Here is a 57,671-nt window from a genome sequence, read left to right on the forward strand (position 1 = left end):
CCTTAGTTGAATATCGAAAATTATCAATCATATCATCTTGATAATTTTTGTATTTGAAACAGATATAGATATCCTCAGTTAATCTATCTTTCTCGTCATCTATATCAAAGCACTTGCGCCCTATCATTTGTTGTGTTTGTACATGGTCAAATTGATTTAGGAGGATGATACGTTTCAAGTCCTTGCCCTTTATATCAATACCTTTATCAATCGCTTAATTTGCAAGTGTTCTTTGAATTGTAAATCGTTTTTCTTGTGCCAACCATTCGATTTTATCCTGCATTTCTTTATCTTTCTGATTAGTAAATTTACCATCACTTGTTTGAATCCACATAGAATCGTAGTATTCCACGTCATAGCCTTCTGTGTTTAATTGCCCGCACAATCCCCTTATCATTCCCCTTGATTTTCCACCTTTCCACAAACACTAGCCATTTTTCAACTTTAGGAATGTCTTTCACGATTTCCTTTAATGGTTTGTTGGAGAAAATGAAGTTCATTCTGTTTTCCTAGCCAAGTTCCTTGCAGTAATCCAAGAATGTATCCAAATTGATTCCTCTGAACTTTAAGATATTGGAGGATTAATTGTAGTGTTGCGGTAAAAAGGATAATTGGTTTTGTTTTTGCTACTTCAATAAGCTTTAACATGATACGAACAGTTGTTAAATTCCAAGCATCTGCAATGAAGTAATGCGATCCATCGCATATAATAACGTCTGCTTTGATCTTAATCCGTACGTTTTATTTTGAAACATCGGTTTGATTAAATCCTCAATGATGAATGTTGATTTGCCTGTCCCAATAGGTGATGCGATTAGGCTGACTCCTGGTTTCAAAATGTCTTCCACATTTTCTTTGGTGATAACATCTGTTATATAATTTTTTCATTATATATACCCTCCGTCTTTGGAGCAGTAAACGGACAAAGTTTAAATTTCTATTAATAGACTCTCAAATTCATGGACGTTAAATGTCCGTATTGTTTAAAATTTTTTCGTCTTATTGTTACATAGCATCGTTATCATATTGATGTTTTTGAATTTATAAACTTAGACACGAATCAATATAAATTTATTACAATATTAAAAATAGAAAGACAAAACGTATCATCGACAATTGGGGCGTTAACGACATTATTTTATGGGCTTCAAGATACAGAAATGGGGATTAGAACGCTAGAGTTCTTCGTTGAATTGAGGCTATTAGAAAAATGCGAGTTTGGTAGCGGAAATACTAGAGGAAACAAGAAGTTATAATTACTTATTGTAAAAAATATGAAAAATCTATTTGGCTTCCTTACATAACGAAGTCAATCAATATAATAGCGATGTGATAGACGAAATTTCTACAGTCAAGGTTTTTAGCTCCATAAATACTCCTCCCACATTTACTATTTTTCAATTAAAACCATTTATATTTACTAATTATACTATTTATGAAACCAAAAGGGTTAATCCACCTTCTCGTTTATAATTAATTACTTCTCAACTTAATATGTTCAATAAAAAAGAATCTACTCCAATAAAAGTAGATTCTTTTTTATTGAACATTCATGCAAAAAGATATTATTAAACGAGATTAAGTATAGACTTACGCATTAATTTTCATTTAACGTCTCCATTAAGTAGCTCCGTAATACTTAATTGTTCTATCTCTTTAGACTGTTGTAGTTCTTGTAGACTATTCTCTTCTACACATCGCATTTCTTGGTTAAATTGCTGTCTTAATGCCTTTACAAACATTTTTTCAATCATTTCTCTATTCATTCCTTCGGTTACAGCTTGTTGAATAAAATCAGCTAGTTTAGCTTGCAAAGGGGCCTCATTACTCTTTTTTATAGCCATAGTTGACTGATAAATTTCCTCAAATGAAGTGAATGCCTTTGCATACCCTTCGACAATTAGCTGTACTACACCTTCACTATCCCCAATACCGTAAAGAGGTGACCATTGTTGTTTCAAATTCTCTAATACCCCTTCCCAAGTACCACTGGATTTCGTTCCTGAAATTTTTGACGAAGCAACGAGCACTGCATCCGATGGTGCATGTATAAATTTATTTCGTTGCATCGCATATGATCCTGAAAAAGGTGCATTGAGCCTCTGATTAGACATTAAAAGTAACTGTCCACTTATAATGTATTGACGAATTGTACTTTTCTTAACCCATTTTTCTAACCCATCAGCTGGAAATACCACAGCTTTACCTCCATGTTGAAGTGCAGTCTCCACAGCCGTAGTATCTACACCTTTCGCTCCACCAGAAATAATTACAACCCCGTGCTCCGCTGCTTCCCTAGTAATGTTCGCTGTTAGTGTTAGTTCATCGGTATTTGCAGCTCTGGCTCCAACAACCCCTAATGCATTATATGATAAAATTGAAGGGTCGCCTGCATAGTAAAAGAAAGCCGGTACAAACTTTTGTGTTAGCTTCTTAATGCGCTTCGGCATATGTGAACGGAACATAATCCCATATCCTTGATGAACAATCTCTTCAAGTTCAAGCATTGAAATCCCAAGTTTTTGACGTGCTTCAACTTTCTTTAAAATTTTTGATTTTTGTGCATTAGTCGCTTGCGTTAAAGTATTTAGCAACTCGCTCGCTGTCATTGTAAGTAATACTTCTGGCTGTAATTTATGCTCACCTAATGACTTAACAACTGCATTCCACTCTAGTATCGTGAGTGGGGTTGTTTTTGTTTGTGCAAGCTGTGCACAAAATAAGTATGTTGAAATTTCATTATTCGTAAACTTCATATAACTACACCTCTCATTAATCACTACCACTCGTATCAGCTAAAGCAAACGGTGTTACTTTAATATTGATATATTTCTCCCCAAGCAGCTCAGTCGCTATAGTGAAGGTCCATTTTGAATCAACAAAGTCATCTACTAATAAGATGTGATGATTATGTAAGTTTTCTTCTTTTTGAATATACAAATAATCACGAATTCCCTGCTCTTGATAACAACTATTAAGCAATGTTTTTTGCTCTGGTTCATTTGATTTCTTAGCAAAGATATGAGTGTACTTATATTGTAATGCATATGCTAATCTTTGTGCAAAATTAGGTATAAGTTGCGGGCGACGATTTGATGGTATTGGAATAACTATTAATTCATTCGTACTAATTCCTTTCACTCGTAAAAAATACTTTAACTTATCAACTGATGCTTTCACAAGTATATCTGAAAAATGATTATAAACATATTTTCCACGACTTGCCTCTTGCCCCAATAACTCATGATAATAACTAAGGGCGATTCCCTCTTCATTTACTGTACTCAACCTCTTATTTGTTAACACAGATTTTTTTCTCGGCTCAATTCTTATAAAATTTTTCTTAAAAAAGATAGACACTTTCTCAATATCATCTATACTTAATTGATTGTCTGTCCAATTCCGAGTATTCCCCAAACAAGTACTACATTTACCACACGGGTGAGATACAGCATTATCTAATGCCCTTGTTAGGTATGCCATTTGACAATCCTTTGTTTGTTGAAACTTAAGCAGTTCTTGGTATTCTTGTACCTTCATATTAATTACAGAATCATAATGCTCCTGCTGACCAGTATAATTTTTTAATGTACGGAAATAACGCCCCTTGGAATCTTTTGTGATAAATCCCTCAATCATGAGTAATTTTAATATCTGATTAAGTATAGAGGACTTTATATTCATTTTCTGCTCTAAGGTAGATTTCTTTACTTCATCATGGCTATCTAAAAAATGAATTACTTGATTAATATGTTCCTGTTTTGGGAACGAATTATAAATAAAATGTCCATTAATTTGATTTTCCTCTGCTCCCCCGTAAAGAAGTACACAAATTGCTTGATCAATCCCACGGCCCGCACGGCCAATCTGCTGATAATGTTCAACAACAGATTTCGGAGTATAGTAGTGAATAACGAAACTAATATCTTCCTTATCGTAGCCCATTCCTAAAGCTATAGTAGACACAAGCACCTTCAAATCATTATTAATTAGTTTATTCTCAAGTTCAATTTTAACTTCCTCAGCAAGGCCACTGTGATACGCATTCGCATTAACTGCATTTTGACGAAGCCAAGTAGCAAGACGTTCACATTCTCTAATCGTCGTTGCATAAAGAATTCCTGAACCTTGTAGCTTACTTAAATTCTTTACAATCCATGCATATTTTTGTTCTGCAATCGGCAAATAAATTTTGTGTAAATACAACGATTCCCTTTGAAGATCACCGCTAATGATTTCACAATCCCCTAACTGTTTAGCCACATCCTTAATTACTCGATTATTAGCTGTTGCAGTGGTTGCCAACACAGCAATGTTTTCCGGTAAGATTTGAAGTAATTGATGAATGCGTCGATAGTCTGGCCGAAAATCATGCCCCCAGTCTGAAATACAATGCGCCTCATCAACAACAAATAAACTTACCTTTAGTTGTGATAAAAGATGAATGAAATCTTCTTTTTGTAGCTGCTCAGGCGTAATAAAGAGCACATCACGGACGACGTGGTTCATTTATTTATATTTCATCGCAGGTTATTCATCACTTTTTTATATGACCATTCAATTCGCTGGATAATACAATTGCAAGTAACTAAATATAGTTTCACTAGCAGGTCTCTCATATCTATCATTTGAAGATACTAATAATGAGAATGATGAAAAAAACAGGACTATACTTTTAATTTATTAAACCTTTATTTTCGGATATAAAGAAATTCAAATATTTTATTCTTGTAACTGGTGTTATAATATTAAAACATTGAAAAAATAATTGGAGGAGATTTAGAATGTCTATTAAATTACCTATTAAAAAGATTATTGATTTTACATGCCCTAAATGTAATGTAAGTTTTTCAACATCAACTTTAATTCAGGATTTGGAACATGTGAGTTCGGACGAACGAAGCATGGGGGCGGAGAACCAATATGATTTTATAACGCAAGTACAATGTACAAACTGTAAACATGAATGGGATGCGGAAGGTGAACTTTGGGAGTATCCTTCTGATGTAATTAACTTAATTGAAATTAAATAAGGAAAATTGGCTTCACTATTGACTAGTGAAGCCTTCTTCATGGTATCCGTTCCCTCTTATAATTTAACACCATTAATTGGAGCTAAACAGTAACACAATGACAGTGGATCTCCTTCAATTATACGGTAGTTAATCCCCCATAGATACATTAATTTCAGCAATTTCACACGAGTTCAATAAGTAGTTATTAAAAAAGTTTTAATTGTTGGAGCCTCCTTCTTTCTTGACAAAGTTAACTGACGAAAAATCTCACTAAAAATTAGATTAACTGTATTAGTACAACTGGACAACACCTTGATTAGAAGACTAGTAGTTCAACACCTAAAAAATATGTAAGATATAAAACTTTTCTATATAGAAGTAAAATAGCTTTTTCAATTATAGGCAATTTCTTATCAATTTACTTCTCACAAAATCTTTTAATATTTTACTTTCAAATGCATCTAGTGACAGTGAATTAATATCTAATTTCTTAATTTGACTAATTACCTCATCCAAGTCTTCCTCAAGTAGCTAAGTCACTGCAGTAAAAGCTTATTCTTTAATCCACAAAATCATCTACCAAGAGGATATGTTGGTTCTGCCTATTTTTCTTTTTTTGAATGTATAAATAATTATAAATCCTCTATTCATACTATAGAATTTCAACTGCATATCTCCACCGGAAACAAAAGCTAAAGTTTTCTCTCTATCCAAATGTAACTAATCTATATTATCTAAAAGGTTAAAAATCCATTCCTACATTTTCAAGCGGGATTACCATAACCTCTCTTTTTAATATATAAGCATCCTGCCCTAAGAATAATTATAGCTAATCCATCTCCTCATACTACCTACTAATTTCTGGTTTTTGTCATGGTCAAAACATAGATATTTTGAACATTAGGCTCCTTGCGTAAAATATTCGTAGCCATTGTTAAGGTTGCTCCAGATTGATATAAATCATCAACTAATAAAATAGAAACAGGTCTAATAATTTGTGTATTATAAACTATTGAATCTTCTATTGCATGCTGTTTTTCTGCTAAACCCAAACCCTTTACTTGTTGATTTTTAACTTTCTTTAAAACATCATGACAAACATATACATTTAAATTTTCACCTATTGCATCACATATTGCAAACACTGGCTGTTTAATTCTATTCTTTGATGGGGGCACAGGAACAATTAACTCAATTTCATTGTGTATTCCCCATTTTTTCAAAAGAGGAATAACCAGTTCCATTATGTCATTTATTGTATCCTCTCCTTTATATTTTAACCGATAAACCAATTCTCCAATATCGCTCCTTTTAGTATCGTACATTGGGCGTCCAAACTGATCATCCCCTATATATATACTTGATAATGTATGAAGGCCTAAAGCATATCCTTCGTTCCATACGCCTTGTAATACAATCAGATTTCTCGTTTCCATCTTCTTCCCACTCTTTCTAAACTTAATTAATCCCCTCTTACAATATATTTCCTTTTATTCGAATTATAAAATATTATATCCTCTTTCTTCCTTCCTTAATTGTGAATTTAAGGATATCTATTCTGTATAAATACTCTGTTGTACTTTTCATGTTCTAGCCCTTAGGAATATTTTAACATATATCTTTAATAATCGTTAAATATTATCTATTGTCCTATTAGTACTTTTTCTATTAATTCCCCTCTTCAGCTCCTGGAGGGGACATTCGGCATAGATTTTTTTCTCATCTACCGTTCTCTTTAAAATCTTTCTATATTCTACTTGCATTATATTAATTATTTATTTAGCATTTTTTAACATCATACTTTTCATTTTGAAAAGTATGTCTATTAATTTCTCAAATAATCAATCAAATTTGTTTGGTTTATAAATTCAACGAAACAATTCAATTGGAACATTCCATTTAAAATACTCCACATTTTGATTAAACAACCAGTTTACTTTTATATAGTATAAAATTTTTAAAACTATTAATTAATTTTCGTATGTTTTAAAACCATTATCATTACTTATCCATCACAACTATGGCTCAAAAATATAAAATTTCCTTTGACTAATGGAAAGGGTTAAACTTAATATATAAATATAATTATATAGGAGGGGTCATTTTGAGAAATAAATTACATCGCAAACGTCTAAAATTATTTTCTAAAACAAGAAAATTTAATCGTTTATCCCCAAAAGCAGAAGAAAGTAAGGATTCATCAGTATTTTTAACCCAAGCTGCTATTATAGTATTATTGTTAACTTTTTTATCCTATTCATTTGCAGCTCTTTTTAAAGGTGGGTATCACCAGTATTTTCATTTAAATTCACTAGCCTTTCTTAAGTGTGACACAAATGACTTAATACATTTCTTTTTAGGTATTTTCTCATACATAGCTGGAGCTTTATTTTGGTATTTTGTTATTCTTTTCAGCTGGGTTTTACCATTCAAATTTACACTACCTTCAAAGGCCTTGTACAACCAAATACATTCTACAATCATCATATTGATAGCAATATATATATCGCTTTCATTAATATTTGACTTACAAAATCATTGGGGTACACAATTTTTATTTTTTGGTTCTTTAATGATTTTTGCTTTCTATGGTCTTTTACCTAAAAAGATTCAAAATGTATTAAGGCATATCGCTACGCCTTTACATTCTTATAAATATTTAACACTTATTACCCTATTTATATTTTTTGGACTCTCAGCCCACCAATTAGGAATAAAAACTGCAAAAGAGCAAAAAGTTTATTTAACTTTTACCAGAGATAATATGAATTATGTAGTGATTAGTAATAACGATAATAATTTAATATCAGCTCCTCTTAACCCAGATTCTACTATTCGCCCTTATTTTAAAGTATATTCTCAAACCGAGAATATACTTTTTAAAAGCGTCATATTTTCTAATGGAATAAAAGTTGAAAAACCCGAGAAAATAAAGTGACTCAAAAAGTTCCAAATTCTATTTCATGAAAGAATTTGGAACTTTTTTCAATCTACTTCTTAAGTCATTTAGAAATCTTTACTTTACAAAATAGCTTAAAATTCCTTAATATTCTTCTAATCTATCTATAAATAAAAACTATTCTAGAAATCCGAATCCATCCCTTAGCTAACCTTAAACTATTATCGTAAGAAACAGTTGTAAATGTTTTTTTAATTAAAAGTTTTGATGTTCATAACAATAAATATGGCCTTGAAATTTGTCTATATATGAAAGGCAGTATGTTTTAACCTTTTCTGAAACATCTTTCTTACAAAATCACATTTCGCATCCACTTTAATTATTGGAGTGTTTGGATATACCTTTCGCACTTGCTGGGCCAGTAAGTATGAGATTAAATGCATGTGGGCTTGAACGTAACCTCTTTCACGATACATTGTCAAGAATATATTAACGTATTGATTGAAACTATTTGCTTTTCGATCTTTTTTCATATAGGAACCTATAATAGAGCCTAATCCTGGTGGATTATTAGGACATTTTAGCCTTTTTATAGGAATATATATATCTGGAATGGCTAATGGTAATTCTTTTGATCCAACTGGATCTCCATACACCCATTGTTCTCTCTTTAATTTTTCTTGATAAACTAATGAATTAATTCCTGTTATTGTTATATCATTGTCCCCTCCAATTAAAATATTATAGCCAAAGGCTGCTTCATTTGTCTTTAATTGGCTAATATAGAAAACCTCTAAATAATTTATAGTTTGGTTTAAAGCATCATACATAGTTGAACCCTCATCAACAATTGCAAATTTATCTATTATAAAAAATTCAAAATTTTCCTCACCATAAGTATTAAAATCATTTTGTAACTGCTTATTATGCATACTCCCCTCTCTTAATGCATATAACCGTACGGTACGAAGATAATGAAATATTTTTTTAGTAGTTTTTCCAATATACACTTTACCATTTATTTTATTGAAAATAGCATATAATCCACATACCCTATGTGAATTATGAAATATACAAGAACATTTCTCATCCAACATCTGCAAATATTGTCTTTTTAGTTTAATGTCTTTAACGATTTCCACTCTTTTTCCTCCATATTATTTTGTCGAATTAAAATGCACTTTATTTTTCAATCAAAACATTGCAACATATATTCCTTATATTATTATTAATAAATTCATATGATTCGTAGTGTATTTATATTTTAAGCTTATTGTAAAAACACATAAAGAACTTCCTCTTATTAAAAAGCTGCTAACATCACAAAAGAAGGAAACTCTTTCTTTAAATCATGAACGAAATAGAATTATTCGTAACAATATTGTCATCACAATGCATCTAAAAATAAAAAGGATAGACATTTCTATCCTTTTTATAAAATCTTTTAACTGAATTAAAGTTCTATAAGGTGAAACTCTTAAAGAACTCTGAATCTAATTCCTTAACCAACCTTAACGTGTCACCATAAGTAAATAGTTGTAAATGCCTACAAGCACGCGTAATAGAAACATACAGCAATCGTCTTTCAATTTCCCAATAATTCTCTTCTTTATCCTCATCTGGTATTCTAGTAGGTTCAATTAAATCAATAATATATACAAAGTCAAACTCTAGACCTTTTGCTGAGTGGAAGGTACAGAGTTTCACACCAGGAGTATATGGATTTCCCTTCTCTCGAATATCTTCTGATGGAATACCCGCATCGTTTAATGCACGTTGAATTCTAAATTTTGCTGAGTTTCTTGAAGATCCCTCACGATATAAAATACCAATTGTACAATTTGGTGCTTGTTCAATAATTTGTTTTACTGATTTAATAATTTCTCTATCTTGAGATTCAGCATTTTTACAATTCATTAAATACGGGATAGGACCTTCCCTCTCCGGTAAATTGGGAATTACGTATTCCTCATCATGGATAATCATATCATTTTGTTGGAGACTTGCTGCTAGTTGAATAATTTGTTTTGTCGAACGGTAGGATTCTTTTAATATTTTCGTACGATTACCCGTGACATTCAAACCAATTTCTTTCCATGTAAAAGATGTTTTATAGATTTTTTGCCCTTTATCAGCAGCAACAATAAATGATTTTTTAGCAATATGCTTTAATGCTTGCAGTTGAACCTGTTGTAAATCTTGAGCCTCGTCAACAAAAATGTGATCATATTTAATGGAATCTGGAAATATAGCTGGATTCTTCATGAGAATAACAGCTAAATCATCAAAATCAAGTAAATAGTTTTTCTTCTTATTATATTGATCAAAGACTTGATAAATAATCTCACGATCATTCATGGTAACACGTGTATTGGTACCGCGCCCTCTTCGATCTACTTTCAAATAATCATGTAAAGTAGAAATGTTCTTTCCTTTAATCCATTGTATTTCATCCTTTAGGAAATCGAAATAATCATCATTGTTTACAAAACGATGATCAAGGCTTGATAAGCTTTTTATAGCCTCTTTTAAAAACCCATCCTGTTTATTCCCTTGTATAATCATAGGCTTCTTTTTCATGATTTTATAATATGCACCATATGCCCAGGAATGGAAAGTTTTTACTTCTAGGTTAGGAAGGTTGTACTTCTCAATTAAAAATTTAGTTGCATTAGAAAGAGATGCTGCGTAAGTGAATATTACAACTTTTTCATCTGGGTATTTCATCGCCGTTTTTTTCGCTTTTCTTAATAATACAAGCGTTTTTCCACTACCAGCAATTCCTCTAATCAATATTTCATTTCCTGTGTAATCAACTATATCCTGTTGTTGCTTAGTTAATGTTACTTCCGTACTCTCTACTTTATTTTCCATACACATACAAAGGGGATTTTCTCCCCTTCTCCTACACCTCTCTTATCATATTACGGCAAATCATCGTCATCATTCTCTTCTTCATCTAAGTATTCCAATGCACTTTTAAAGGAGTCTTCTTCTAGGACCATATTCAATGCATTATTTGTTAGTTCTTCTATCAAATGCTCTGAATCACTATCATTTTCAAATGTTCTCCAGTTAGTAGCTATTCGTCTCCAAATATTATTCATCCTGTTCCCTCCTAATCAATCGGATGTTCTCCTTCACCACAAATATCTATATGAGGGCAGTAACGACAAATTTCTCCTGGTTCAGCATGGAATATATTCTCATTCATTACATCTTCCTTCATATCAATTAACAAGGAAGGCTTATTCATAACTGCTTCTTCCACCAATTTATTTCTAACCTTTTTTGTAAGACCAGGAAGCTGAAAATTCTTCCTCGCCTGACTGATACTGATGTTTCCACTAACCGCATCTTTTTTTACACTGATGCCCGCACTTTTAATAAACGTTTCGGCCATTACCTCTTTTTTATAGTTCGTCCATTGGGGGAATAATTCGCTTACCGTTTTAATAACCTGCTCATCCGCTAAAGCGGTACTGCGCTTGACCAATCGAATTAATTCTGTAAACATAAATTGATGAATAAATTCATCAGTAAAAACAGGCGAACGACCTAAGATATAACTAAAGTAAAATCGCCTTTTACATTGGTTATATTCTATTAGAAAATCTGTAAATGTTAGTTCTGTTAAATCCTCATCATCTATATCTACCACTATGTCTTTAAAATCAACTAGATTAGGGCGCGTTTTCACTACAAGGTGATTTGCCTTCTCCTTATAATCTATTACTTTTAATCCTAATTGATGGACATACACAGCAGGTTGAAGATCTTCCCTGTCTAAGAAATTTTGCATCCAAGACAGTTCAGTACTTTCATTTACTAAAAATTCCAAAGCAATAAATAGTAAATACCTTGAAATCTGCTTGATGGATTGGTTTCTCAATGTATGTAATTCAAGTACTTCATGACGAATGGAGAGTTTTTCAAACGTAACATCCTGTAATGGCCATGGTGTACTGAATTCATCAAGAGGTAGACCTTTTTCATCTAACCCTGTTAGATAAAAAGTATTAATATTTGTTTTAAAAGATTCCCCATCAACCTCAATAAACGGTTTTATAAAGGATTCATCTGTTTTTGATAATTTCCCACTCAAATAAACATTGATGGCTTCTCCAACATCATCATATAGGAAGAAATTATCATCCTGAATTTTCTTTAGTTTTTCATTCAATGAATGAATAATTTTCGTTTCATCTTGAAGTAATTTAGAATGCTGCATTGGATTATGTTTATCTAATATCGCTAACAATTTATCAAAATGTTCACTTATAGTGGCTTCCTTTGCTTCTATATCAAACAATTCTTCCGCAATGAAAACGAGTTGCTTCACAAAATAGTAAACTTCTTCAACTTGCTTCTTGCTTAGTGAAAAGTGAGCAAATTTAGAAAAGGGACTACGCACACTCGTTACAATCCTATCATCCCTTGGCCCTTCAAAGGCTGGTAATATTTCTTTATAATGCTGCATTAAATCAGAAAACCTTGGTACCCAATCCGCATGAATTGTACGACAGTTACCAAAGAACGGTAACAGTTGCTTTAGCAAGTATGTGTAATCCCTAGCATTTTTCTTCGTTATGGGGTTATAAAGCCAACCTGATGAAAACGCTGAAATTAAAATATCTTCATTTAAAATTAATGTATTCTCATCAATCATCTGGTGAATCTTACTAATGAATTGACCAACCGGATATTGTAAAAAGTTTCTTCTTTCCGCAAATTTATTCGGATAATATTGAACAAGAATCCCATTCAACATATCAGCATTAGTTGCAATAATTTGTACTTTATTCTTGTTTTTATCCCTTTCATCCTCTGACTCACCAATCGGATAGTTAGGGATAATTACATCATTTAAAAATTCAAAAAAGGAATTATAACGAATAACTTCTTTTTTAAGGGTTCCCCCCGGTGCATTCTCTCCTTCAAATGCACTCAAAAATTCAGTGCCGAGGGACTCTTCCTTGTTTTCTCGATTACTTTCAATTTGCCAATTATCAGTCCACTGATATTCTTTAGAAATAAAGCCTTTTATAAAATCAAAGGTTTCTGGAAAACGATGATCATAAAAATTAAAGAATATAATAGAAAAGCCTGCCTTCCTGAGAGCTTGTAGAAAAATCTGCTGCTCAGGTGTAATGAAGTAAAATCCATGTAAGACAAGCTCATTCATCCCAACATCTAGTGCTGGTTTTTGAGTTTTCTCTAAAAGCTTGTTTATCTTCTTTTTGATTTCTTCTATTGCCCATCCCTTACGAAGCTTATTTCGAATATCTTTATAAGTACTATCTTTTCCCTCTACTTCAAACCAGATTTGTTGAAAGAGCTTTTCCTTTTCTGTTAGCTTATTACTTTCTAGATTGATTGTAGTTAAATCAATGGGCTTCACCCCGGTATACGTCAGAAATCGAATCGTTTCAAGAAGATCAGAACGATTATTTTTAAATGCATTTTTCAATTCTGCATTATCCGTGTTAAGCTCATTGATAACCCGTGAAAGCTTTAAATATTGTTTTAGTTGCTCTTCGGGTAAATTCCATCTTGTTAATAATTCATCAATAATTTCGCGAATTGTAAACACATAACAAAACTCTCGTCCTTCTTTGTTTTGATAAGCCTCTACAATACCGTCCTTCATATTTTTGGTAGCACATATATGAATAGCATTTTTTATCTTGTTATATTTTGAATGATTTCTCCAACGCTTCGGATCATCATATGTATATACATCAACGTTCATGATTCACCTCATTAAAAGCTCGTCCTAGTAAATTACCCCATGTATTTTCACTTATTTTTTCAGGCATCATTAAGATTAGTCTCTTTTTCGCACGTGTCATCGCTACATACAATAATCGTGTTTCTTCTCTTTCTACTTCAAAACTTTCATAATTTTGAAGTGTAGCAAAATGGTTATTTTTAATTTTTTTAGCTTTCCAGCCAACAATCCGTTTATCGTCACTCATCTCTTTTTCATCTTGTATGTAAAATGAGGCTTGTTTATTACTAAATGAGTGGCTCAGTTTAGGCATAATAACAGTATGGTACTCTAGGCCTTTCGAACGATGGACAGTCGTAATTTCTACAACTCCTAATTTCGTATCAATCATTGGTTCATTTTCATTACGATTTACACGAATTTGTAAGGTTAACCATTCATGAATGTTCCAAAGCGTACTACTCATTGAATCAAATTGCTTTTGGATGATGTTCATTAAATGATATAAATTTTTCTCATACTGTTTTACAGCTATCTCAATCTCTAGCTGTTTTATAGATTCATCTATTTTAGGGCTATCTCCATACTTCACTTCATAATAGGATGAAACATTTTGCAGTAATCCCTTTTCAGAGATAATTTTTTGTATAACAGCCATAACAGGTAATCTTTTTAACTCATCAAGATACTGTGTAAAGTCATTTCCCATATGCAATTGTAAAAACTTTATAATCTTATCACTATCACCTTTGAAGGGAACAAGTAGTTTAGTTGGAATTGCATATCTAAAATAAGGTGATTGTAGAAAATTAACCACATGCTTTGCCTCACCTGGATACAACAGGGCATCTAACATCATTTTAAAATGTATGACTGCATCTGATTTATAAAACGTACCATCTAAATTTTGCACAGTGCCTATTCCTGCTTTTTCACACCACTCTCGTACTTCAAGAGCTTGTTTATTCGTACGTACAACAAGGGCAATTCTTTTGTTTTCATCATCTGGTAACTGTTTGGTTATATCCACAGATTCAAAAATATGACGAACTGTTTTTTCTTCTATATTTTTCTTATTTATATTAGGATAAAGGAATTCTTCTATTGTTGGCTCAGTAATCTGCATCCCCTTTAAACGATCATTATCCGTATAAGGAAGCAAACTTTCATTACCTGTTGGACCCCAGCACTTCTGCCCCCAAACAGAAAATACCTTATCTAGCTTTTCTAATAAACTGCTGGTTGTCCGATAGTTTTGATTTAAAGCAACAGGCGTAAATGATGAATTAACCCTTTCTGCTAATCTTTTAAAGGACGTGTAATCTGCACCACGGAAACGATAAATCGATTGCTTAATGTCTCCAACTACAAAAAGATGATATTTTAACTGATTTTGCAGACTTGCCACTAGTTCAATTTGTGTATTATCACTATCCTGAAATTCATCAACAAATAAATATTTATCAGTTTGAAGCTGTTTGAGTGCATCACCTTGTGTAAATAACTTTAGTTTTCGGATCATATCCCCTGTATCAATTGCATTTTCTTTCTTTTTTTGTGATTCTAATAAGCCTTCACATTTCTTGAATACATATTGAAAAAGATCCTTAAGAACTTGATGCTCCTCTTTTACTACCGTACCCCAATCAATTGATTCAATTTCTTGTCTAGTTAAACCCTTCTTCTCCATTTCATCCCAGAAACTCTTCATCATTTTTGTAACTTCGTAAAACTTTAAATTTAAATCGACTAAAACCTTCGCAGGATGTTTTTGGAAAAATTCGTTAGCAAGATTTTCAAGGATGTCACTCTTCGTTTTAATAAAACTTCTTACCTTTAAGTTTCTACCAAAACCAATTTCATGTGCTAATTGAGTTAAAATAGATTTAGAAAACGCATGAATTGTACTAATTTGTATATTTTTTACTTCTTCAGCAAAGTAAAGATACTTTGTTTTCTCTGTCAATTTAAACATGCTTAATAATTTCTTTTGCAAACGCTCCTTCATTTCATTAGTAGACGCATTTGTAAAAGTAACCATTATGATGTCTTTAAGTGTAATGCCAACCTTTTCTAACAGATAAAAAATACGATCAATCATAACGTATGTTTTTCCTGTTCCCGCACCTGCTGTAATCATTAAGTTATCCGTATGCGGCGTATGAACTGCTATATACTGACCTAAATTAAACTCCGGAAACGCTGGAGCCAATATATTCTTTAAGAAGGATGCCTCTACCTCTCCGTCTTGGATAATTCTTGTATCCACTGAAAGGAGTGTCTCTTTTGTTTGAAAAACTTGAAGTTGAAATTCATCACAAAAATCCTTTTGCAATGCAAGCCAACTAGTAGAAATAGAAAACGTGCTAAAGATATAAATTTTTAAACCTTCCTTTAATAATTTGTCGATTTCCTCTTTTTCTTTTTGAAATTGCTCCTCACTAGTAAAAACATATAAATTAGAGAACCGTTTTTGTTTTTCGCTTTTTATTTCATCTGTTTTTTCCCTTGCCAAATTTCTAATATAAAAGTGTTTTTTTAATGCATCCCATTGAGAATCCTGTAAATTCAATCTTGCTTTATATATATTCATACGCTCAAGTTTTTGAATCCAAGTCCCTTGTTCAAAGTCATCTTTAAACAATATAAAAGGAGTATTTAACAATTGGTTAAAACCACGCTCTATCCATTGTTCACTCGTAATATAAGGCAAGGCTACTACCGCTCGCTTAGAAAATGCTCGATTCAGACTGTCCTTTTTTTCAATATCATCACACAACATATTTAATTGTTGCTCCGCTTGGTTAAAAGGCTCACCTTTATATGAATGAACACCATTAGTACAATGCCATATATGACCTTGTATTCCTTTAATTTGATTTATACTTATTCCTTTTACTTCAATTACAGTTATACCAATCTCTCGATCAACTAATAAGATATCTATTTCCCTTTTACTAGCATGATTTTCCTTGAACATTGGAAAATGTAAAAAGCCAAAACTTTCACGTTCAATGAATACTGATTTTACTTTTTTCCAAACGTCACGCTCCGCATCAATGCCTGGCCGATATTCATCCATTCCTTCAATAAACAATTTGTACAAACCCCCAAATAAAAAACATTAGTATTATTATACTAAACCTTCAATCTAAAATAGATATTTTTTTACAAATTAATACATACTTTGGCATTTCATATGGTAATTAACTCCCATAATTAGAATCTGAATTAGAATTTTTCTTCAGCTCAATTAAGGTTTAATCCATTTGTTTTCTATTAAACAGTTATATTCCTTATATCAACATAATATTCAAAGATATTGATTATTTCATATGGTTACCATTTTATATTGTACCAATAAATAATACATAAGTTGTATATTTATTTTTTAAATTATACAATTAAAGTGAACTTCTACAATTTTAAAACCTTTAAAAACTTTTTCTAAGTATTTCAAATCCATATTATTTAAGCAAGATTTAGCAGTAAAGTTTTCCACTTTGAATCTAAGACATTGGTCTTTAAAAATAGGAGGTATATTCATGGAAGGATTAACTATTAAAGCTATCCCTTTCACAAAAGAAGAAATTGATAAAATTAAAACGGATTATAATGTTTTTAATGACTACCCTATTTTATATATCCTACATAAAGAGAAAGAAGCTTATATTGGTGAAACAGTAAATGCTTTTAATAGATTACACAGGCATAGACTAAATAGGCATAATACTTCTAATGCTAAAAACAGACATGATTTTAAGCACGTAACACTGATTAAACATGAAAAATTTAATCAATCTGCTACATATAATTTGGAAACAAAGTTAATTAATTATTTCTTAGGTGATGGACGTTACACGTTAAGAAATGTGAGTCAAACTGTATCACCAGTTGTACACAACTATTATCAAAAAAAGTTTTATGCGGAAAAAGTCTTTAAAGAAATATGGAGAGAATTACTGTATAAAGAAAAAATTGTGAATAAAGATTTGTTTTTAATTGACAATAATGATATTTTTAAACTCTCTCCTTTCAAAGAACTCACTCCTGAACAGTTTGAACTATACCAAAATGTTGAGGTTGAGTTAGAGGAACAATTTTTAAAAATAAATACCCAAAATAAAACAGAACATAAAGTTATTCTAATTGAAGGAAGCGCCGGAGTTGGTAAAAGCGTTATTTTAAGCTCACTCTACTATAAGACTCTAGCACTCTCTAAAGATAAAAACTCTAATTTATATAATACTTCAAACTATATGTTAATAAATCATAATGAAGCATTAAAAACTTTTCATAAGCTAGCATCTAGTATAAAAATAATACAAAAAAATAAAATATTAAAGCCTACTACTTTTATTAATTAGAAAACACTAAGTAAAGATAAAGAAATAGCAGATATTGTATTTATTGATGAAGCTCACTTACTATTTTCTGGTTCATATAGATATAAATACTATAATGGCAATAATCAGTTAGAAGATATTATAAATAAAGCTAAAGTTACAATAATTATTTTTGATCCAAAACAGGTAACTAAATATAAAGCATTTTGGAATAACAAAACATTAAACTCAGTTATATCAAAATATACCCCTACACGACATACGCTCTTTACCCAAATGCGAATGCATGCAGGTGATGAATTAATATCCTGGATAGATAATTTTATTTATAAAAAAATTATGCCTTTACCAACTGTCCCTAATACTTACGATTTTGATATATTTGATTGCGCTTATGAAATGCATCAGAAAATAAAAAATATAAATTCAAAGAAAAAACTTTCCAGAGTAGTATCAACTGTTGATTTTGATCACAAAAAAGATGGCGGAAAGTATTATGTTAATACAGGTAAATTGAATTTATTATGGAATCAAACTGATCCATCAACAATTTGGGCAAATAGGGAGGATAGCACTCATTGTAAAAGCTCAATTGATGAGGTAGGTTCAATTTATACTGTACAAGGATTCGACTTAAACTATGTGGGCGTTATATTGGGACCATCTATATCTTATGATGAGAAAAATAATAGACTTTTAATATTAAGTGATAAATATAAAGACATTGAAGCATTTAAAGGGCTAGGAACTAATCCAAATGCTATAAAAATAAAAAAAGAAATTATACTAAACTCGCTTAATATCTTGCTAAAACGAGGCATAAAAGGTCTTTATATATATGCACATGATGAAAAACTAAGGACCAAGTTACTAGAACTTAAAAAAGCTACTCTTTAATACAAATAATTCAATAAAAGGTTACTCATTAGTACTTATTATTTAGTCAAAACATATTATTAAGTAATTCTAACAACTAACCCTAACCATGCAGCTTCTACTGTACTTGTTAGCCTACAAGCTATTTGTTAGCAAGAATTTATATACGAAGTCAAAAAGAATGTAGGTTTTAATCTACATTCTTTTTACTGCTCAATCTATAAATTTGAAAGGCGTTGTCTTCATACCTCTAAACTTGGACTAATATTTCTAAATCCTTGTCATGCTTCACATACAATAAAAGGTAGTGAGATCACCTATTTCTTCTACAATTACTAGCATATTTCTAAATATTTCTTCTTATTTATTAACCTTTTTATACTTTTTTTAACTTTATGATAGAATTTATTTCAAAAATGGGGAGATTGAAGCTAATGATGATTATACAAAATTGAAAACATTTCAATATTCAACACTAGAATGACCGCACAAAAAACTCTATACAAAACATATAGAGTTTTTTTACATTTATTTTATTTACTTCTTTGACTTCAATTTAAAATTGAAAAATCTTCTTTTTCGCGGCGCCGATTTGAATGGATTTCGAGGTTTATTCTTAAGAGCAATTTCAATTTCTTTTTCAATTTGATTCCCCTCTTGAATTAGACTATACATTTCAGAACGGATCTCATCGATATCATTATATCCAGTCTTCTTTATTAAATTATCCAATGTAGCCAATTTTATCCCCTCCCATTTCAAAATTTCCTCATACTCATATTATCATATAACAAGATGAAGGTACACATCCGTGCGTAAAATTCAACTGTTCTAATATCACTTTCACTAAATCCGGCAGTTGAATCTGATTGTAAACACAAAACACCTAGAAATTCATCATTTACTATTAGTGGATAACCTAGTATTGAACCAATAGGTGTCATTTGTAATTCAAAATCCTCAAATCGTTCATCATTTTTTTCAATTCTATCTACAATCACCGGCTCTCCCTTTTCCCAAATATATCCTGCAAAACCTTCACCTTTTCCAAAGACTCTTTTCGAAACAGACTCCGCGTTTATACGAACACTTTCTTTAATAACTAATTTATTATCACTAAGTCGGAACATTGCAATCGATTTGTCGCTCAGGTCTTTTTCTAAAACCGTAATGCATTCCTGAAGGATTTCATTAAGCATCTTACGTGGCAAATCCTTATTGTCCACTCTGTACAAATAGTTAAGTGACCTAATTATCCTATTAGAGTTATTATTATGACGTATGGATACTGTAAGCTTAGCATCCATCTTACCGATTTCTTCTTCTAATGTTTTTTTATTCTCCAAACTCCTTCCCAACAAACTATTAATTACATTATATCTAGAATATAAATCATTATATGCCCTTCTCAAAGCATATGGACCTTTTTTGAACCCTGGATCATAAAAGGGATTCGGAAAGTTTGTTACCGCTGTACCAATTTCATTTTTTTCACTTGAACGCCAATGATTACCCAAATGCATCATCAAATCAAACATAAAATAGATAATACCTACACTTGCGATTACCTTAATTCGGTCAACACTTGCGAAGACTGGAATCTTTTTAAGTATATCAGCAGCAATCCCTGCAAACCCATATACTATCGCAACAACCAAACACAGAGCTAAAAAATAACATAGGATCCTCATAGGCACCGATAGACGTTCTTGCTTTTCAGCATTAGATGCAATTTCGTTTTCAGAGCTTATTTCCTCAGTTCGTTCTTTGTCAACCACGGGTGTTTCTCTTTTTTCTTCTTCTCCTACAGCCGTTTCCTTAATCAGTTCTTTTTGACTCATAAATACCTCCATTTTTAATATCATATATTCTCTTGAATTCTATACTCTTATTTGATTATACTTTAAAATTTTAATAGTAAGTTGTTTATGTATAAAAGGTGGGCTTTTGCACAAAGAAAGTTCATAAAAAACGCTGTTTGCAAAGTTTGCTGTTGTTTTTTCAAAAAATTTAATATGCTTTATAATAGGAGTACCGCCACATCGCTATTAAACTAACAAAATAAAATACCTCATAAAATGAAAAAACACGCTATTCTTTCAATAAAATCATAGGAAAAGATGGCGTGTTTGTATGTGTATTTCTGTATCTGATGAATTATAATCTCTCTACCTCTGTATAACAGAGCCTACTTTGTATTTAAGTTTTTTCGTTTCTTTCATTTTTTCAGAATGAATCTACAAGTTCTTATTTTAATTCCTTATTGAACTAATCTAATCCGTTATTGGAAGAAGAATTTTTAAACACTACAGAAATGACTTTAATATCTCTGCACAGTCACAACACTTTAATGTGTTTTAAGTACGTTCCTTTCCAAACATGAAATACAAAAGACATGCTCAATAAATAATTATAATTATTAACATGAAAAAGGCGTATCTTATTTATTAGATACGCCTTTTCACTGTTTTTCTATACAACTACCAAATAATACTTTTATCTACTTTGAGAGATTTACAATTACATATTATCTATTTTTTATAAGGTTTATTAAACCAATAGTATTTCCCTCATCTATTTTATGATTAGTAACTCTTTGTAATTCCTGAATCGTCCTTAATTCATCTATTTTTCTTTCATTATGTCTTTCTTGCTCAAATATATTCACACAATCTTTATAGTTATCTGCTCTATAATTAGAGAGATAATTCTCAAACCTACTAATTGCATATGGATAACGATAATCTACAGGTATCTTTAATATATCTAACTGTTCTACTAATTGTTTCTCAGCTAGTATTAGATTCGTTAATGTATGATTATTTTTTTCAACTCTTTTATTTATTTGTATCCTATTTAATCTATAAATTACCTCGGTATACCATCTTGCCCCTAAATATATTGAACCACCAAAACTAATCCATACAAATATAAATCGTATTATTGCAAAATACTCTGGAATTATACTAAAAACTAATGCAAAGGGAATAAAAACTATAAATATAAATACTATACTTAAGATAATATTTAAGAAATTTGGAAGTTGTTCTAGATTAAAATATGGACTACTTAATCTATAGTATTCTTTCCTAACATTATACAATTTTCCTACTAAAGGTTTCCCCTCACAAATATTATTGAAACATATTTCTCTTTCCATAGATGCACCTCTTACACAATTAATAATTATATATATTAATATATTATATTTATAATATCAATGTTTTATTACCATTACATACTAAATAGAATAAGCTGGGTATCTCCTCTTACATATAAACCATTTTTATTGATACAAGATATAAATCGTTAATTTTGACTATATGGTTGAGAAGGCATGCTATAAAATGAAAAAAGATGATGATGAAATATCATGCAATATTTTTACTTAATTTCTCTATTTCTATTTCCTACATAATCCAAAAATAATGCCATACTAGCTCCAATAAATATTGCAACGAGTCCTATAATAATCAAACCAAAAATGTTGAAAATAAAAACATATATTAATTTATTTGTATACTGTTATTATTTATGTTATGATGTAATAGTTGTTAAATTAAGTAAAATTATTACGTTTTGCTTACTTAATGATTTATAATAAAAAACCAATAAAGATAAAATTCAGCGGAGTTCTTTTCTGTTTCACCTCCGTAATTATACAAATTAAAAGAACAGGGACATATTTAGCGAAGTTCTTACCCATTCACTTTCGTAATGATATAAATTAAAAGAATGGTGATTAAATTTTTTTATGGCTCTACTGTATATGAGCCATAAAAAAGAACTCTCAATTCTTAGAAAATCAATACTAGACGAGGGTTCGTTTTTTGGTTACACTCGGCTAAATAAACAGCCGATAAAGATAAAATTCAGCGGAGTTCTTTTCTGTTTCATCTCCGTAATTACACAAATTAAAAGAACAGACACATATTCAGCAAAGTTCTTTTCCCGTTCACCTTCGTAATGATATAAATTAAAAGAATGGTGATTAAATTTTTTATGCTCTACTATAGTGAGCACAAAAAATTGCCTCCCAACTGTTAGACATGTCTAACGATTGGGAGGCAGTTTTTTTCTATAAAGAAATACAAATACACTTTGTACAAAAAGATCAATGACTATGAAAATCTTTATGATTCAAGGGGAGTTCTTTTTAGAGATGTATTTTCAATTTCTTTATATTGAAATCCACCATGTAGCGTCATTCTTGAGTCACTAATGAATTCTACAAATTGAAGGATTATTATAGATTATTAAAATAAGATATACCGGTAACAAAACGTTACATTGATATTAGAAATAATTATATCCATTTCGATTTATCTATTCATAATACTGCGTATAACGAATATTCAACTAATAGTATTGACGTATATCAGGAATAGGAAGGATTTAAATCAAGAATACTTTTACATTTAGTTCGTATACATCGACTTTATACGCTTTAAAATTACTATCAGTATCCCTCACTCCCTCGTCTACCGATAGTAATAGCCATATTTCTTTAAATACACGTATATATGATTTGATTTTATACGAAAGACCATGAGCTATTAACAATTCAGTTTCAGATAAAATACGTAGACCATAGGAGTTGATGTTTCTTGATCTAGAATACATTACTCGGTCTTTTTTTATAGTACAAGATATAAATCGTCTGTTTGAATTATATAGTTGAGAAGGAATGCTTAATAAAGAAGGAGGATCATGATGAAATATCAAACAATATTTCCCTCATTAAAAAAATCGCTTTTTATCTTTATCCTTTCTTTCAGTATGTTAATTTTCACACTCCCTACCTCTATCTTTGCACAATCCAATAACAATGCAAATCCTGTTACAAATTACTATGTATCTCCAACAGGAAACGATCTCAATCCCGGTACATTAGATCAACCTTTTGCTACCATTCAAAAGGCTGCTAACGTCGCTAAAGAAGGAAGTACAATCTACATAAGAGGCGGAGTTTATAACCAAAAAGTCCGTGTCAATCATTCTGGTGCCTCAGGAGCACCCATTACTTTTCAAAATTACCAGGATGAAAAAGTCATTCTTGATGGTTCTAAAGTCAAGTTAGAAGATGATGGGTTATTTACAATAGAAGACAAAAACTATATTCAAGTAAAAGGATTAGAATTTCGTAACTTAAAGTCAACGAAAGTTAACGAAACCCCTATTGGTATTTATATCACTGGAACAGGAAGTTACATCGATATTAAAAATAATTATATTCACCACATTGAAGCAAATGTTAAGGACGGAAATGCACACGGTATTGCTGTATACGGTACTTCATCTAGTGCACAAAATAATTTAAATCATATTGTCATCGATAATAACGAAGTAGCAAATTTGAAGTTAGGACTGAGTGAAGCAATTGCTGTGAATGGGAATGTAGATTCCTTTGAAGTTACCAATAACAAGGTACATGATAACAACAACATCGGAATTGTTCTGATTGGACATGAAGGCGTATCTCCAGTAGCTGCTTTAGATCAAGCACGGAATGGAGTTGTTCGTAATAACATTGTCCATCACAATTCATCCATCAATAATACGAGTTATAATGAATATTCAGCTGATGGTATTTACGTGGATGGCGGAAAGGAAATTATCATTGAGCAAAATCAAAGCTATGAAAACGACCTTGGTATTGAGGTGGCAAGCGAACATGCAGGAAAAAGCGCAAGCCAAATTACCGTTAGAGACAATACGATATCCAATAATATCATGAGTGGTATTGCAATTGGTGGATATGACAGTAAGCAAGGATATGCTGAAAATAACACGATTACGAACAATGTAATTTATAAAAATGATACAAAAGATCAAGAGAGTGGCCAAATCGAGTTAAATTACGATACTCGGAACAATGTAATTACCAATAACCAAATCTATGCAAGTAATAGCCGTATTTTTATTAGCAATAATTTTAATAAAAACACTGGAAACAAACTGGATTACAATCACTACTATGGTGAATTCGATCAAGCTAATGGCTTATGGCAATGGAAAAGAAAAACGTATAAAGGCTTTACATCTTATCAAGCTGGTATGAACCAAGAAGGAAATGAACAACATAGTGTATTTAGCAAATTATCCCCTTCATTCAAACTTACTTTAAAATGAAGCAAGTTTACTAAAATGACTTTATCTTAAAACACTTCAAATCCCCTCCCCTATAATGGCAAGGATGAATTAAAAATTGCAGTTTCAATTGAAACTGCAATTTTCCCATGTTTATAAAAACTCTGTATTTATTCTTTAAGTACAGAGGCGTACCTATAATTATATTTAGTAAGCTGCGGCTAATTTCTCTTGATATTAAGTACTAATACCTCCGCAGAAATTAATCTATTATTAATTCAAGAACAAGTATATTAAAAATATAACCCCTTATTTTTAGTATTTCTTTTTATATTTAATAGCTCCTTCTCCAATATGAATAAACAACTTTTATTATCCCTAAAGAAATAAAGAAATATAAGAGGATATTCACAAATTGTTCTGCTGTAATATATTGAAGTATGTTAAGGAGAAATAATATAACTATTCCCAGATAAAGAGTATTATATAAAAAATTAGTAGTTTTATACTGAATTTCTAAACCTCTCTCATCTCTTGCCTCTTGGCTTTTTTGAAATTTAAACATATATAATTCACTTAAGCATGATAAAACTATAATAATAATTACAGCATACTTTATAAATTCCATTTGTTTATTCCTCCTTAAATTCAAAAACTTCCTCTAATGGTTTTCCAAAAGCTTGGGCTATTTTAAATGCAAGAATTAAAGAGGGATTATATTTATTCCTTTCCATAGAAGCGATAGTCTGTCGACTAGCACCTACTCTCTCTCCTAAATCTTGCTGTGTCCAACCTTTTTCGGCACGACAAACAACTATCCGGTTGTTTAACAACTACCTCCACCTCCCATAAACATTTTATCCTATTTTTAACATTTTGAATATAATCTTTAACATATTGTGCACTATTTTTTACATTTTGTTAAAAATACTATATGAGGAACATTGAATATTTGCAAGAAGTTGTCTCTTCAAACGACTAGTATTCTAGGAAATTACAACTAAAGAAGTTGCTGTTTCTTTTATTTCCCTAAAAACTGAATCGCTTTGCGGTACTTCTCCAATCGTTTTAGGTCTTTATCTGTTATTCTAGCAAGTCTTGAGCGATCAGAATTATGTTTTAAGTCTGCAAGTTTGACAGTACGGGCAAGAGAATTTTCTTTCACTTTGCTCAGGTACTCAAAATAAGGCGTGTATTTCTCTTTTGTCAGTACCTGCACTGCCTCAACTACGTTATGAGGTATACCAGCATTTAATAAATCAACAGTTGTTATCTCAGTATCTTCAAGAACATCATGTAAATAAGCAGTAGCTTTCTCTTCGGCCGTATTTACAAAGCTAGCAACTGCCTCAGGATGTTTGATATAGTACACACCCGCTTTATCTACTTGTCCAGCATGTGCTTTTTTAGCTATCTCATGAGCTATCTTTATATAATCAGGTAACATCGCAAAAACTCCCTTTCTTTAAACAAAATCTCCCCCTCTAGCAAGCTGTTCTAAAAGTGAAGGAGGAAAATATTGATACAATCCCTCAGCAAATCATTGGAGTTCATCTTGAAACAAAAAATTTATAAAAAATGCCATCCTCTCTGTATATTTCTACAAACAGAATAGCGTTTTTTGATTATACGGATACAATTTTATTTTAATTTGAATTATGCACTTTTCCCTTACGAGTATTTACTATATTAATGAAGAAAATTAGTCCGCAGATAAAGAATAGAAAAGGATGCACCCATGTTCTAAAATTAACAAGACTTATAATAAACATTATAATGCAAAGGATACAACCTATAATATCAATGCTAAAAGATAACTTCCCCTTTATTTTTTTCATTTATAACTATTCCCTTCCAGATGCCACATTTAATTTATAATTCTCAATATAATAATAACATACGTTTCGACTTTTAACTTTTTTACATTTAATTACTTTTTTAGTTCTGGTGCAACAAATACCTGTATTGTGTGCACCAGGGTAGCAAGATAGCAATTACCGATGAAATTAAAAGTAAATCTGAACAGGTTGAAGAATCCATTACAAAAAAGCTAACGAAGCAAAAATAAACAACATATAGATTTGAATTATATTTCTCAACAACCAAAATTACTTAATGTGGGAAAATAATAATTGGATTGGCATCCAATACCATATTACGTTGGTTCAAGTCGCAGAAAGGCACCTTAGGGTGTCTTTTTTTGTTTGAAACACATTCTGCCAAAATACCTGTATCTTTTTTGAATTACGACTCATATAATCCAACAAACTTCGTATATATAATTTGTTACCCTAAATGGGTTGATAATACGAACAGTTATAGGAGGATTTTGTGAATGGTAAAAACAGCATGTGTAAGTATGATTACTGGCATTCTTTTAATATGTTCAACAGGATGTGCCACTCAAACTGATTCTATTACAACTAAAACTCAATCAGTAGATGATGGCGCATATACAACAAAAGAAATCACAGACGCATTTCCTGTAGGAACCCCCATAACTACTTACATTCAAAAAGAAGATAAACTGAACGTAAAACATATCACCAGTATTACACTTGCAGATGGTGGCGTCGGTAGAGTTTTGGAAGCAACAGATGGTTTTGTTGTCGTATGTGGGAATGAAAAGGGAATTTTTGATGTATTAATATTTAAAACCATGGAAGATGTAAAGAAATATGAACAGAGTTTAAAGCGATAATTAATATCCTTCTTATGCCTTTTACACAGACATTGTCCTCTTGCTCTTGCTATAGCTTTTTCTAAGTACAGTATAATTGCGTCATGAATACACACACGTTATAATAGTCACCTAATTACATATGAAGAGGTGCAGAAAATGAATAAAACAGAATTAACAAAAGTAGTAGCAGAAAAAGCTGAACTTACACAAAAAGATGCTGCAGCAGCAACACAAGCGTTATTAGATACAGTAACAAATGCGCTAGCAAATGGAGAGAAAGTACAGATTCTTGGTTTTGGTACATTTGAAGTACGTGAAAGATCTGCACGTACAGGACGTAACCCACAAACAGGTGAAGAAATGCAAATCGCGGCTTCAAAAGCACCTGCTTTTAAAGCTGGAAAAGAATTAAAAGAGGCAGTGAAATAATTACACATAGTCAAAAGGCTTTCCACGCCCCAGCTTTGCCCCCTACCCTTCGCATATCCTGTTTTAGCTAGCTAATCTGGTTTGTTAAGGGGGGAAAAGAGAAGGAGGGAAAAAAAAGAATCCTTTAAAGACCAGGATTCTTTTTTTTGAAGTATCGCCTATTGTGAAGTATTTTTATAAGAATGTGTAGTAGAAGGTTATAGCAAATCCGATTATAAAGAGTAATGATACGAGGAGATAAACTCTTTTTTTGTTATCTTTTGCTATTATTTTATCTAATGTAATAAAAATACCAACAATACCTGCGATTAATGCGAATTTAGAGAATTCAGATGGATATGTGAAGGCAACTACTGCGAAACAAGCAATAATCAATGTTAGTCTATAAAACAGTATTCCTTTAGACATTTCCATTTGAGGAATCACACCCTTCTTTTTATATTTGACTAGCAGCGCAACCAATTGCGTAACCAGCTAGACATCCAAGACAACCACCACATGCATATGGACTAGCAAATAAACATCCTCCACATGCACCTTCGCAAGCCCATTTAGCCCATTGAGGCATAGTTTTCCAGTTGTTTTTAATACAACGTTGAACATCTTCCCAGTAACCTGCTTTTGCATTGTTTTCTTTTAAGATTGATTCACTTTTTCCATCAGTGAATAATTTCATCTGATTAAGTTTTCCATCTTTTGAATTTAGGTCTAAAGTCCCTACATTTTCACCATCTAATGTTTTTACTGTTAAAAGAATCGTATCACCATTATTTGGTGTTTTCAACTCTAAAAATGTAGGGTCTGCAAACTTACTTTCAGATTCGTTAAATCCTACAGTTAGATATTGTTTTGTATCATTAGATTTAGGGTTTTCTTTTGAAGGAATTATGATCGCCGATGTTTTATTCTCTTTATAATCGACCTTAACAGCTTCTTTCCATTCAAAATCTGCTGTGGAGTAAATACTTAATTTGTTTTGTTTAAGATCAGTTAATTGTTTTTTTACTTTGTCCAAAATTTGTTCGTCAGCAAATTTATTTGTTTCATTTTCCGAAAGATTTTCTGGTTTTTTACAAGGTACACAATCGTTATTTTTTTCTTTGGTATTATTATTAATATTGTTACTAGTATTATCTTGTGCAAAAACTTTTTCTAAATTTAATGAGTATGGTTGAAAAAATCCAAAAGCTAATATAACTACGACAAAAACTAATCCTAAAAATTTTTTCAAACTAATACAGCTCCCTTATAAGTATAATTTCTCCCCACCTCCATAATAGAACAAAAAATGAAAATTTTTAATATTTTTCTAATAATTGGAATATGTTGTTAGCTTAGAGAACTTTGATATATTCCGTTTTTCATTTATTTAAAAATCAGATTATAAAAAAACACCTTCAAGAATGAAGGTGTTTTTTTCTTATAAGTCAGCGGGTGTTTGTAATAAATAATCTGGTCTTGCTGGTGCACCTCCACCGTCTCCTATATTTACAGCTTGATTTTTAAAAGAGTCGTTTAACCCTAACGATAGGATACTAATTAAAGATATTCCAAGTATAGTTAGATAGATTTTTTTCATTATTTTAACGCTCCTTTTTCTAATTCATTTTTTTGAGCTGTATTGCTCATGTAAAAATATTGACTTGCTTTGTTATGGTTATTTTCTTCATAAAACTTTAGAGCTAAGATATCAGCATATTCTTTTACGCATTCCCATAGTTTTTCTTGTTTGAAATAAGTAATACCTTCTGAAACAAATATTTCTAAAGTTAATGTAGGGACATTGTTGTTGAGGGCTTTTAAAATTTTAAAACGATGTTGGAATTCTTGATTGTTAAAATCGTTACTAAGTTTTAATCCTTTTTGAATTAGTTGATTGCTGTAATTATGGTCATTTATCTTATAGTATTCATATGCTTCTACGAAAAATGCTTTGAAATGGTTTGGATTGTTCTTTGTTACTTCAGATACATGACGAATCGCGAGTTTAGATAAATTTTGTTTTGAATATAACCAAGCTAAATTATGTCTTACCATAAGGATAGAATTTTTATGGTTATTTTTTTGGAATGTGTCTAGTGCCTTATTAAATGACTCCTCAGCTAATTCGAAATGTTTTAAATCAATACAACACAGACCTATAAAATTGTCACATAGTGCTACATTTATTTCATAATCTTCATGTTTTAAAAATTCTTCTTTAGCTAATTTTATATAATCAAGAGCTATTACTTGTTTATAGATTTGATAATAAAAATATCCCATTCGATAATTAAATTCAGCATGTTCTATTGGATCAGGAATGTGTATTAATAGTTCTTTTGCTTTTTCATAGTGTTCACTTGCTTCAGTGTAATTGGATGTTAAAGTACAATGAAATGCTTTAAAGAAGTGATAATAATAAGCCAGGAAGTCATCTGCTGGAGTTGTGAAATTATCCATTTCATCAAAACTGCTTTCGTTAATACTTATCCAATCTGTTAATGCTTTGTATCTAAAATCTAATAAAGAATAATATAAGATTAAGTTTTGATTTTCTTTGACATTGTTAATTTCATTGTCTATATACTCTTTTAATTGTTTTGCTTTAACTAATTGTTGTTTTAACATGGATTGATACCAGTCGTTTAATAATTTTGTAATTTGTTCATTTTCTAATTGAACATTCATAGAATCTTCCCCTTTTCCAAAATTATCTATATCTAATGTAAAACCATGGTATCATGGCATTACGTTAGATTAACCTTTAAATAAGTTGATATATATAAATTTCAATATTCTGTGTATTTTACCTTTAATTTTATTACGATCCTTATTTAGTATGGTTTTAGCAAAAGAAATACTAATAAATCCAGGGCACATTTATGGACAGGATGAATGATATTACATACGTTTATCATACACCTATGCTTCAATTATATATTTATAAAATTAAATATAATAATTAAAAGAAATTATCCATCCACTTTAATGTGAGGTCATTGCCATCAAGTTAAGAAATTCATTATCCTAAAAACGAAAAAAATGAATTCTCATAAATTGGTGTAGAGAGATAAAAATTTTCTTTTTGTGGGTATTTCAAAATTTTAGCTTGATGGACATGTGTCACGCCCCCTATTACTGATTGTTGTTAGAACTGCTGCTCCCACAAGAAGAATATCTGAAAAAATTATTTTAAAACAAAACCTCTTTATAAAAGAACGCGCGTTCGTATATAATAAGAACAAACATTCTTTTTATTTAGGGAGGAATAACAGTGTATGACTATTGTATCTTACCGAATAGAATCATCTTATGTGTTGATTTACGTAGCTTTTACCCTTCTATAAGTTGCATCAAAATGGGGTTAGATCCTATGTATACAAAATTGGCAGTAGTCGGTAATGTAAATAGAAACGGCTCAATCGTATTAGCTACCACTCCCCCATTAAAAGAATTGGGAGTAAAGAAGATGGCGAGATTATACGAGATCCCTCGCAGAAAAGACATTCTAGTTGTAAATCCCATTATGGCTACTTACATTAAATGCTCCAATTACATAACAAAACTAGCTTTACAGTACGTTCCTATTGAAGATTTTCACCAATATTCTATCGACGAGTTTTTCATGGATATTACGGATAGTATTCATTTATTTGCTAACAATCCCTATGAATTTGCGTTGACATTTAAACGTGAAATATATGCAAAAACACGGATCGAATACACAAGAGGAATTGGCCCTAACCCTTTAATGAGCAAAATAGCTTTAGATATAGATGTAAAATAAAATAAATTTACGTAAACATGTTTAAATCATTATAAAGGAGCATAAAAGAATGCAAGAGGTTCAAATAAGAAAGAATGCAGTAGGAGCAATTATTCATAATGATATTAAAAACTATCCCTATTTAAATATACCTATGGTTATTAAAGAGAAAGATGGACAGATTTATGAAGTTATAAACACTGGTTTTCACACTAATAATGCAGTAAGAATGATAACAACGGACGATTTTGCAACAACCAGAGTAAATGCACCGATTGTAACTGTAAAAAACAGTGATGGTAATATTCAAGTATACCGCTTGCCTTTAGAATTGGAATCTTGGGTAATTTCTTGTATGCAGGCTGCTTCTGCAGGAAAAATTTCATTTCCATGTAAAGTTTCCTTTGGGATTATAGATACAGAATATTATGTTGAATTCATTTAAAATTGGAATATATTTGATGTGAATAAAGACGGAACACCAACATTTTGCAAATTCTGTACGTCAAGACTAAATCTCTTAATCAAACCATATTTTATTATAAGTACCAAAACTCACTACCAACAACAAAGTAGCCTAAAAAATATTAAACATCCTTTATTATCGATATTATTAACGTCAAATAAAAAAAGAAGAGAGAAAACATTCTCTCTTCACCAATAATATTTTACAGAGTAAGTAGGGTAAAAAACTATATAAAGATGAACCACGAAAATACTTTACCTAGTGAATTATATCATAAATCACTCTAAAAAAATACATATCACATACAATTTTGTTTTATTTATGACAAAATTGTTAAATATTTGAATACAAAAAGGCATTATATCTAAATGAATAGAAAGGTGTTGGTGTGGTAATAAAATTTAAGGAGGCTTTCTATTATGTTTTCAAAAAAACAAAAATTATTAACAGTAATTACAACATTAACATTAGGGTGCGGATTTACTTTTGGCTTAACACCTGCTTCTGCGGATACTGCCAATAACACTTCTCCAATTAAGGAGGAACAGGTACGAATACAAATACCTTTCACGGGCTATGTTATTTCAGCAGACGATAATTACTTAATTGTTGCTGATACTTTCACGAAAGAAGAAGCACTTTATTATCAGAATAATTGGTGGGAGCTAGTTTCCCAAAATAAAATTTTAAGAGTACCTGTATCCAATGGTGAAAACTACAAATTAGGTGAAAAATTAAACGTATACGCTGCTGCTTGGACTTACTCTTTACCACCAATCGCTATAATGCCAACAATTGAAAAAGTAGTTGATTAAATACTGCTTAGCTAATAAAAGAAACATTGCCCTAATTAGAGCAATGTTTCTTTTCCTCATTTGACATTAGAAATTGAAATGGATGAGAACAGATTTGGAACGCTATTCTCAAAAGCTAATGTAAAGGAAGGGATTAATTCATGTATTCTTTCTTGCATTGGTTTCTTATCTACTTCTCCAAGTTCGTTCAAAAGCTCATTCTCTTCTGAAGACTCATCTCCATTGATTAACATCCTTAACATATCTGAGTTAATGATCTCATGAGGCGAATGAACTAGCCCATTCATCATTATATATTTTTGGAGCATGGATGAATTACCCTCATTCGCTTGCTTTACAGCTTGTTTAAGATATAAATCAAAATATTTCTGTGCAAATTTCACACCTTTTAGTGGAACGGCTCCTACATGTTCAACACCTTTCCAACGTAAATCCGCAATTGAACTCAGCCACCATGCCGGCTCAATAGCTTGTTGCATACGTTGCAGCACTTTTCGTTCGAATCCAGGTTGATGAATAGAATGTTCTTTTAAACAAGTATCTAACATTTCAGCTTCAATGGCGGCTACGGTCATTCCCTGTCCATAAATGGGATCAAAGTTACAAAAAGCATCACCTAACACTAATAATCCAGATGGCCAATTTTCCATTTGTTCAAAATGTTGACGAGTTGACTCCTGCGCTCTAAATCCTCTTGGGGCACTAATTGGTTCTAACTCTTTAATTAACTCCCTCATCATAGGGGTAACTAAAGAATCCAGTTCTGTTTCATATTCTTTTGAATTTGTTGGTGGATAGTGCGTACCTCCAGCAACAAATAGTAGCGCTTGAGCTATGTTATCTTCAATATATAATAACCCTACAGCACCAACGTTTTTAGCAGGATCTCCTTCAGAAATTGCACTCAATTTCTCTTTGATATGTGAAGGTACTTTATAATATCTCGTGCTATATCCAAAATTCACCTTTAAACGTTCTGGCTCTGGAACATCATATCCCATAGATGTAAGCCATTTATTGAGTTTAGATTGACGACCACATGTATCAACTACCAAATCGGTTAACACAGTTCGCTTTGTTTTTAATTCGTCTCGTTCTTGAATATGAATTCCAATAACATGCTTGTGATCAGACGAAGCTATAAGGCCTGTCACCGCTTGCTTTGAATAAAAATGTACATTAGGAATTTCTTGCACACGTTGGCGGATTGTCCATTCTAACAATGCTCGACTGCTCGCTGCACCTTTTCGTTCTATAACTAGTTCAAGTGCCCCATACGGAGAAAATCGAATCATTTTATCATTCTTAACATTATGAGCCCCTAGATTTAATAAATCATCAACATATCCAGGAAAGAAGCGGTTCATAATTATTTCTCCGCGTGGTAATACACGATGAGGATGAAAGTCTTGAGGTGTACCTGGACGTTCCGATGGTTTTTGAGGTAACTCATCTTTTTCAACAACTATCACTGTCTCAAAATAACTGGAAAGCACGCGTGCAGTAAGTAAGCCTGCAATACCAGCTCCAATCACAAGTGCCTTTTCTCTTTTTTGCTGTTGATATGGTAATTGACTATCCATCTATAATCTCTCCTCTTTCTAAAAAGTATGTTTGTTCAGCATGAATCTATTAAAACTTTTCCAGAAATCAGAATAAACAAGTGATGATTCTTCATTATTTCAGTAAGGAGCCCGTTGATATAATAGTTCATATAGGGAAATAAAAACAGATACATTTTAAAATACTACAATCCCCCCTATTACAAGTAAGAAATAATTAACGTGACTAGTAGAATTGTAGTATCTGATAGCACTGGTCTTGAATAGTTTGTTTTTTCGGTTATCAATGTGTCAGTAAACCCAGCACATTTATCGTTATACTTTCAAACTCAGTTCTCTTAAAATATATATGTTTATATTTTTTAGATATACGATTTTAAATCCTTCTGAAAACCTAATAGACAAATGCTAGTATCATTCCATTACAGAATTCACCCTAAAATAGTAATCTGTTAAAAAACTCACTTTAACGAACAGGTACCTTAATTAGATAACTTTATTATCTCTGCAAAGGTATTACAATTTTAAATACGTTTTTCAATCCTTTGAATTTAGCAAAACAATTCATTTAAATAATAAGATTTTATTGCATGATAGGATACCTAAAGCCCTGTTGGTATTTCGTTTCATTATGTCCTATTGGGATTTTCCTACAACATTCATCTTATAAAAATCAAGGTGGTTCAAATCAAAGAAAGTACACTCAAATGAGTATCCTTTTTTAACAAGATTCAGGTTCATATAACCTGTATAACTGCTCACCGTTTATAATAGTTCTTTTTAAATACTTCTTTATTCCCGCTTTAATATTTTTTATAATTTGCACCCTAAATGTATCACTTTTGTTACCCTTGTAAATAATTAGTTTTTTTAGAAATATTTATTTGATTTTTAGTAATATTAGGATTCTATTTTATCTAATAGAAACTAGAGGGTTTGGGAAAAGTATGTAATAATGCATAATAAATCAATCAGATATTATGATATACTTTCAAAGAGCTAATACAAAATTTCTTTAGATTGGAAAACTAAAGTCTTATCTACCTATTTGTGGGGACGCCTTATGGCGTCTTTTCTTTTTTAATATAAAAAACCCCCAAGCATTCATATGCTTAAGGGTTTATCAATTGAAAGGTAGAGCTGTTTGGAATTCCTTACATTAAGAATAAAGCGGGATTACTCCTAAACCAATTAATAAAGCTGCAGCAAACGCTGGAATTGGCGCAGGAATCTCCGATACCTTCTACAACTAAAAAGTATCGTCCATTTACTACTTTAAAACAAACTAATTGTATGGCTAATCCTCCCTTATGTTAGGATTAATACATTATATTAAATAATCACATTATCGATATAATTAAATAGTTTATTTTTTAGAAAATGTGTACAACATTCAGGGGAAGCACATTAAATTATCTTTCCCTTATTTTCAAAAGGACCTGCTCAATTCATACGTAAAAACATAAGGTAAGGTGAACCCATTAAAATCCGTGGAATGACCCCTAGTTTTATCCTCTTATCTAAAAGGAGGAACTAATATTATGGGATATGGTGGTAGTTGCGGCGAAGGCTGCGGTTTTGCTGGAGGCTTTGCTTTACTCGTTGTACTCTTTATACTATTAATCATTATCGGATGCAGTTGCTTCTGCTAAAAAACTATTAGAAAAGGCATCTTAGAGTGTCTTTTCTTTATGCGTAAGAACCTCGCCATCTTATGGAAATGGCGAGGTTCTTATCTATATTATTTATTATCTTGTTCCAGATTTTTATAAATTTATTACTTTTATCTTTATTTACTCATAAAATATCCAATTGTATAGATAATCCATAAGTGGACCGGATAGAAAATATAAAACATATATTTTGTGAATGCATTATTTAAACCACGTTCCCCGTTATATAAGAAGAAGAACGGTAAAGCAAATACCATCATCCATTGGTTATTAAAACCAAACAAACCCATGTCTGTAAAAATTTCTCCCGCCATAAGTAACGATGGGACATCCATTAATGAAAATAATACATATGTGATAATTAACCATTTTTTCTTTTCTTTAAAGAAATAAAAGATTAATGTCATGAAGACGCCTATAAAACTTGCTTCTGTAAATATTCCTAATGTACCCACAATAATTGTAGCTGGAATTCCGAGTAAATAGTTTTTTGTACGTTTCATATAATCAATGGAACATAATAATACTATCCCAAACCCAAGTGATAAGAAAATATTATTTGATAATCCAGTCTCTGTCGGAAAGATATATTGAATAGTCGCTGAACCAGCAAACATAATTGCTGCCCACATAAATACACGTGTAGCATACTTTGTACGACTTCTTGTGTAAAAGAATCCTTCCACTACAAAATAGAAGAAAATTGGTGCCACAATACGTCCTGGATGATGCATCCACATTGGCATACCTGGAATGTAAGTATATACATGATCAATGACCATAAGGATCATTGCAAAAATCTTTAATTGAAAAGCATTTAATCTCATAAAAATATAAAACCTCCACTTTATATATTACTCAAATACTATTAGTCCTTTAGGAGAACTATATTGTTTCTTAAATCAACGATATACTTATATAAAGTTTCTATAGTAAGAGCATCTCTTATTTATCCAAGGGGTTCTTTTTCATGAAAAGAACCCCTTGAAAAGTATAATTTCAGGTATACTTTCTATGTTATTTTTAGATCAAGCACCTATATTATTAGAAACATGCATTGTTAATTCATAAGTTTTTTCAAATAACTTCGTCGAATGATGAAAAAGCTTATAACAAATAGCAATAAAAATATTCCTACGCCTATTGCTGTGACTCCATAAAGTGCTGATGAAAAATGGTTACGCATTGCAAGCATTATTCCACATAGAAGAATAGATGCAAGTGTAAACGGGACAAAAATTAAAGTTGCCAACTCCTTAGTCACAACAGCAACTAATTCTTTCAAAGAAAAGCCAAGTTTTCGGATTCCTGCATATTTTTCTTTTTCTCCTTCAAATGACGTTTGCAGATAGAAATAAAGAATACTCATTGCCGCGCTCAAGAAGATAAGGCTCAACATGAAACCGATAAAGAATAGAAGACTCACTGTCGTTTTTTCAATCTCGTAAACATTAATTTTAGAAGAGATTAGGCGCTCATTTGGTATATTTGAAATTTTGGAAAGAATCGTTTCGGACAAGTCGAGCTTTTCTGTCCAATTATCAATTTCATAAGCAAATACTTTAAATACAGGATAGTCAATAGTTTCATAAACAGCATCTGGGACGATATAGTACATCTTTTGGAAACCTGAAGTTAAAATATTTCGTTTCTCAAGGCCCGCATATTTAAGTTTTCCTAACGGGTAGTCACGAATAAATTCTATACTTGGAAGAGCATAGTTATTTCCTGCTGCAACATAGTATTCATCATCCTTTAGTGAAATTGTCTTATGAAAACCAAGAGCATTATAATTTGAAACTGACATAAAGCCAATATTATGATTTTTATCTGTTTTAAATGCAGAATAATATGCATCGTATTTACCTTGTTTTGCTAATGCATTTTCAATAAATGAAATATCTTTCTTTTCAACTTCCGGTGCATTACCTGAGAGTGAGATATATTCAAAGCTGTACGGATCTATTGATTCTGCTCTCGTATTTATATTGTAATAGGAACTGTACAGTACATTTGTACATAAAAATACACCTAGCAACAAGATTGTTAATAGATAGATAAGATGGGAATGTGAGCGACCTTTGGCCTTTATGTTCGAAACGTAAAGCATATTTGTTTTTTTGTAATACGACGGTCGTTTTTGTAATACATGAATCGATACAAACATTCCCTGCGTGATAATAAAATATATGGCTAATAGCGAACTAACAAATAGTAAAATGTAATGGATGGTTCCAGATGATTCAACCCAATTCATTTCTAATATGAGCGATAGTGCTAAGAATACGCTGGTAATTACTGATAGTAACAACTTCCATGGTGCAGGCACAATTAATTTTTCCTGTGTTACATCTGCTTTTAACAGATGTACAGCTTCTTCTTTGTTAATAAAACGTGTTATAAATTTAGAAACGATACAGAATAAAATTGCAAATAAAATAATAGTTAATATGATAGCTTGTATTGGTATATACATACCAAAGCTATTCACTTGTAACACCCTTTTGGTGACCATTAAAAACAACGGGGCGATTACAAGCCCAAGCACAATCGCTTTTATAATTGCTATACCAGCAATAAGCATATTTTCTCTGAACACCATCTTACGCACTTGCTTCATAGATGCTCCAGTAATCATAAAAATGCCAAGACTTTTTGTTTTCTTTTTCAAAAACGAAAACATCGAATAAATGATGAAAACGAATGAAAAAATATATACAATACAGCTCGTAAGTATCATTACAAGGCTAAGTGTGCTTCCTGTTTGAATGCTCGCTAACATAGGGTGAAATGCTACAATCGAAAATAAGAAAAATATCAAAATGGAAAATACACTGCTCAAAAAATAAGAAATATATGTCCATTTATCGCGCAAAATGTTTTGAAGGACAATATGATTAAAACTCATGCTGTCCACCACCTAAAAATGTAAGTGTGTCCATAATTTCTTGATAAAACTTCTGTTTATTATTGCCTCGATGCACCTCATTATAAAGAATACCGTCTTTTATAAAGATTACGCGATGTGCAAAACTAGCAACATAGGCATCATGTGTCACCATTAAAATAGCTGTGTTAAAGGTCTTGTTAATTGACTCAAACAATGTCATAACATCATTTACCGCTTTAGAATCTAGGTTTCCAGTTGGTTCATCAGCTAATAATAACCCTGGTTCATGAATAACAGCTCGAGCAATTGCCACACGCTGTTTCTGTCCACCTGAAATTTCAAATGTACGTTTCTTTAAAATTTCTTTAATACCTAAAAAATTTGCAACTTTCTCTAAACGTTTGCTCATTTCTTTAGCTTCTACAGAATCAAGTACCAAAGGTAATAAAATATTTTCCTCTACTGTTAAGGTATGAACAAGGTTAAAGTCTTGAAAGACAAACCCTAATTCTTTGCGACGAAACTTCGCTAGTTCATTATCATTTAATTCATAAGGATTTTTTGAATTAATTGTAACTGAGCCATTAGTTGGGCTATCGATTGTTGAAATGCAATTAAGAAAAGTTGTTTTTCCACTACCAGAAGGCCCCATTACCGCAACAAACTCATTCATGTTTAAATTAAAATCAATACCTTTCAATGCTTGATAGGAAATTTCTCCTGTATATACTTTTTGAAGCTCTTTTACATTTAAAATGGTGTTTGACATCAGTACCTCACTCCTTTGTATCTTTCAGTATTTGATTATAGATGGGCCTTTTACTTCTTAACATCTTTCAACGTGACAGCAATATGACAAAATTGTCACATTCAAAACGGCTACCTTATTTGGTAGCCGTTTCTATACTTCTTGAGAGGTCTATTGTAAATATTGTTTCATTATCTTTAGAATATAGATGGTATGGATGATTTAATGTAGTAAGAATACTTTTTACTAAATAGAGACCGATACCAGTTGCTTCTCCTTTTGTACGTCCTTTCGTTCCCGTGTAAAATAATTCAAAAACACGTTTTATTTCACTTTCAGGTATCGTTTCTCCTTTATTTCTAATAAGTAACTGCCCATTTTCATAGTGGATTATAATGGATGAGTATTTTTCTCCATATTTAACAGCGTTACTTAATAACTGGTAAACCACAACCTTTAGCCATTTACGATCTGAATAGAGAAATATCTGCTCAGGTATAGTGCTCTTAGGAAAGATTTCTTCCTCAATAAAATAATCCCTTAAATCATTAATAACTTCCTGCACAATATGTTTTAACGGAATTGGTTCTATTTTTAAATCTGCTAATAATTTAGTAGAGCGACTATACGTTAGTAACTGATTTAAAGAGAAGTTTAGTTTATCGCACTCAACTTTTACTTTTTGCCATTCTGCAAGGGAATTTGGTTCCTTAAACTGATTAGATTGTATAAGCAGTTGAATGACAGAAAGTGGCGTTTTCATTTGATGAACAGCATGAGAAATCATTAATTGCTGATTATGTAAAGAACTCTTATATTCCTCTTCTTTTGATAGAAATAAGGATTGAATATATTGCAACTGAGATGCGTATGCTTTTTCGTATGAAGCTATTGGCTGATAAATCATAAGACTGTCCGTATGGATGTTCTTGTTCTCAATATGTGCATACATTTTTTTACGGCGTAAGTAACGACAAAAAAGTAGTATGATTAATAGAGAGAAGGCTAGAAATATAAAATAGGTATAATGATTTTCAAAACCATCTAATCGATGAATCATAATTGGTAAGCTAATAAATGTAATGATATACAAAATAATAAAGCTCATATGGTCTTTTAAAAATAACTTCATGTGAGTTTCTCCGTTAATTGATAGCCAATTCCTCGTATAGTTTTAATTTCTAAAGTAGAATGAATGGCTTCTAATTTCTTTCGTACTCTTGCAATATTTACTGTTAAGGTATTTTCCTCAACAAATTCTTCCTCATCCCAAATGGCTGTAAGTAGTTGCTGTCTTGTTACAACATTAGGATACGCTTCAAAGAACATTGTACATAGCTGGAGTTCTTTTATTGTTAATAGCTCCTCCTGATTAGGTGTGCATAATCGTACAGTATCCAGGTTTAAAGCTGTATTTCCTATTTTTATAATTTTCCCCTGTACATTTCTTGCATATTCGCCATATATACGACGAATTTGTCCATTAATTTTTGCAAGTATCACTCCTAATAAAAAAGGCTTAGTAATGAAATCATCCGCCCCATTTTCAATGCCATACACTTGATCTGCCTCACTCATACGAGCAGAGAGAATCACAATAGGACAATTTGATATTTGTCTTATTTTACGGGACCAATAATAACCATCAAAAGCAGGAAGGGTAACATCCATTATGACAAGGTGGGGTTGAAAGTCTTGAAAAATTTCTAATACCTTTTGAAAATCTTCTACAACGAGGCAATGATATCCATATTTTTTAAGATGGTTTTTTAGCGTATATGCTATATTCATTTCATCTTCAACAATCAATAATTTATACATTTCATCCTCCGATTTATTTATTAACTTTGTCTCATACCTTAATTTTAAACCATTATTGCTTTTGCTCAAAATGAGGGCAGTCTTATACTATATGGGCTGGCACCAAATGTCCATCAACTTAAAGGTTTTATAGCACCAAAAATGGGCTTTTTTAATACAAGTTAGCAGAAAATTTCGTTTTGGGGGTATTTGTTTTTCTTAGCTTGATGTGCATGGAGTACCGCCACATCAAGCTAACAGAACAAAATACACCCTAAAATAAAAAACGCCATCCTTTCCTATGATTCTACAGAAAGAATAGCGTATTTTTTCTTTTTATGGATACATTTTTTAGCTCGATAGCGATGTCGTGTTACCTCAAATATAATTATTTTATTTGAAAGTCTCTTTTAAATTTGTTTCAAATCTCTTTATAGGTTGGTATACAAGAACGTGTAGTGATAAACCTATCACTGCAGTAATGTTTAAAATAATACTTATAATCATTAAAGACCCTTCTATAACTGGAGAAAAGTATCCATTCGTACTTAACGTAGAAGAACTTATACCAAGTAGTAAAATCACTATTAGTAAAGGTAAGTTTTTAACCAATTTGAATCCCCTTTAAATGTAATATCTTTATATTATTATATCACACAGTAGTTTATGTAATTACTATAAGATAGTTATCTATGGGCAATTTCACATTTTTTTGTTACAAGTTAGCACGAATTTTTGTCCTGGGGTACTATAAATTTTCCGCTTGGTGGCGATGTGGTTCTATCCCATCGCTATCAAGCTAAGAAATTCATTGTACACCCAAACGAAAAAAGATGAAAAAATAATAAAAAGCTTATCATTAAGTGCTAAAAGATAAGCTTTTTTGTCTATACTTATTAAATTTTATTTGATTTCTTCCATGCTAATACTGTAATAAGATATTGAATACCAAATAGGAAAGCGAAAAGTATAATAAATCTTGCTATTACTGCTAACCAACCAAATCTTCAGGGAAGTAATATTTGTATGTAGTAGCACCTATTGCGACAAAACAAAAAATAAAGGTATTACTCATTTTTTCGTTTAATTGTTCTTTATTATTAATATTTGTTTCATAAATACCAGTCAAAATAGATTTAATAAAAAAGAATATCATATAAAAAATTATAATAGCTAATGAAACAGCCCATTCTAAAAATGGACGGTGTAGATATGCTCCTCTTATTTTGAACTACCCCCACTTTCACTTCGTTTAGAAGTGAGGGATTCCTAAGTAAAGAGTTCTATCGAACTTTAATTGATTAGGCTAACCCCGCAGTCCTTGCGGTTAGAAGCTTTATCGCTTCATTCTTTAGATTGATACTTGCGTTAATATCCCTATCATGGTTTGTACGACAAGAAGGACAGTCCCATTCACGTAGGTTTAGATTTTTAACGTCTTTATTTTGATATCCACAACAAGAACATAATTGGCTGGAAGCAAATGTTTTCGATACGACAATGACTTGTTTGCCATACCATTTTGCTTTGTATTCTAACATGGATCGAAATTGCGACCAAGATACCTCACTAATTGCTTTTGCTAACTTATGATTCTTTAACATATTCGATACTTGCAAATCCTCTATACCGATAACATCGTGGTTTTTGATGATTTCAGTTGAAATTTTGTCCAAGTAATCTTTTCTAGTATTTGATATGTATTCATGAATTCTAGCTACCTTTACTCGTTGTTTATTCCAGCGAGAAGATCCTTTCATTCTTCTAGAAAGAACACGCTGTGCTTTCGCCAACTTATCTTCTAATGATCGGAAAAACTTCGGATTTTCATAGTGTGTTCCATCTGACAAAATAGCGAAATCTTTTAGTCCTACATCTATTCCAATGTAAGAACTTGTTTTCGGAAGTTCTTGTACTTCTGTTTCAACTAATAGTGACACAAAATATCTACCAGAAGGGTTCCGTCTAACCGTAGCATTTACAATACGCCCCTCTACTTCGCGACTTTTGGCAAATCGAACAAGGCCTAGTTTCGGCAACTTTATTTTGTTCCCTACAACGGCAATGTTTTCATTTGTTTGTTTTGTGGTATAAGATTGTACGTTGTTCTTCTTAGATTTAAAGCGCGGTGCGCTGTTTTGTTTTTTGAAAAAGCGCGTATAGGCATCCGCAAGGTTGCGAACAGACGACTGAATCGCAATACTATCCACTTCTTTTAGCCAAACCAGCTCTTTCTTCATGGCAGGTAGTTTGGCAGAGCATATACCATAGGTCAAGCCTTTTCCTGTCTCTTTATATGCGTGATCCCATAAGGCTAGGAAATGATTGAATACAAAGCGAGAACACCCAATCGTTTTGTTGATTAGAATTGCTTGTGCTTGATTTGGATAGATACGAAACTTATAGGCTTTATTCATCATTATTTAATTCACCTCCATTTCGGTATATGACTATTATACACCAAACGTACATTCGATAGTTAGTGGAGTAATACTTTCTGTATGTCGAACAAGCCAATTCATCTCCTGGACTATGACCCTTCACGCTCCTTGAGGAAGGAGTCTTCTTGGCTAAAATGATAAATTAGAACTATTTGTTCAAGAGATTCAAAGTTACTGTACTTATCACCCAATTAATTCTGCAATCTAACCTTTTCATCTACTAAGTTCTTTTACTAAGGAATAGAATCTAAAAAAGAAATAGAAATGAGCCTTTTTTATTATTTCGTTCATCTTTTTTTCGTTTTAGGAGAGATTTTGTTTTTTAGCTTGCTAACAATGTGGAGATATCCTAGGTTTAAAAATCCCTTTAGTTACTGCATACTAGCAACAACCTTTTAAAATTCAAGTTACTGCGATGTATAATTATCAGAAAATCTAAGGAGTTTTATATATCGATAATATAAAAATAATAGCTGAGGTTCTGAGTATAGGGTTACAAATTGGTTTATTTTCAAAAACTGAAATAATTGATTGGGCTGATCAGACAATTGAAGCATTAGATAGCCCTTCTATTGAAATTATAGAAGTTTCTCTATCTAGTAATGATAAGTTGGTTGACATCGTACCTAAATTAAAAAACGTAAAAGGAACGTATGATAAAAAATTACCCGTAAAAATAATACTGGGGCTGTTATGGGATAAATTTATCCTAAATGAAGAAAATGTATTGAAAATAAAACCATTTATATCTAATTTGATACATAATGATTGCTGTGAGGGATTCAGTTATGTAGATGAACAGCTATATAATTTTAATGAGGACATTAATTTAGCAGTAGATAATATATATGGGAATCTAGAAGATATTAGTCAAGAATTAAAAAGCTTTCTATTTCCTTATAAAGACTTTAGTAATTATTTCAGTTTTTGGGAAACTTGAAAAATATTAAATTGATGGTGATTGTATTCCCTAATGTAGTTGGTGGAAATGTTAGTCTTGGATTAGCGCCAGTTGCAGCTTCTCAACTTTCACCTGGTGGTGGTGCTGGTGGGGTCATGTTCCCCCAAGTTGCCCCTATGCAACCTGGATTTGGTGGTAGATAAAAAAATTTAACAAATATTTTATTTCAGTATATAAAATTAATTAAGTATAGAAAAAACTACACTTAATATAGAAATGGACCAAATTTTTTTAAAAAAAAAGATCCTTTTTCAGTATCAATAACGAATTTCATGTCAACTAGCACCTCTTACGAGGCGCTAGTTGTTATTTTTGTTGTATACATATTAGAAGCATACGTTGACCGCAAACTAAAAAGGAATAAGTTGATCAAAACGGCCATCTTATGCTTCTTGTTACAATTTTAAACATAGAGTATACAAATTATTACACTTACTTTTCTTCACCGCTTGCTTGTATGGAATTAAACGTCCAATTTAATTTCAATGCATCTCCCTGAAATATATTTTGGCCTTCACCGCTATCTACGAATGTGAACATTACATAAAATGTATCATCATCACCTGGAGTAAATCCATTTCCTTCTCGATCTAAAATACCTTTCTTTACAAGGTCAGGAATACTTCCATTTTGCGTAGCTACCTTTAATTTAGATAATGTAGAATAGTACGTTTTTGCTTTACTCGTTGTACTCTTTATACTTTTAATCATTATTGGATGCAGTTGCTTCTGCTAAAATACTAAGGGAAAAGACACTCTTATTTGGGTGTCTTTTCTTTATTTCTCAATATAAGAGCTATAAAAATATGCTATGATTTTAATAGAAATTCCCTTGTGTGCAATGAGATAGTAATACCCAACAAAAACCCACCTATTTCCGTAGGTGGGCCTTATCTTTATTACACAATCCAAATTATACTCTGATTTTCCCATCAACTTTATGCAATTATACATATCTGGAAAAAATACACCGAATGAATTTTATATATAGTAAAATAATAAACGTGGATACATTCTATAAAGCAGATTCTTTTGAAAGGCGTAACATACCAATCATTATGGAAGGTGTCGCGTCACTCTAATACTGATCTCAAATCTCTTGTACTTTGTAAACTAACAATCTGGTGTATATAGACGATTCTGTTTTATAGGGTGTGTTTACACGTATAACAAAGGGATAATACGGATAAGTTTATACTAAATGAACGTGGTTCAAGTCGGAGGAAGGCACCTTAGGGTGTCTTTTTTTGTACATAATAAAAGCCTCACCATCCTATGGAAACGGTAATTCCTTTAAAACAAATAATAATTGTAAATATATTAATTTTACATTACATTAAAAGTTAGAGAAAGCTCTTATACTAATACAGTGCTAAATAGTAGGTGAAAAAATGGAATTTAACGATTTGGGTATTACCATTAAAGAACTTAGAATAAAAAAAAACATATCACAATCCGAATTGTGTCATGGAATTTGTTCACAAAGTCAAATTAGCAAGATCGAAAAAGGTGTGATTTATCCATCTAGCATATTGTTATATCAATTATCAGAAAGACTTGGCATTGATCCGAATCATATATTTGCACTAACTCAAAACAAAAGATTAAAATATACAGAAAATGTAAAATACGTAATAAAAGATTGCTTAAAGCAAAAACAATATAAAGAACTTTATGAAATAGTAAAAAAAGAGAAAAACTTAAATAATTTTCAAACAAAAGAAGAGAAACAATTTCTAATATGGCATGAAGCAATCGCTATATTTGAGGTAAATAGATCAACAAAAACTGCTTTAACTCTTTTAAATCATGCATTAAAACTAACTTTAACCAATTCTGATTTTTTATCAGAAAGAGAAATACATATTATGCAAACAATGGCTATATTTCATGGAGAAAACAAAGAATATGAAAAAAGTATTACGATATTAAAAAGATGTTTAACTAATTTTAACAAGTTAGATCTTCCTAGAGATAAAGAAATTAAATTAAAAATCATTTTCAATTTAGCAAAATGTTTAGACTTCACATATCAACATGAAGAGGCAATAAAATACATTGATAGGGGCATCAAATTAGCAATTAATCTAAATACTTTATACCTATTAGGTGAACTATTCTATTTAAAAGGTCAGTGTTTATTAAAGATTAAACAACACAATGTAGAAGATGTTGTTTATAACTGGAAAAAAGCATTATTTATATTTGAACTAACAGAAAAAGAATATTATATAGAAATGGTACAAGATGAACTTATTGAAATACAAAATAAAAAACACTCATAATTTCGTAAAAACTACTAAAAAAACCACAGGAAAAGTTTCCGTAGGTTTTACATTTATAAACATATTATTATTTTTTATAAAACCGCATCTCCAATTATTAGATAACTATCTAATCCATTGGAAATGCGGTTTACTTAGGTCATTAATGTTTCAGCTATTCTCTTTATTTGAAAATTACATCTACCATACTAATTTAATATTATATTCCTGAAGCCAACTATTAACTTGAAGTAAATAATCTATTATACCTCTTGCATCATTACCTGAAATTACTTCGTCTTTTCCTTCTGCAATAGCACGAACTCTTTCTACATTAATTAATGGCAAAATAGGTGATTCAGGATTGTTCAACACATGTAACATCCAATCACTAATACCTTGTAGATAAGAGGCATCCTTTGTGCTTGGATATGCACTTTTTTTGCGATAACGTACATCTTCTGGAAGTACATTTTCAAAAGCTCGACGTAAAATACCTTTTTCAATATTGTCTATGCTTTTCATTTCGAATGGGACATTCCATAAGTATTCTACAAGCCGGTAATCGCAAAATGGAACTCGTACTTCAAAGCCATTCATCATACTTGTGCGATCTTTTCGTTCTAGCATAAATGGCAAGAAACGTGTAATAAACATGTAAGACATTTGACGTTGCTTCATTTGCAGATCACTTTCACCTTCTAAAAAGGGAACCTCAGCAACCGCATCTTCAAATTTTTGTTTTTGATATTTTTCAGGGCTAATCTTCGCTTTAAAATCCTCTGATAAAATTTCTGTACTATACCATAAATTAACACTCCAAGGGAATATCTCTGCATCTAGAAACTTCTCTTGATGGAACCATGGATATCCTGAGAATACTTCATCTGCAGATTCGCCTGAAAGTGCAACTGTTGCGTCTTTCTTCATTTCCTTAAATAGCAAATAAAGAGACGTTTCTAGTTCTCCAACTCCAGGTAGATCACGCGCTCGCATTGGAGTTAATAAATACTCTATTAAACTATCTGATCCTAACTCTATAGAATGATGCTTTGTTCCTACATATTCAGCCACACGTTTCACCCAAGGTTCATCACGATCAAAACGAAGGAAGTCTTGCTCAAAGTCTTTTTCATCATTGATGAAATTCAGGGAATATGTATGAAGGCGTTCCCCTTTTTTCCCAAATTCATTTCCTGCTAAACCTGTTAAACCACTGGAATCTAAACCTCCGGAAAGCATAGATACCACTGGTTTATCAGCAATTAACTGACGTTTAACCGTATCTTGTAAAATGGAGCGGATTGTCTCGACTGTTGTATCAATATCATCTACATGTTTTTTACTTTCAAGTTTCCAATACTGTGTCGTAGTCCAGCCATTAGAGGTAAACGTCATATAATGGCCAGCACGCACTTCATGTATATCCTTGAAAATAGCATGACCAGGAGTACGTGTTGGTCCAAGGCAGAATATTTCAGAAAGTCCTTCTTTATCTACCTCAGCATCTACAAGTGGATGCGAAAGTAAAACTTTTAACTCTGAACCAAAGAGAATTGCGCTTCCCCTTTGAGCGAAAAATAAAGGCTTCACGCCTAGATGGTCACGACCAAGCATCAATTTCCCAAATCTTTCATCCCAAATACCAAAAGCAAAAATCCCATTTAAGTGTTGAACACAATCTTCTTGCCACTCTAAGTAAGCATGTAGTAATACCTCTGTATCTGACTTGGTCTGAAATTCATGACCTTTCTCCTCAAGTTCTTTACGTAATTCTTGATAGTTATAAATTTCTCCATTGAACGTAAGGCCAATCGTATCATTTCCATCTTTATACAGCATAGGTTGAAGGCCACCTTCAGGATCAATGACGATGAGACGTCGATGACCTAATGCCGCTCGTTTTGAAAACCAATGTCCCTCTGCGTCAGGTCCTCGGTGAATGATAGCATCTGTCATTTTTTTTAACGTTTCTTGTTCATGAGACAGGTCTTTAGACCAGTCTATCCACCCTGCAATTCCACACATAGTGTCTACCTTCTCTCAAATAGTATAGAAACCGACTAAAAACAAATATCAGTCGGTTTTCCGTAAAAAAATCCGACTAAAAACACCTTTTAGTCATGTTTATATAATAAAATGAATTGAATAAAAAATCAAATAATTCAATCTAGAAAGAAATCACAGTCCCCTTTCACTTAAATTCTCAACGTCCGATTAAAAAATTATTACCTCAAACTTTCAACTTTATCCCTAGGTTATAAAGTTGCATTCTATTATAGTTATATACTAGAAATAAGAATGGTGTATGTTATTCTATAAGAAGCAACTAGGGGACTTTCTATTAAGCTTAAAAAAATGACAAGTAGAATGATAGAGAATGTAATGAAAGAAAACTTCGCTAAATATTTCAAGGATAGGGTGTAGACAATGATCAAATTAGAAAAAGAAAATAAAAAGATGAAAATCATTCAATCTGCCACAATACTGTTCTCTACGCGTGGTGTCCGTAACACAACAGTTGATGAAATTGCAAAGACAGCTAAAGTTGGTAAAGGTACTATTTATTATTACTATACAGATAAAACTGAAATATTATGCGACTGCTATATGCGTCATATTCAGCTTAAACGCTCACAATTATTTAATTTATATAAAGAAGAAAAAGATGTTTTACTTCGAATACAAAAAATTCTTTATTATATCAGCCTAGAATATCATCAAGATCCGTTTGTTTCTACACTCTTTCAAGAATATAAAGAGTACCATTCACCTGAAATTACAACTTGTTTTAAACAATCTGAAGAAGAGGCAATTAACATGATAAGTAATTTGCTCGAAAAAGGTTATCAGCAAGGAGCTTTGCATAAGGTACCATTACCGCTTACAGCTTTTATGTTAGTACGAATGATTTTTAACTACGAACAGGATTATATAAAAGATGATAAAAGTGATACAGAATTTCTGCAGTTGCTAAAACATATGCTTCTTAAAAACTAGTTTTAACAACATACAAAAAATAAGTGCGGTGCAATTATATGAAGAAGAACGTGAATAATGACGGTTTGTTATGAGTTCTTTCCACTCTAGACAAACATGCGAAATATCCAACGCTTATGTAGGAATGAATGAAAAAATCATATAAATTTTTCTAAAATTAGAAAGCCTATACTTAAATCTACAATAAAATAGTTCAGTAAAAAGAGCGTGTTTTCATCTATATAAACACGCTCTTACAAATATTTAAACCCTATATGAATTGCTTATTCCATTCTGATTTTCTTTTAACTAATATATCTCTTTATATACGATTATCATGCCAGAAGTTTATTGGAAAATGATTGTTCTCATCATAAGCTTCAAATTCATACCCTTTTTCTTTTAATCCTTTTATAATTGCTGGAACTGCCGCGACAGATTGTGGATGAATATCGTGCATTAAAACAATTTCCTTTGAAGACGTCGCACCTGCTAAGACATTTTGAACAATCTTTGCAACTGCTACATCAACGGGTAATTTATTGTATTTCCAATCTAAAGAATCAATTGTCCAATCCCATACTTTCAAATTATTTCCTACCACTTCATTTCGAAGTGATTCATTTAAACCAGGCATTGATCCATATGGCGGACGTGTTAATTTCGGTGTGTTTCCAATAACGTTTCTAATTAAAGATTGATCTTCTTTCATTTCCTTAACATATTCCTGATTGGTGTATAACTTTTTAAAATCATGTGTCATACTATGCATGCCCACATAATGGTTTTCTACATGCTCTCGTTTCACTAAATCTGGGAACCTTTTCACATTATCGCCAATTAAAAAGAATGTTGCTTTCACATCATTTTTCTTTAGTACATCTAATAGATTAGCTGTATATTTTCCTGGTCCATCATCAAAAGTTAAATATGCAACTTTTCTTTCTTTACCATCAAAACGATTAGGTATCGATTTTTTCAATTCATTTTTAGGTAGACTGCTCACTTGTTGAACACTATTTGCCTCTTCCGCATTTACCAGCTTAGGATTCGTAATAGATTGAAACATGTAATACCCTATTGCTACTAGAGTAATAGCCAACAATACACTGATAATTCTCTTTTTCTTAAGCTTAATTTTCATATTATAATCTTCTTTCTATCTTAATAATAATCTGTATAGGTGAAAATTAGTGCCCTGCACTAGCGTTCATGGCATTTCCTATAATAGTTAGAACTACTGGAAATAATACTGGTCCTAAGGTAAGGACAATGTTTAAAAGTATAATAAAACTATATAGTAAGCTATAATTTTTACTATTACGGTTTTCAAATACTAGGATGACTAATGTTATTATAGTAATTAAATGTAGTAATAAAATTATCAACCAATAATACATCATTATAGTAAGATTCCACTTTCCTAATAGTTGGTATGTTACCCCTATTATTATCCCTAATATAGTAACATTAAAGGAAATAAACAAAGTTCTTTTTAGTATTTTAGGAAATGTTTTGTGATCCACAGTTTTATTATATAAACCGATTAAAATGCCCAAAGATAGATATGCCAGTAATAGCCCTACCCAATTCCAAATCCAATCTTGATCCCCCATTAAATTAAACAAAAGCGAAAGGATCCCCCCTACTGCAAAAATCGAGGAGATCATAATGCTATTTAAAGCTGATTTCATACTATTTTCACTTCCTTTAAAATTTTATAATGCAGCATTGATGTTTACTCTTAAGTTGCCCTTTACTTATTAGAATTCTTTTCATTAAAAATCTTGTATGGAAATCCCATCATATAATCCGGTCATCATACTTCATAGCATAACGGAGAATAAGTTGACCCAGCAAAAAATACATGTACATGATCCCCTACAATAATTTTTAAACCGAACGAAACACCACCAAATTCTACTCCACATGGTAGATATACAAATAGTGGGTAAGATTCACCAAATTTTATTTGTATATCTACTATTTAGACGAGTAGCAGCTACTGCATAACCTTAAAATAAATGCTTTGATTTTTCATCGTCAATAACATAGCACATTTGATTCTTATTAACTTGTATCCTTCCTTCTTCTACTGCTTTACTATAGCCTGCTGTATATTCAAAAATAGTAGCCCCTTTGTTTCTAAGTAAATCTTTTTCCCACTTTTTCGCAGCTGCTGCCATATGTACATATGATGTTTTAAAATTAATCATAATTTATTATAATTAAGTATATATTAACAATATATTAAGTATAAGTAAATAAAATTAATTATAATTTAATTTTATTTACTTATTTAAAGGGGATTACATATATGAACAATATTAATGTTGGCCACAAAATTATGGTATTTAGAAAAGGTGCCGGATTAACCAGTAAGCGTTTAGCAGAGTTAGCTGATATAACACCTTCCATGTTAAGTCAGATTGAAAAAGGAATCACAAACCCTTCATTACAAACACTAAAATTAATTTCTGTAGGATTAAATATTCCATTGTTTAATTTTTTCTTAGAGGATACAAATACAGAAGAATTAGTTGTAAGAGCTAACCAAAGGAAAAAAATAACTTTTCCTGAAAGCGGCAATGTTTCGTATGAGCTATTATCTCCTAATTTAGATGGAGCACTAGAATTAGCTTTAATGAATCTGTTACCTCAAACTGCTTCATCTATGGATCCTGTGGCACATAAAGGGGAAGAAATAGCATTTATTATGGAAGGACAAGTGAAACTATATCTAAATGATGAGGTTTTACGTCTCAATACAGGTGATAGTGTTAAAATCCCACCTTATGCAAAGCATAAATGGGAAAACACTTCTTTAAACAAAGTCACTGTTATATTTGGAGTAACTCCACCATCTTTTTAATTTCAAATACTAGCGAAGAAAAGTTAGAGAAAATAATTCTCTAACTTTTCTTGTATACATAACTTTATTTTAAGAAATTAAAAAACTTGTCTCTCAATTATATGAGATTAAAACTAGTGAAATAGATCTTTTTAATTACATACTTAATTTATTTTTTAATGTCCAATATTTTTCTCCATTAGCTTCAAAAGAGAATTCTACCCATCCATTCGGATCTTCACGATAAATAAAGATGGTTGTTCCAGGAGTTACTGTACCAACTTCATTCTCCTCGACAGCTACATCTGGTCTACTTTTAATTTTTAAATTAAATGGATAAGGTACCTGATAGTAAGTAGCTGATGATACAACATTTGAGCTTGAACCGTCTGCATACATTTTATATGGAATTTCATTAGATAACGCGTCGACATCTAATGTTTCAGGATTCTTTGGTAATTTTTTTGCATATGTATAGTCTTCTACATGAAACGGTTTAATACGTTCCATAATACCCGCAATTTTCTTAGCCCAGCCTTTATCTGATGCATATTTCACATTCATGCCAGTTAATGTTGGGCCGTTATAATACATACCACTTTCTTCTAAATATCTTTCTCGTACATAATTAGCGTTATAAGCAATGCTATCGCCATAGCTTGGTAAATATTTCGCATATTTAAACGGATCTCCATCATATGCACGTAGACCGAATAGATTATGTTTTTGATATGCGATTTCTGATTTTCCGTATCCAGATTCTAAAATCGCATGTGCTGCTAAATAATGAGCACTCACGCCATATTGATTTTGCGCATTAATAAAATCTTGCCCATGTCCAACTAAAGGACTATCCGAGTGATATTTCGCAATAAAACTATCAATCTCTTGAGCTGTAATTTTCGAAGCCACTGTTAAATTTAAATCTTCATATGAGGTGGCAGTAATAACCTCTTTTTCATCGTTTAAATTTTGTTGTAACATATCTGTTTTTGCAGTAAGTTGAGCAGCTTCAGCACGTGTTATAAATCTATTTGGTTGCCAACCGTTCTCGGTACCATTAGAAATTTTTAAATCTATTAAAATATTGGCATATTTTTCTCCCCAATGACCTTTTAAATCTTCAAATCTAACCTGCTCGTTATGATTTGCTGTGCTTTGTAGTTTATATGCATTTACTAGCATCGTAGCCATAGCAGCGCGAGTTACTTTTCCAGATGGATTAAAGATTCCATTCCCTTCACCTTTAACAATCCCAGCTTTTTCAGCAGCAGCAATATAAGGAGTTGCCCAGTGGTTTTGTGAATCTGTAAAAGATGGTTTTGCATTAAGATCAATTTGTATCCCTAAAACTTTTGTCATAATTTTTGTAGCCGAAGCTCTGTCTAATGAGTCATTTGAACCAAAAGTTCCATCTGGATAACCATTTAATACCTGTTTATCAACTAAATAGTTAACGGATTTATCAGCCCATGTAGGAACATCAGGGAATTTATGAGTATCTGCTAAAATATTAGAAGAATAGGATAATATAGCTCCTGCAAGAATACCTGTTGCAATTAATTTGTGCTTCATTAAAATAAACACCTCTACCATTGTATTTATCAAATTGAGATTTTCTATTTTTATATTTACATGTTTGTAATAATAATGAAATCGTATTATCATGCATTCAATTTGATGTAACGAGTATAGTTACTTATATACACAAGTGTCAATGAATGTCTTTTACAAAAATGTAGAATATTTACATATATTTAAATTTCCCTGATCTTATAATCGACTTATGCATATGGTAGATTTAATAGTTAAATTTCTTTTCGATAGTGTAAGTTTCTTGAATTTAATTATTTTTTACTCTATTAGATATAGGAGCATCTTATTAGATTATTTAGGCCCCCTCTTCCGAATCCCATACTTCAATAAATTCAAAACCTTTTACACTTTGTTCAATAAGAGCCTTCAACTCGTCTGAAATAAAGACAACCGTCGGATGAATTTTTCCATTTATGTAAACTTTAACAATCATTTCATTTTGAACTATATTAAAATCAAATGCGAACTTTTCACAACCTACTATAAGGCCTGTAATCAGTTTTTTAAAGATTGCTTTATCTCCATCAATTGCATCTAGTACATTCAACACGTGGACCAAGTAATATACCTCACTAGTTGAATTGCGTAAGAGTGGTAAAAATTCAACATTATCACCTATTAAAGGTTCAAGTACTTGCTTGGCTTTTTCACTAATCATTGGTGTACCAGTTCCTCCCCAAAATTTAGGGAAATCACTATGAATATCTCCTTCAATACACTATATATATATTTCCCCATGAATTTGTTAAATGAGTTATCGAATTTATTTTTCCATCAATATATTTTTTGTGGTCTTCTTCAAAATTTAATAACTGGAAAGACTCATAGTTATCTAATACACTCTTTAATACCCATATTTTCATGCTTATTCCCCTTTATTATTACCATTTATTTTTATATTTATTTCTTGAGTTCATTTAATCGTAAATTACCTTCTATTAAATAAAAGCGACAATAGTAGCCGACGGCTACCAAAATAATATCTTGTTTAAATTGATTTCCTTTAAAGTATCTTATTTAGAAAACTTTGCACCAGAATCAATTTATCTTCGTTCATCCGATTTTAAGTTCAGAATTTTCTCAATACAAAAAAACGGAGCGTATTTTATAATAATCCTTGAGCTAATTATTCTATTAAATCTTACTTTTTACATTCTATCCTCCAAGATTATTAATCTTTAAAATAATTTCCATGTCTTAAATAGGAAAGGTAAAATTCATGAATAGTATTGAAAAAAAACTAGATTACATATTATTCAGTGCATGGTCTGTTTCTTTTGTTGCAACCCTCGGAAGTTTATATCTTTCTGAAATAATGAAATATGAACCCTGTACATTATGCTGGTATCAACGTATCCTCATGTACCCACTGGTTTTATTATTAGGAACAGCAATTATACGAAAAGATTATAAAATTGGCATTTACAGTTTAATTTTCTCTATTGTTGGTGCATGTATAGCAACATATCATTATTTACTTCAAATAATTCCTTTTTCATTGGAAAATGCAGAATCATGTGGAAGAATTTCCTGTACAGAAGATTATTTAGACGGGTTTGGTTTTATTACAATACCCTTTCTTGCCCTATTAGCCTTTCTTATTATTATCATTTGTAGCTTTACTCTAATGAAATTAAGCAAGGAGCGAAACAGTATATGAAAAAAATGCTAATTTTTATTATTGCTATTTTATCAATATTTGCATTAGTTATTATTCTGACAAATAAAGAAACAAAAAATGAAAAAACTACAGGTACAGAGCAAGTAAATTATTATAAGAATCAAATTACCCCCGAACAATTGCAAGAGGATCTATCAAATCATAAAGAAAAAATAGTTTATTTCTATAAAACAACATGTCCACATTGTTTAAGGGTTTCTCCAATTGTAGTTCCTATGGCAGAAAATATGAAAATTAATATGCAAGTTCTTAATCTGGAAGAGTATAAACAAGGGTGGGATATGTTCCAAATAAAAGGAACGCCGACAATTATTTCTTATAAGGATGGAAAAGAAGTAAATCGAATCTTAGGGGAGCAATCTCTACAAACATTTCAAACATGGTTTAAAAATAATAAATGAGAACTTTGATTTTACCTAAGATTATGTTTTTCTAAATTATAGCTTTAGCATTTATAAAGATGTAGGCATTAACTTTATCTCATATTTGTCAACATACATTCTACTAATTTATAAGAGAGTAGAGGAATCTCCCTCATATTTACCAATCTTAAATAAAGAGAAATTTTTACTTGATAGGTATGAGGGGGATTCCCCATTTGCAATAAAATATAATTTATTAGGAGGTAACACATGTTTAAAAAAGTTGCATTATCAATTGCTTCAGTAGCAGTAGCAGGTTCAATTTTATTTGCAAGTCAATCAGTAACGGAAGCTGCTTTTTATCCGGTACAAAAAACTGGTTCTGGCCTAGATCTCCGTACAACTCCAACAATAAATGGTGCACGAACTCAATCGAATATCCCAGATGGGACTCAACTTTGGTTATATTGCTATGTGAATGGCGAATCTTATATGGGAAGTAAGGTTTGGGATTATGTAGATGATAATGGCTATGGTGGCGGTGTTAGCTATGGCTATGCTCCTGATTATTTCATTAAAACAGGATCGTCTAGTCCAGTTGTTGGATATTGTAATTTTTAATTTGGAAATAAAAGAAAACAGCCTAATGAGGCTGTTTTCTTGTTTACATGGTAATCTCTGTAGTGGTTAATGTACTTAACTGACTTTTAGTTTGTTGATCTCGTACCACATCAGTAATTACTTTTATGTTTTTAATATCATTTG

General features: G+C 31.4%; 52 protein-coding genes and 7 pseudogenes (2 of these 59 cut by a window edge). 19 read left to right on the plus strand and 40 right to left on the minus strand.

Annotated elements, in window-relative coordinates; genetic code table 11:
* The 5 genes from ACZDYH_RS17820 to ACZDYH_RS17840 form a co-directional block, all read right to left on the minus strand.
* Positions 1-178: the 5' portion of a hypothetical protein gene (locus ACZDYH_RS17820; protein ID WP_474886799.1), read on the minus strand. It extends 110 nt beyond the left edge of the window; the window shows 178 of its 288 coding nt (coding positions 1-178); it begins with the start codon at positions 176-178; the stop codon falls past the left edge of the window.
* A gap of 36 nt (positions 179-214) precedes the next feature.
* Positions 215-397 carry a hypothetical protein gene (locus tag ACZDYH_RS17825; protein WP_474886801.1) on the minus strand — a complete coding sequence of 61 codons (183 nt, stop codon included), beginning with the start codon at positions 395-397 and terminating at the stop codon, positions 215-217.
* 265 nt (positions 398-662) lie between these two features.
* Positions 663-836: a hypothetical protein gene (locus tag ACZDYH_RS17830; protein WP_474886803.1), complete on the minus strand. Its 174-nt coding sequence runs from the start codon at positions 834-836 to the stop codon at positions 663-665.
* A 768-nt stretch (positions 837-1,604) separates the two neighbouring features.
* A complete protein-coding gene (locus ACZDYH_RS17835; RefSeq protein ID WP_474886805.1) occupies positions 1,605-2,756 on the minus strand; it encodes a DNA-processing protein DprA in 1,152 nt (383 codons plus the stop codon).
* A gap of 16 nt (positions 2,757-2,772) precedes the next feature.
* Positions 2,773-4,509: a helicase-related protein gene (locus ACZDYH_RS17840; protein WP_474886806.1), complete on the minus strand. Its 1,737-nt coding sequence runs from the start codon at positions 4,507-4,509 to the stop codon at positions 2,773-2,775.
* A 275-nt stretch (positions 4,510-4,784) separates the two neighbouring features.
* On the opposite strand from ACZDYH_RS17840, the gene ACZDYH_RS17845 reads away from it, so the two are divergent.
* Positions 4,785-5,033, plus strand: coding sequence for a hypothetical protein (locus ACZDYH_RS17845; protein WP_474886809.1), 249 nt, complete (start codon positions 4,785-4,787; stop codon positions 5,031-5,033).
* A gap of 836 nt (positions 5,034-5,869) precedes the next feature.
* Here the strand turns inward: ACZDYH_RS17845 and ACZDYH_RS17850 are convergent.
* The gene (locus ACZDYH_RS17850; protein WP_474886811.1) at positions 5,870-6,451 is read right to left on the minus strand and encodes a ComF family protein; all 582 of its coding nucleotides are present in this window, start codon (positions 6,449-6,451) and stop codon (positions 5,870-5,872) included.
* A 668-nt stretch (positions 6,452-7,119) separates the two neighbouring features.
* Here ACZDYH_RS17850 and ACZDYH_RS17855 point away from each other — a divergent pair.
* Entirely contained in the window at positions 7,120-7,953 is an 834-nt protein-coding gene (locus ACZDYH_RS17855; RefSeq protein WP_474886813.1) for a hypothetical protein, read from the plus strand.
* A 263-nt stretch (positions 7,954-8,216) separates the two neighbouring features.
* On the opposite strand, the gene ACZDYH_RS17860 is transcribed toward ACZDYH_RS17855, so the two are convergent.
* From ACZDYH_RS17860 to ACZDYH_RS17880, 5 genes are all read right to left on the minus strand, one after another.
* The gene (locus ACZDYH_RS17860; RefSeq protein ID WP_474886815.1) at positions 8,217-9,056 is read right to left on the minus strand and encodes a GIY-YIG nuclease family protein; all 840 of its coding nucleotides are present in this window, start codon (positions 9,054-9,056) and stop codon (positions 8,217-8,219) included.
* A 319-nt stretch (positions 9,057-9,375) separates the two neighbouring features.
* On the minus strand, positions 9,376-10,794 hold the full coding sequence (locus ACZDYH_RS17865; protein WP_474886817.1) for a UvrD-helicase domain-containing protein: 1,419 nt from the start codon (positions 10,792-10,794) through the stop codon (positions 9,376-9,378).
* 44 nt (positions 10,795-10,838) lie between these two features.
* On the minus strand, positions 10,839-11,021 hold the full coding sequence (locus ACZDYH_RS17870) for a hypothetical protein (protein WP_474886819.1): 183 nt from the start codon (positions 11,019-11,021) through the stop codon (positions 10,839-10,841).
* Positions 11,022-11,032: 11 nt separating this feature from the next.
* Positions 11,033-13,666, minus strand: coding sequence for a hypothetical protein (locus ACZDYH_RS17875; protein WP_474886821.1), 2,634 nt, complete (start codon positions 13,664-13,666; stop codon positions 11,033-11,035).
* Positions 13,656-16,742, minus strand: coding sequence for a UvrD-helicase domain-containing protein (locus ACZDYH_RS17880; RefSeq protein WP_474886822.1), 3,087 nt, complete (start codon positions 16,740-16,742; stop codon positions 13,656-13,658). The genes ACZDYH_RS17875 and ACZDYH_RS17880 overlap by 11 nt, the downstream gene beginning before the upstream one ends.
* Before the next feature lie 448 nt (positions 16,743-17,190).
* On the opposite strand from ACZDYH_RS17880, the pseudogene ACZDYH_RS17885 reads away from it, so the two are divergent.
* A pseudogene (locus ACZDYH_RS17885) lies at positions 17,191-18,888 on the plus strand (DUF2075 domain-containing protein).
* Between the two features lie 516 nt (positions 18,889-19,404).
* Here ACZDYH_RS17885 and ACZDYH_RS17890 read toward each other — a convergent pair.
* The 4 genes from ACZDYH_RS17890 to ACZDYH_RS17905 all read right to left on the minus strand — a co-directional run bounded on the left by ACZDYH_RS17890 (position 19,405) and on the right by ACZDYH_RS17905 (position 22,890).
* The gene (locus tag ACZDYH_RS17890; protein WP_474886824.1) at positions 19,405-19,608 is read right to left on the minus strand and encodes a hypothetical protein; all 204 of its coding nucleotides are present in this window, start codon (positions 19,606-19,608) and stop codon (positions 19,405-19,407) included.
* A gap of 17 nt (positions 19,609-19,625) precedes the next feature.
* Positions 19,626-20,708, minus strand: a complete 1,083-nt coding sequence (locus tag ACZDYH_RS17895; RefSeq protein WP_474886825.1) for a GAF domain-containing protein — start codon at positions 20,706-20,708, stop codon at positions 19,626-19,628.
* Between the two features lie 686 nt (positions 20,709-21,394).
* Positions 21,395-22,027 carry a hypothetical protein gene (locus ACZDYH_RS17900; RefSeq protein WP_474886827.1) on the minus strand — a complete coding sequence of 211 codons (633 nt, stop codon included), beginning with the start codon at positions 22,025-22,027 and terminating at the stop codon, positions 21,395-21,397.
* 674 nt (positions 22,028-22,701) lie between these two features.
* The gene (locus ACZDYH_RS17905) at positions 22,702-22,890 is read right to left on the minus strand and encodes a hypothetical protein (protein ID WP_141530627.1); all 189 of its coding nucleotides are present in this window, start codon (positions 22,888-22,890) and stop codon (positions 22,702-22,704) included.
* A gap of 690 nt (positions 22,891-23,580) precedes the next feature.
* Between ACZDYH_RS17905 and ACZDYH_RS17910 the strand changes: the two genes are divergently transcribed.
* Positions 23,581-24,999, plus strand: coding sequence for a right-handed parallel beta-helix repeat-containing protein (locus ACZDYH_RS17910; protein ID WP_474886829.1), 1,419 nt, complete (start codon positions 23,581-23,583; stop codon positions 24,997-24,999).
* A gap of 292 nt (positions 25,000-25,291) precedes the next feature.
* Here ACZDYH_RS17910 and ACZDYH_RS17915 read toward each other — a convergent pair whose 3' ends face one another.
* The 3 genes from ACZDYH_RS17915 to ACZDYH_RS17925 all read right to left on the minus strand — a co-directional run bounded on the left by ACZDYH_RS17915 (position 25,292) and on the right by ACZDYH_RS17925 (position 26,404).
* Entirely contained in the window at positions 25,292-25,585 is a 294-nt protein-coding gene (locus ACZDYH_RS17915; protein ID WP_284559366.1) for a hypothetical protein, read from the minus strand.
* 4 nt (positions 25,586-25,589) lie between these two features.
* Complete coding sequence (locus ACZDYH_RS17920) at positions 25,590-25,790, minus strand: helix-turn-helix transcriptional regulator (protein ID WP_000933886.1); 201 nt, start codon at positions 25,788-25,790, stop codon at positions 25,590-25,592.
* A gap of 188 nt (positions 25,791-25,978) precedes the next feature.
* Positions 25,979-26,404 carry an HD domain-containing protein gene (locus ACZDYH_RS17925; protein ID WP_474886832.1) on the minus strand — a complete coding sequence of 142 codons (426 nt, stop codon included), beginning with the start codon at positions 26,402-26,404 and terminating at the stop codon, positions 25,979-25,981.
* Positions 26,405-27,292: 888 nt separating this feature from the next.
* On the opposite strand from ACZDYH_RS17925, the gene ACZDYH_RS17930 reads away from it, so the two are divergent.
* Both ACZDYH_RS17930 and ACZDYH_RS17935 read left to right on the plus strand, forming a co-directional pair.
* Positions 27,293-27,658, plus strand: a complete 366-nt coding sequence (locus ACZDYH_RS17930) for a hypothetical protein (protein WP_474886834.1) — start codon at positions 27,293-27,295, stop codon at positions 27,656-27,658.
* A gap of 138 nt (positions 27,659-27,796) precedes the next feature.
* Positions 27,797-28,069 carry an HU family DNA-binding protein gene (locus ACZDYH_RS17935; RefSeq protein WP_001043944.1) on the plus strand — a complete coding sequence of 91 codons (273 nt, stop codon included), beginning with the start codon at positions 27,797-27,799 and terminating at the stop codon, positions 28,067-28,069.
* Between the two features lie 174 nt (positions 28,070-28,243).
* Here ACZDYH_RS17935 and ACZDYH_RS17940 read toward each other — a convergent pair whose 3' ends face one another.
* The 4 genes from ACZDYH_RS17940 to ACZDYH_RS17955 all read right to left on the minus strand — a co-directional run bounded on the left by ACZDYH_RS17940 (position 28,244) and on the right by ACZDYH_RS17955 (position 30,739).
* The gene (locus tag ACZDYH_RS17940; RefSeq protein ID WP_002182105.1) at positions 28,244-28,483 is read right to left on the minus strand and encodes a hypothetical protein; all 240 of its coding nucleotides are present in this window, start codon (positions 28,481-28,483) and stop codon (positions 28,244-28,246) included.
* 22 nt (positions 28,484-28,505) lie between these two features.
* Entirely contained in the window at positions 28,506-29,300 is a 795-nt protein-coding gene (locus tag ACZDYH_RS17945; RefSeq protein WP_474886836.1) for a hypothetical protein, read from the minus strand.
* Positions 29,301-29,489: 189 nt separating this feature from the next.
* The gene (locus ACZDYH_RS17950) at positions 29,490-29,648 is read right to left on the minus strand and encodes a Phr family secreted Rap phosphatase inhibitor (RefSeq protein ID WP_474886838.1); all 159 of its coding nucleotides are present in this window, start codon (positions 29,646-29,648) and stop codon (positions 29,490-29,492) included.
* Entirely contained in the window at positions 29,648-30,739 is a 1,092-nt protein-coding gene (locus ACZDYH_RS17955) for a response regulator aspartate phosphatase (RefSeq protein WP_459070597.1), read from the minus strand. Before ACZDYH_RS17955 ends, ACZDYH_RS17950 begins: the two co-directional genes overlap by 1 nt.
* A gap of 586 nt (positions 30,740-31,325) precedes the next feature.
* Between ACZDYH_RS17955 and ACZDYH_RS17960 the strand changes: the two are divergent.
* From ACZDYH_RS17960 to ACZDYH_RS17970, 3 genes and pseudogenes are all read left to right on the plus strand, one after another.
* A pseudogene (locus ACZDYH_RS17960) lies at positions 31,326-31,835 on the plus strand (Y-family DNA polymerase); the annotation flags it as partial.
* A gap of 52 nt (positions 31,836-31,887) precedes the next feature.
* Complete coding sequence (locus tag ACZDYH_RS17965) at positions 31,888-32,262, plus strand: hypothetical protein (protein WP_474886839.1); 375 nt, start codon at positions 31,888-31,890, stop codon at positions 32,260-32,262.
* Between the two features lie 440 nt (positions 32,263-32,702).
* Positions 32,703-33,098, plus strand: a complete 396-nt coding sequence (locus ACZDYH_RS17970; protein ID WP_000491765.1) for a DUF3221 domain-containing protein — start codon at positions 32,703-32,705, stop codon at positions 33,096-33,098.
* A gap of 56 nt (positions 33,099-33,154) precedes the next feature.
* On the opposite strand, the gene ACZDYH_RS17975 is transcribed toward ACZDYH_RS17970, so the two are convergent.
* Complete coding sequence (locus ACZDYH_RS17975) at positions 33,155-34,681, minus strand: FAD dependent oxidoreductase (protein ID WP_434715049.1); 1,527 nt, start codon at positions 34,679-34,681, stop codon at positions 33,155-33,157.
* A gap of 1,520 nt (positions 34,682-36,201) precedes the next feature.
* Here ACZDYH_RS17975 and ACZDYH_RS17980 point away from each other — a divergent pair.
* Positions 36,202-36,312, plus strand: a complete 111-nt coding sequence (locus tag ACZDYH_RS17980; RefSeq protein WP_000540371.1) for a YjcZ family sporulation protein — start codon at positions 36,202-36,204, stop codon at positions 36,310-36,312.
* Positions 36,313-36,449: 137 nt separating this feature from the next.
* Here the strand turns inward: ACZDYH_RS17980 and ACZDYH_RS17985 are convergent, their stop codons facing one another.
* The 8 genes and pseudogenes from ACZDYH_RS17985 to tnpB all read right to left on the minus strand — a co-directional run bounded on the left by ACZDYH_RS17985 (position 36,450) and on the right by tnpB (position 44,191).
* Positions 36,450-37,160, minus strand: a complete 711-nt coding sequence (locus ACZDYH_RS17985; protein WP_065705331.1) for a TraX family protein — start codon at positions 37,158-37,160, stop codon at positions 36,450-36,452.
* A gap of 233 nt (positions 37,161-37,393) precedes the next feature.
* The gene (locus tag ACZDYH_RS17990; protein WP_434715053.1) at positions 37,394-39,241 is read right to left on the minus strand and encodes an FtsX-like permease family protein; all 1,848 of its coding nucleotides are present in this window, start codon (positions 39,239-39,241) and stop codon (positions 37,394-37,396) included.
* Entirely contained in the window at positions 39,231-39,992 is a 762-nt protein-coding gene (locus ACZDYH_RS17995) for an ABC transporter ATP-binding protein (protein ID WP_060852662.1), read from the minus strand. The genes ACZDYH_RS17990 and ACZDYH_RS17995 overlap by 11 nt, the downstream gene beginning before the upstream one ends.
* A 115-nt stretch (positions 39,993-40,107) precedes the next feature.
* Complete coding sequence (locus ACZDYH_RS18000) at positions 40,108-41,103, minus strand: sensor histidine kinase (RefSeq protein ID WP_434715056.1); 996 nt, start codon at positions 41,101-41,103, stop codon at positions 40,108-40,110.
* Entirely contained in the window at positions 41,100-41,792 is a 693-nt protein-coding gene (locus ACZDYH_RS18005) for a response regulator transcription factor (RefSeq protein WP_000277462.1), read from the minus strand. Before ACZDYH_RS18005 ends, ACZDYH_RS18000 begins: the two co-directional genes overlap by 4 nt.
* Positions 41,793-42,164: 372 nt before the next feature.
* On the minus strand, positions 42,165-42,383 hold the full coding sequence (locus tag ACZDYH_RS18010) for a hypothetical protein (protein ID WP_000240397.1): 219 nt from the start codon (positions 42,381-42,383) through the stop codon (positions 42,165-42,167).
* A gap of 284 nt (positions 42,384-42,667) precedes the next feature.
* Positions 42,668-42,996 (minus strand): annotated as a pseudogene (locus ACZDYH_RS18015) (hypothetical protein).
* Positions 42,997-43,072: 76 nt separating this feature from the next.
* On the minus strand, positions 43,073-44,191 hold the full coding sequence (tnpB, locus tag ACZDYH_RS18020; protein ID WP_064532425.1) for an IS200/IS605 family element RNA-guided endonuclease TnpB: 1,119 nt from the start codon (positions 44,189-44,191) through the stop codon (positions 43,073-43,075).
* Between the two features lie 472 nt (positions 44,192-44,663).
* Between tnpB and ACZDYH_RS18025 the strand changes: the two genes are divergently transcribed.
* Together ACZDYH_RS18025 and ACZDYH_RS18030 are read left to right on the plus strand one after the other, a co-directional pair.
* On the plus strand, positions 44,664-45,152 hold the full coding sequence (locus tag ACZDYH_RS18025) for a hypothetical protein (protein WP_033690531.1): 489 nt from the start codon (positions 44,664-44,666) through the stop codon (positions 45,150-45,152).
* Positions 45,149-45,316: a hypothetical protein gene (locus ACZDYH_RS18030; protein ID WP_172851996.1), complete on the plus strand. Its 168-nt coding sequence runs from the start codon at positions 45,149-45,151 to the stop codon at positions 45,314-45,316. The genes ACZDYH_RS18025 and ACZDYH_RS18030 overlap by 4 nt, the downstream gene beginning before the upstream one ends.
* 289 nt (positions 45,317-45,605) lie before the next feature.
* On the opposite strand, the pseudogene ACZDYH_RS18035 reads toward ACZDYH_RS18030, so the two are convergent.
* A pseudogene (locus ACZDYH_RS18035) lies at positions 45,606-45,836 on the minus strand (TasA family protein); the annotation flags it as partial.
* A gap of 10 nt (positions 45,837-45,846) precedes the next feature.
* Here ACZDYH_RS18035 and ACZDYH_RS18040 point away from each other — a divergent pair.
* Positions 45,847-45,909 (plus strand): annotated as a pseudogene (locus ACZDYH_RS18040) (YjcZ family sporulation protein); the annotation flags it as partial.
* A gap of 655 nt (positions 45,910-46,564) precedes the next feature.
* Positions 46,565-47,458, plus strand: a complete 894-nt coding sequence (locus ACZDYH_RS18045; protein WP_098472632.1) for a helix-turn-helix domain-containing protein — start codon at positions 46,565-46,567, stop codon at positions 47,456-47,458.
* Positions 47,459-47,638: 180 nt separating this feature from the next.
* Here ACZDYH_RS18045 and asnB read toward each other — a convergent pair whose 3' ends face one another.
* Entirely contained in the window at positions 47,639-49,465 is a 1,827-nt protein-coding gene (gene asnB / locus ACZDYH_RS18050) for an asparagine synthase (glutamine-hydrolyzing) (protein WP_474886844.1), read from the minus strand.
* Between the two features lie 402 nt (positions 49,466-49,867).
* On the opposite strand from asnB, the gene ACZDYH_RS18055 reads away from it, so the two are divergent.
* Positions 49,868-50,437 carry a TetR/AcrR family transcriptional regulator gene (locus tag ACZDYH_RS18055; protein ID WP_474886846.1) on the plus strand — a complete coding sequence of 190 codons (570 nt, stop codon included), beginning with the start codon at positions 49,868-49,870 and terminating at the stop codon, positions 50,435-50,437.
* A gap of 301 nt (positions 50,438-50,738) precedes the next feature.
* On the opposite strand, the gene ACZDYH_RS18060 is transcribed toward ACZDYH_RS18055, so the two are convergent.
* The 3 genes from ACZDYH_RS18060 to ACZDYH_RS18070 form a co-directional block, all read right to left on the minus strand.
* Complete coding sequence (locus ACZDYH_RS18060) at positions 50,739-51,560, minus strand: peptidoglycan-N-acetylglucosamine deacetylase (protein WP_474886848.1); 822 nt, start codon at positions 51,558-51,560, stop codon at positions 50,739-50,741.
* 46 nt (positions 51,561-51,606) lie between these two features.
* Positions 51,607-52,110, minus strand: coding sequence for a DUF3902 family protein (locus tag ACZDYH_RS18065; RefSeq protein ID WP_000833537.1), 504 nt, complete (start codon positions 52,108-52,110; stop codon positions 51,607-51,609).
* A gap of 321 nt (positions 52,111-52,431) precedes the next feature.
* Positions 52,432-52,602, minus strand: coding sequence for a serine dehydratase (locus ACZDYH_RS18070; protein WP_308411606.1), 171 nt, complete (start codon positions 52,600-52,602; stop codon positions 52,432-52,434).
* 131 nt (positions 52,603-52,733) lie between these two features.
* Between ACZDYH_RS18070 and ACZDYH_RS18075 the strand changes: the two genes are divergently transcribed.
* Positions 52,734-53,288: a helix-turn-helix domain-containing protein gene (locus ACZDYH_RS18075; RefSeq protein ID WP_102957111.1), complete on the plus strand. Its 555-nt coding sequence runs from the start codon at positions 52,734-52,736 to the stop codon at positions 53,286-53,288.
* Positions 53,289-53,423: 135 nt separating this feature from the next.
* Here the strand turns inward: ACZDYH_RS18075 and ACZDYH_RS18080 are convergent, their stop codons facing one another.
* The 3 genes and pseudogenes from ACZDYH_RS18080 to ACZDYH_RS18090 all read right to left on the minus strand — a co-directional run.
* On the minus strand, positions 53,424-54,842 hold the full coding sequence (locus ACZDYH_RS18080; RefSeq protein WP_434715063.1) for an S-layer homology domain-containing protein: 1,419 nt from the start codon (positions 54,840-54,842) through the stop codon (positions 53,424-53,426).
* A 316-nt stretch (positions 54,843-55,158) separates the two neighbouring features.
* A pseudogene (locus tag ACZDYH_RS18085) lies at positions 55,159-55,726 on the minus strand (imm11 family protein).
* Positions 55,727-55,802: 76 nt separating this feature from the next.
* Positions 55,803-55,880, minus strand: a pseudogene (locus ACZDYH_RS18090) (IS6 family transposase); the annotation flags it as partial.
* 202 nt (positions 55,881-56,082) lie between these two features.
* On the opposite strand from ACZDYH_RS18090, the gene ACZDYH_RS18095 reads away from it, so the two are divergent.
* The 3 genes from ACZDYH_RS18095 to ACZDYH_RS18105 all read left to right on the plus strand — a co-directional run bounded on the left by ACZDYH_RS18095 (position 56,083) and on the right by ACZDYH_RS18105 (position 57,527).
* Positions 56,083-56,523, plus strand: coding sequence for a disulfide oxidoreductase (locus ACZDYH_RS18095; protein WP_001084323.1), 441 nt, complete (start codon positions 56,083-56,085; stop codon positions 56,521-56,523).
* A complete protein-coding gene (locus ACZDYH_RS18100; RefSeq protein ID WP_065705094.1) occupies positions 56,520-56,945 on the plus strand; it encodes a thioredoxin family protein in 426 nt (141 codons plus the stop codon). Before ACZDYH_RS18095 ends, ACZDYH_RS18100 begins: the two co-directional genes overlap by 4 nt.
* Before the next feature lie 231 nt (positions 56,946-57,176).
* Positions 57,177-57,527 carry a hypothetical protein gene (locus ACZDYH_RS18105; protein ID WP_087947821.1) on the plus strand — a complete coding sequence of 117 codons (351 nt, stop codon included), beginning with the start codon at positions 57,177-57,179 and terminating at the stop codon, positions 57,525-57,527.
* A gap of 43 nt (positions 57,528-57,570) precedes the next feature.
* On the opposite strand, the gene ACZDYH_RS18110 is transcribed toward ACZDYH_RS18105, so the two are convergent.
* Positions 57,571-57,671: the final stretch of a hypothetical protein gene (locus ACZDYH_RS18110; RefSeq protein WP_102956627.1), read on the minus strand. The gene runs 550 nt beyond the window's last position; only the last 101 of its 651 coding nucleotides appear in the window; its start codon lies beyond the right edge, outside the window; its stop codon occupies positions 57,571-57,573.

It is taken from the genome of Bacillus sp. EB V-12 (assembly GCF_056158125.1).

What these genes read in the sequence shown, in the direction of transcription:
- ACZDYH_RS17825 (WP_474886801.1), bottom strand. Translation starts at nt 397, where the DNA reads ATGATAAGGGGATTGTGCGGGCAATTAAACACAGAAGGCTATGACGTG.
- ACZDYH_RS17835 (WP_474886805.1), bottom strand. Translation starts at nt 2,756, where the DNA reads ATGAAGTTTACGAATAATGAAATTTCAACATACTTATTTTGTGCACAG.
- ACZDYH_RS17840 (WP_474886806.1), bottom strand. Translation starts at nt 4,509, where the DNA reads ATGAACCACGTCGTCCGTGATGTGCTCTTTATTACGCCTGAGCAGCTA.
- ACZDYH_RS17845 (WP_474886809.1), top strand. Translation starts at nt 4,785, where the DNA reads ATGTCTATTAAATTACCTATTAAAAAGATTATTGATTTTACATGCCCT.
- ACZDYH_RS17850 (WP_474886811.1), bottom strand. Translation starts at nt 6,451, where the DNA reads ATGGAAACGAGAAATCTGATTGTATTACAAGGCGTATGGAACGAAGGA.
- ACZDYH_RS17865 (WP_474886817.1), bottom strand. Translation starts at nt 10,794, where the DNA reads ATGTGTATGGAAAATAAAGTAGAGAGTACGGAAGTAACATTAACTAAG.
- ACZDYH_RS17870 (WP_474886819.1), bottom strand. Translation starts at nt 11,021, where the DNA reads ATGAATAATATTTGGAGACGAATAGCTACTAACTGGAGAACATTTGAA.
- ACZDYH_RS17875 (WP_474886821.1), bottom strand. Translation starts at nt 13,666, where the DNA reads ATGAACGTTGATGTATATACATATGATGATCCGAAGCGTTGGAGAAAT.
- ACZDYH_RS17895 (WP_474886825.1), bottom strand. Translation starts at nt 20,708, where the DNA reads ATGAGTCAAAAAGAACTGATTAAGGAAACGGCTGTAGGAGAAGAAGAA.
- ACZDYH_RS17900 (WP_474886827.1), bottom strand. Translation starts at nt 22,027, where the DNA reads ATGGAAAGAGAAATATGTTTCAATAATATTTGTGAGGGGAAACCTTTA.
- ACZDYH_RS17910 (WP_474886829.1), top strand. Translation starts at nt 23,581, where the DNA reads ATGAAATATCAAACAATATTTCCCTCATTAAAAAAATCGCTTTTTATC.
- ACZDYH_RS17915 (WP_284559366.1), bottom strand. Translation starts at nt 25,585, where the DNA reads ATGGAATTTATAAAGTATGCTGTAATTATTATTATAGTTTTATCATGC.
- ACZDYH_RS17925 (WP_474886832.1), bottom strand. Translation starts at nt 26,404, where the DNA reads ATGTTACCTGATTATATAAAGATAGCTCATGAGATAGCTAAAAAAGCA.
- ACZDYH_RS17930 (WP_474886834.1), top strand. Translation starts at nt 27,293, where the DNA reads ATGGTAAAAACAGCATGTGTAAGTATGATTACTGGCATTCTTTTAATA.
- ACZDYH_RS17935 (WP_001043944.1), top strand. Translation starts at nt 27,797, where the DNA reads ATGAATAAAACAGAATTAACAAAAGTAGTAGCAGAAAAAGCTGAACTT.
- ACZDYH_RS17940 (WP_002182105.1), bottom strand. Translation starts at nt 28,483, where the DNA reads ATGGAAATGTCTAAAGGAATACTGTTTTATAGACTAACATTGATTATT.
- ACZDYH_RS17950 (WP_474886838.1), bottom strand. Translation starts at nt 29,648, where the DNA reads ATGAAAAAAATCTATCTAACTATACTTGGAATATCTTTAATTAGTATC.
- ACZDYH_RS17955 (WP_459070597.1), bottom strand. Translation starts at nt 30,739, where the DNA reads ATGAATGTTCAATTAGAAAATGAACAAATTACAAAATTATTAAACGAC.
- ACZDYH_RS17965 (WP_474886839.1), top strand. Translation starts at nt 31,888, where the DNA reads ATGCAAGAGGTTCAAATAAGAAAGAATGCAGTAGGAGCAATTATTCAT.
- ACZDYH_RS17970 (WP_000491765.1), top strand. Translation starts at nt 32,703, where the DNA reads ATGTTTTCAAAAAAACAAAAATTATTAACAGTAATTACAACATTAACA.
- ACZDYH_RS17975 (WP_434715049.1), bottom strand. Translation starts at nt 34,681, where the DNA reads ATGGATAGTCAATTACCATATCAACAGCAAAAAAGAGAAAAGGCACTT.
- ACZDYH_RS17980 (WP_000540371.1), top strand. Translation starts at nt 36,202, where the DNA reads ATGGGATATGGTGGTAGTTGCGGCGAAGGCTGCGGTTTTGCTGGAGGC.
- ACZDYH_RS17985 (WP_065705331.1), bottom strand. Translation starts at nt 37,160, where the DNA reads ATGAGATTAAATGCTTTTCAATTAAAGATTTTTGCAATGATCCTTATG.
- ACZDYH_RS17990 (WP_434715053.1), bottom strand. Translation starts at nt 39,241, where the DNA reads ATGAGTTTTAATCATATTGTCCTTCAAAACATTTTGCGCGATAAATGG.
- ACZDYH_RS17995 (WP_060852662.1), bottom strand. Translation starts at nt 39,992, where the DNA reads ATGTCAAACACCATTTTAAATGTAAAAGAGCTTCAAAAAGTATATACA.
- ACZDYH_RS18000 (WP_434715056.1), bottom strand. Translation starts at nt 41,103, where the DNA reads ATGAAGTTATTTTTAAAAGACCATATGAGCTTTATTATTTTGTATATC.
- ACZDYH_RS18005 (WP_000277462.1), bottom strand. Translation starts at nt 41,792, where the DNA reads ATGTATAAATTATTGATTGTTGAAGATGAAATGAATATAGCATATACG.
- tnpB (WP_064532425.1), bottom strand. Translation starts at nt 44,191, where the DNA reads ATGATGAATAAAGCCTATAAGTTTCGTATCTATCCAAATCAAGCACAA.
- ACZDYH_RS18045 (WP_098472632.1), top strand. Translation starts at nt 46,565, where the DNA reads ATGGAATTTAACGATTTGGGTATTACCATTAAAGAACTTAGAATAAAA.
- asnB (WP_474886844.1), bottom strand. Translation starts at nt 49,465, where the DNA reads ATGTGTGGAATTGCAGGGTGGATAGACTGGTCTAAAGACCTGTCTCAT.
- ACZDYH_RS18055 (WP_474886846.1), top strand. Translation starts at nt 49,868, where the DNA reads ATGATCAAATTAGAAAAAGAAAATAAAAAGATGAAAATCATTCAATCT.
- ACZDYH_RS18060 (WP_474886848.1), bottom strand. Translation starts at nt 51,560, where the DNA reads ATGAAAATTAAGCTTAAGAAAAAGAGAATTATCAGTGTATTGTTGGCT.
- ACZDYH_RS18065 (WP_000833537.1), bottom strand. Translation starts at nt 52,110, where the DNA reads ATGAAATCAGCTTTAAATAGCATTATGATCTCCTCGATTTTTGCAGTA.
- ACZDYH_RS18070 (WP_308411606.1), bottom strand. Translation starts at nt 52,602, where the DNA reads ATGGCAGCAGCTGCGAAAAAGTGGGAAAAAGATTTACTTAGAAACAAA.
- ACZDYH_RS18075 (WP_102957111.1), top strand. Translation starts at nt 52,734, where the DNA reads ATGAACAATATTAATGTTGGCCACAAAATTATGGTATTTAGAAAAGGT.
- ACZDYH_RS18080 (WP_434715063.1), bottom strand. Translation starts at nt 54,842, where the DNA reads ATGAAGCACAAATTAATTGCAACAGGTATTCTTGCAGGAGCTATATTA.
- ACZDYH_RS18095 (WP_001084323.1), top strand. Translation starts at nt 56,083, where the DNA reads ATGAATAGTATTGAAAAAAAACTAGATTACATATTATTCAGTGCATGG.
- ACZDYH_RS18100 (WP_065705094.1), top strand. Translation starts at nt 56,520, where the DNA reads ATGAAAAAAATGCTAATTTTTATTATTGCTATTTTATCAATATTTGCA.
- ACZDYH_RS18105 (WP_087947821.1), top strand. Translation starts at nt 57,177, where the DNA reads ATGTTTAAAAAAGTTGCATTATCAATTGCTTCAGTAGCAGTAGCAGGT.